General features: G+C 37.0%; 28 protein-coding genes. 27 read left to right on the forward strand and 1 reads right to left on the reverse strand.

What is annotated here, in order from left to right:
* The 15 genes from PHE88_10365 to PHE88_10435 all read left to right on the forward strand — a co-directional run.
* A partial coding sequence (locus PHE88_10365) for a transporter substrate-binding domain-containing protein (protein ID MDD5688221.1) occupies window positions 1–251 on the forward strand: 251 nt, incomplete at its 5' end.
* Between the two features lie 259 nt (window positions 252–510).
* A complete protein-coding gene (locus tag PHE88_10370) occupies window positions 511–2,259 on the forward strand; it encodes a DUF6067 family protein (protein ID MDD5688222.1) in 1,749 nt (582 codons plus the stop codon).
* Between the two features lie 148 nt (window positions 2,260–2,407).
* A complete protein-coding gene (locus tag PHE88_10375) occupies window positions 2,408–3,973 on the forward strand; it encodes a sugar isomerase domain-containing protein (protein ID MDD5688223.1) in 1,566 nt (521 codons plus the stop codon).
* 29 nt (window positions 3,974–4,002) lie between these two features.
* Entirely contained in the window at window positions 4,003–5,301 is a 1,299-nt protein-coding gene (locus tag PHE88_10380) for a neutral/alkaline non-lysosomal ceramidase N-terminal domain-containing protein (protein MDD5688224.1), read from the forward strand.
* Between the two features lie 89 nt (window positions 5,302–5,390).
* A complete protein-coding gene (locus PHE88_10385) occupies window positions 5,391–7,163 on the forward strand; it encodes a DUF6067 family protein (GenBank protein MDD5688225.1) in 1,773 nt (590 codons plus the stop codon).
* 70 nt (window positions 7,164–7,233) lie between these two features.
* Complete coding sequence (locus PHE88_10390; GenBank protein MDD5688226.1) at window positions 7,234–8,799, forward strand: glycoside hydrolase family 3 N-terminal domain-containing protein; 1,566 nt, start codon at window positions 7,234–7,236, stop codon at window positions 8,797–8,799.
* A 77-nt stretch (window positions 8,800–8,876) separates the two neighbouring features.
* Window positions 8,877–10,886 (forward strand): discoidin domain-containing protein, encoded by a 2,010-nt coding sequence (locus PHE88_10395; GenBank protein ID MDD5688227.1) that lies wholly within the window; start codon window positions 8,877–8,879, stop codon window positions 10,884–10,886.
* 102 nt (window positions 10,887–10,988) lie between these two features.
* Window positions 10,989–11,963, forward strand: coding sequence for a BadF/BadG/BcrA/BcrD ATPase family protein (locus PHE88_10400; protein ID MDD5688228.1), 975 nt, complete (start codon window positions 10,989–10,991; stop codon window positions 11,961–11,963).
* 104 nt (window positions 11,964–12,067) lie between these two features.
* On the forward strand, window positions 12,068–12,970 hold the full coding sequence (locus tag PHE88_10405; protein ID MDD5688229.1) for a 6-phosphogluconolactonase: 903 nt from the start codon (window positions 12,068–12,070) through the stop codon (window positions 12,968–12,970).
* 4 nt (window positions 12,971–12,974) lie between these two features.
* On the forward strand, window positions 12,975–14,240 hold the full coding sequence (locus tag PHE88_10410) for a 6-phospho-beta-glucosidase (protein ID MDD5688230.1): 1,266 nt from the start codon (window positions 12,975–12,977) through the stop codon (window positions 14,238–14,240).
* Between the two features lie 57 nt (window positions 14,241–14,297).
* Entirely contained in the window at window positions 14,298–15,110 is an 813-nt protein-coding gene (locus PHE88_10415; protein ID MDD5688231.1) for a LamG domain-containing protein, read from the forward strand.
* A gap of 54 nt (window positions 15,111–15,164) precedes the next feature.
* Window positions 15,165–15,869, forward strand: coding sequence for a carbohydrate binding domain-containing protein (locus PHE88_10420; protein MDD5688232.1), 705 nt, complete (start codon window positions 15,165–15,167; stop codon window positions 15,867–15,869).
* A gap of 84 nt (window positions 15,870–15,953) precedes the next feature.
* A complete protein-coding gene (locus PHE88_10425; GenBank protein ID MDD5688233.1) occupies window positions 15,954–17,717 on the forward strand; it encodes a hypothetical protein in 1,764 nt (587 codons plus the stop codon).
* The gene (locus tag PHE88_10430) at window positions 17,714–20,812 is read left to right on the forward strand and encodes a glycoside hydrolase family 31 protein (protein ID MDD5688234.1); all 3,099 of its coding nucleotides are present in this window, start codon (window positions 17,714–17,716) and stop codon (window positions 20,810–20,812) included. Before PHE88_10425 ends, PHE88_10430 begins: the two co-directional genes overlap by 4 nt.
* 171 nt (window positions 20,813–20,983) lie before the next feature.
* Window positions 20,984–22,774, forward strand: coding sequence for a hypothetical protein (locus PHE88_10435; GenBank protein MDD5688235.1), 1,791 nt, complete (start codon window positions 20,984–20,986; stop codon window positions 22,772–22,774).
* 94 nt (window positions 22,775–22,868) lie between these two features.
* Here the strand turns inward: PHE88_10435 and PHE88_10440 are convergent, their stop codons facing one another.
* Complete coding sequence (locus tag PHE88_10440; GenBank protein MDD5688236.1) at window positions 22,869–23,627, reverse strand: AraC family transcriptional regulator; 759 nt, start codon at window positions 23,625–23,627, stop codon at window positions 22,869–22,871.
* A gap of 892 nt (window positions 23,628–24,519) precedes the next feature.
* Here PHE88_10440 and PHE88_10445 point away from each other — a divergent pair.
* The 12 genes from PHE88_10445 (at window position 24,520) to PHE88_10500 (ending at window position 57,617) form a co-directional block, all read left to right on the forward strand.
* Window positions 24,520–25,470, forward strand: a complete 951-nt coding sequence (locus tag PHE88_10445) for a PorV/PorQ family protein (GenBank protein ID MDD5688237.1) — start codon at window positions 24,520–24,522, stop codon at window positions 25,468–25,470.
* Between the two features lie 67 nt (window positions 25,471–25,537).
* Window positions 25,538–34,876 (forward strand): FG-GAP-like repeat-containing protein, encoded by a 9,339-nt coding sequence (locus PHE88_10450; GenBank protein ID MDD5688238.1) that lies wholly within the window; start codon window positions 25,538–25,540, stop codon window positions 34,874–34,876.
* 537 nt (window positions 34,877–35,413) lie between these two features.
* On the forward strand, window positions 35,414–38,182 hold the full coding sequence (locus tag PHE88_10455; GenBank protein ID MDD5688239.1) for a fibronectin type III domain-containing protein: 2,769 nt from the start codon (window positions 35,414–35,416) through the stop codon (window positions 38,180–38,182).
* Window positions 38,183–38,299: 117 nt separating this feature from the next.
* Window positions 38,300–40,072, forward strand: coding sequence for a hypothetical protein (locus tag PHE88_10460; protein ID MDD5688240.1), 1,773 nt, complete (start codon window positions 38,300–38,302; stop codon window positions 40,070–40,072).
* Window positions 40,073–40,443: 371 nt separating this feature from the next.
* Window positions 40,444–45,552, forward strand: coding sequence for a discoidin domain-containing protein (locus tag PHE88_10465; GenBank protein MDD5688241.1), 5,109 nt, complete (start codon window positions 40,444–40,446; stop codon window positions 45,550–45,552).
* Between the two features lie 118 nt (window positions 45,553–45,670).
* Window positions 45,671–49,426, forward strand: coding sequence for a carbohydrate-binding protein (locus tag PHE88_10470; GenBank protein ID MDD5688242.1), 3,756 nt, complete (start codon window positions 45,671–45,673; stop codon window positions 49,424–49,426).
* 288 nt (window positions 49,427–49,714) lie between these two features.
* Entirely contained in the window at window positions 49,715–52,399 is a 2,685-nt protein-coding gene (locus PHE88_10475) for a carbohydrate-binding protein (GenBank protein MDD5688243.1), read from the forward strand.
* Between the two features lie 102 nt (window positions 52,400–52,501).
* Complete coding sequence (locus PHE88_10480; protein MDD5688244.1) at window positions 52,502–53,164, forward strand: HAD family phosphatase; 663 nt, start codon at window positions 52,502–52,504, stop codon at window positions 53,162–53,164.
* Between the two features lie 20 nt (window positions 53,165–53,184).
* On the forward strand, window positions 53,185–54,000 hold the full coding sequence (locus tag PHE88_10485; protein ID MDD5688245.1) for a sugar phosphate isomerase/epimerase: 816 nt from the start codon (window positions 53,185–53,187) through the stop codon (window positions 53,998–54,000).
* Between the two features lie 121 nt (window positions 54,001–54,121).
* Window positions 54,122–55,360 (forward strand): hypothetical protein, encoded by a 1,239-nt coding sequence (locus tag PHE88_10490; GenBank protein MDD5688246.1) that lies wholly within the window; start codon window positions 54,122–54,124, stop codon window positions 55,358–55,360.
* A gap of 173 nt (window positions 55,361–55,533) precedes the next feature.
* Window positions 55,534–56,376, forward strand: a complete 843-nt coding sequence (locus PHE88_10495; protein ID MDD5688247.1) for an MBL fold metallo-hydrolase — start codon at window positions 55,534–55,536, stop codon at window positions 56,374–56,376.
* A 296-nt stretch (window positions 56,377–56,672) separates the two neighbouring features.
* Entirely contained in the window at window positions 56,673–57,617 is a 945-nt protein-coding gene (locus PHE88_10500; protein ID MDD5688248.1) for an MBL fold metallo-hydrolase, read from the forward strand.
* The last annotated feature ends 54 nt before the right edge of the window (window positions 57,618–57,671 follow it).

Genomic DNA, 57,671 nt, shown 5'->3' on the forward strand with positions numbered 1-57,671 from the left:
TAGATGCATTTGTATTTGACAAACCGTTTGCTGATTTTCTAGTATTGCAGCATCCCAAATTGAAGATACTTTGCGACCAGCTTAGTTTTGAATATTATTCATTTGCGGTAGACAAAGGTGATCCTGACTTTTTGAGATGGTTAGATTATTTCCTGGCGGAGTTAAAGTTATCCGGCGACTATGAAGTAATATACAACAAGTGGTTCAAAGACCAAAGCTGGAGAAACGTAAAAGCCGGAACAGACAAATAATAAAAGTTTATCTTATCTTTTCAAGAACTACTTATTCTGTCCTGCCTACCATCCAGACAGGCGTTGTGGTATATTCAGTGAGTACATGAACAAAATACAAAAATGTTTTAAAATAATGCTAATGCTAAAATAAATGGTATTAGCATTTTGTATTTTTATTAGTGCTCGGAGCTCGGCTCTACCGCACCGGGCGAGTATGTAATCCTGAAGAATTGAGAGAAATACAATAACATTATTATAGGTCATAATGGGGAGTGATATGAATTGTCAGAGATTTTTAAAATTGGTGTTACCGATTATTGCAGTTGTTAGTTTTTCCGCAAGTGTTGTTTTTGCGGCAGTATCTTATGATGCTTTTGTGGAAAACTCAATGGTAAGTGTATTCCGGGACAAAGTATTTACCGGTACAAACAAAACAATAGAACTATATGCAGCGAAAGACGAGTATGAGCCTGCACAGATAATTATTATACCAAAAGGTAAAGAAGACCTTAAGAATATTAAGATAGAATTTAGTGATATTAAATATGCACTACCAGGTAACGATGAAGGTGATGTTTTTACGATAAATAAGACTAATTTTGAGTATCATAATGCAGGATATTTAATTATAGAAGCAGGGGATTGGGTTTTTAAAGATCTTAGTGAAGGTCAAAGACTATCGTTTCTAAATCCACGGCATCTTAAATCCATAGACGAACTTGTCGGATTACGTCCTGACCCGTTAAAATTAGACAAAGTATTTGATGCACATGCTAATAAAAACAATACAGTCTGGCTTACCTTTTATGTACCTAAAGATACGGTAGCAGGCACATATACCGGAACAGTATCTATTATCCCTGCAAATGGTAAACGAACTGAAGTAAATATTTCCTTGAAAGTATGGGATTTTGTTTTAATAAAGGAATGTCCTCTAGGACTACTTCCTTGGGGAGACAATACAGCTGCAGCTAAAGCTATAGGAATACCTGAGTTTGAATACGCAAAGATGAAAGCAAAACATATGATTAAACTTCATCGCGGTAATTCATACCTTTCACATACTCCATTACCTGAAGTTAGTTATGAAATTTTTGACAAAGAGACAGAAGAACTTATGCAACTTGGTATGAACAAATTCTGGATTTTTATAGATATGCGGTATTTTTACCCTGCAGGACCTCTTCGTATTAAGAACAACGATGAACGTATGGGACCTGAACGACTTGCTGTACTTAAAAAATTATACAACCATCTGAAAGAGAAGGGCTGGTTGGATAATTTTATGTTAGTTACCTGGGATGAACCGGATTTTACCAAAGCAGGTATTCTTGAAAAGTGGCAGAAATCGCAACAAGAGATAAAAGACGCCGGATTTACTAATTTCGAGACAGAATTTACCGGTCGAGCTTTAGGGTCTCTTAACCAGATGATAGGTTATACCGGAATATGGGTTGCTCATCTTGGACTATGGGAAGGCGAGGCAACCGACTTTTTATTAGCAAGAAAGAAAGCAGGCGACAGAATAGGCTGGTATTGGGGCGCCACATTGGCTGCACCTGGTTACATGCATCATCATCTTTTAATAGAACAAAGAAATATTTACTGGCTTGCCTATAAATATAACATTGATTTTTTCTCCTTTTTTGATTATGACCTTGCTTTTAGAGAATCAGTACTACCTAAACTTTGGAAAAACAAAGAAGAGGCATATCCGGTTTCAAGAAGTTATATTTATCCCAATCCCACGCCAGATAAAAACAATCCGTTTTTAAGTTCAATCCGGGAAGAAGTCCTGCGGGAGGGTAGGGAAGATTATTGTTACCTGTATATGCTGGGACAATTAGTCGAGAAATCTAAAAAAGAAGGAAACACGCAACTGGCAAAAGAAGGAGAAGATATTCTTACCAAAAGTATGAACATGGTTGCTAGAAGTGCAACTGATTATTCCACGACTCCTTCTGATATATATCAGGCAAAAAAAATGGTTGCCGAAACTATTCTAAAACTTTCAAATAAAAAATAGCAAGTAAGCATATAAGCGGGTTAGCAGGTCAGCGGATTAATAATTTGAAATCCAAATTATAATGTAGTTGCAAAGCTTCTTTGCAGGTGTTCAAGGTAGAAAAAAGAAAAAAATAAGAATCAAAAAACAAATAATCTCTGTCTATAACATGAATAAAAAAATACGAGAAGAATATTTTAGTAAAATCGATAAATCATTTGCTGGAATATTAGAAACACAATTAGGCAATATTAAAGAAGCGTCTAATATAATAGCGAGTGCTATAACTCAAGGAAAACTAATTTTCAGTTTTGGTAGCGGACTGTCTTTTGTACCATCTTTAGAATTATTTGACAGAGCAGGAGGGCTGGGTCCCGTCGATATAATCTATGATCCCACCTTCGGTAAAACAAAGAATAAAATAAATTCCGGCAAGCTACTCTTAGAAAAAGAGGGATATATTCTTCCTCCTGAATGTGTTATTATTGTGATATCAGAATCCGGTGAAGACAACATATCGCTTGAAATAGCTAAAGAAGCAAAAAAACAAAAATTAAAAGTAATTTCTTTAAGTCCTGTTAAAAGTAAGTTATTCAATATATCTGACGTAGGAATTAATATTTGTTTACCTAATCCAAAAGAAAAAGAATCAACAAAAATAAAAATATCTATTGCAATCACAAATAGTGCAATAATCATGAATATGATAGTTATAGAAACCATTACTTATTTAATGAGTATGGGTTATTCTAAATTACCGATTTTTATAAGTTCAAATATTGATATTGGTGATGAACACAATAGTTCTGTTTATACTGACTTAAAAAAACGATTGGATAAACTTGGAATAAACTTTCACGGAAGCTGGACAAAAGAAGAAATAGCTCTTTTCCCTGAATTTAATAGTAGACCTACTGAACCCGATGATGTAGACCGGGTTATATCCGATTTCATAATTTCACATCAGGATATAGAAAATGCTAAGATGGAGTTAAAAAAAAATAAACATTTATATGAATTTTGGGAGAAAACCATTGATATTTTGTCGGAAATTGAAAATATAGAATTAGAAAATATCAAAAAAGCATCAGAAATAATATCAGAAGCACTTAAAAACGGGAAAAGTATATTTGCACATGGCAGCGGACATTCAATATCTGTATCTTTGGGCGGCTTGGGTGAAAGTGAATATCAGTTACCATGGAACATAATTTATGACCCGACTTTTGGCAAACTTGAGCGTGCAGAAGGATATGCTGCGACTCTTCTGTCTCGGGGTAAATATAACATAACTTCGGGTGATGTTGTCGTAATCATCTCTAATTCAGGTAGGAATGCACTTCAGATAGAAATAGCTAATGAAGCCAAAAAGATAGGAGCAACAGTAATCGCTATAACGTCTTTAAAAACAACCGGGAATTCCCGTCATCATGATAACAAAAAATTGTGTGATGTAGCAGATATAGTTATAAACAATTGTGTACCTGCAGGAGATGTAACTGTAAAAATAGGAAATTTACCTATTAAAACAGGTTCTCCTTCAGTATTAATCGGAATAGCTATAATGAAAACTATTTCTATTAAAGTAATTGAAAATCTTTCAAAAAAACTTTCTTTTCTAGAAATAAAAAAACTCTTAAAAAAACCTAATCTTCGGGGACCTTGGACAAAAACAGCCCTTCAAAAATACAGTGATTTGATTGACAAAAAAGAAATAGACAATTGTGTCTTTTAGTGAGATTTAAAAATATTTAAAAAAATACTATGATTAGTAACAAGCTTAAAGCTGGTGTAGGAAAAGTCGATATTACTCCTCCTGTTGGAATTGATTTGTCCGGGTATATTGCCAGGACGGGACCTTCTTCAGATATTCATGATAAACTTTACGCTAAGGTATTATTATTAAATGATACTAAAACAGAAGTTGCCATAATTACATCAGACCTTCTTGGTATTAACATAGATTTGGTTGAAAAGATACGTAATTTGGCTGAGAAAAAAACCGGAATAATTAAAGAGAATATTATAATTTCCGCATCACATACCCATTCCGGACCGGCAATATTTTTTTTACGTGATTGCGGAGAAATTGACAATGATTATTTAAATGCTTTACCAAAACTTATTGTTGATGCTATTTTAATAGCAAAAAATAATATGAAAGAGTCTCTTGTTGGAGCAGGTAGCGGTAAGGTTGAAATAAATGTAAACAGGTTTGACCCTGAAGGTCCAAAAGATTCAGAAGTCGGTGTTGTTAAATTTGAAGATACTAATAAAAATTTAATTGCGTGTATCGTTAATTATACATGTCATCCAACGTCTCTTAAGGGTGATACTCTTCCTTTCATTTCCGCCGATTATCCCGGAGTAATAATGAGCCTGATTGAAACAGTATATCCGGGTGCAATAGCGCTCTTCACAAACGGAGCTTGCGGAAATATTACTGCCAAAAAACCTGAATTCAAAGGTGATTTCAATGCAATGCAAAAACTCGGGCTTGCATTAGGAGGAGAAGTACTGAAGATACTCCAAATGATAAAAGTTACTCCGGAATTAAATCTAAATTTAAAAAGTAAAAATATACTACTGCCTTTGAATATTCCAAAAACAACATCAGTAAAAAAAGAATTACAACAGTTAAAAATAAATAAAAACAACCAGAGTAAAACACGACAGAAACAATTAAATGTACTTGTTAAGTGGTGTGAAACCGTAATTCCTTTACTACAAAAAAAAGAATATAAAAAAAATATTGAAATAGAAATTAAGACTTTGACTATAAACAATATGGCATTGGTTTTTATTCCAGCAGAGTTGTTTGTAGAATTAGGTCTTGAAATTAAAAATAAATCCAATATGCAATATTGTTTTATTGTCGGATATGCAAATGGTAATATAGGTTACATACCTACTATTCAAGCATACAGAAAAAGCGGATACGAAGTCGATAGCGCATATAAATATTATGGAACTTTTCCCATTAAAATAGGTTCAGGAGAGTTAATAAAAGATACAGCTATTAAATTGTTGAAAGAAACTATAAAATTAAAGAAAAAGTTATAGAGTTTGTAGAGTTTTAGAGTTTATAGAGTTTAAGTTCAAAACCCTATAATCCTAAAACTCTATAACAGAATTTGATGGGAGGTTGTATTATGGATTGGAAAAGATTTTTTGGTGTGGCAGTGTTAGTAACTGTAATTGTTGGTTTTTGGGCAAGTGTTTCCACAGCAGCGGTGATGTATGATGCTTTTGTGGAAAACTCAATGGTAAGCATATTCCGGGACAAAGCATTTACCGGTATTACTAAATCCATAGAACTATATGCAGCGAAAGACGAGTATGAACCTGCGCAGATAGTTATAATCCCAAAAGGTACAGAAGACCTTAAGGGTATAAAGGTGGAATTTAGTGATCTTGCATATGCTTTACCGGGTAATGATGAAGGCGATGTTTTTAAGATAAGTAAAACTAATTTTGAATATCATTTTGCAGCATGGATAAACATAGATGCAGTAAAGTATAACTTAGATTTGAATGCCGGACAAACGCAATCGTTCCTAAATGCACGTCATCTTAAATCTTTAGATGAAATTTATGGTTTTCGTCCTGACCCGTTAAAATCAGATAAAGTATTTGATGCACATTCTAATAAGAACAATACACTATGGCTTACTTTTTATGTACCTAAAGATGCAGTAGCAGGAACATATACCGGAACAGTTTCTATTATCCCTGCAAATGGTAAACGAACAGACATAAATATTTCCTTAAAAGTATGGGATTTTGTTTTAATAAAAGAATGTCCTTATGAACTAAACGCATGGGGAGACGATACGGCTGCTGCTAAAGCATTAGGGATAGATGAGTTTGAGTATAAAAAGCTGATATCAAAACATTTGATTAAACTTAATCGTGGCAATACGTGTTTGGCATGGAATCCGCCATCTGAGGGTTCTTATGATACATTTGATAAACAGACAGAAGAGCTTATGCAGCTTGGTATGGACAAGTTTTGGATTTTTATAGATATGAGGTATTTCTATCCTGCAGGACCGCTTCGTACTAAGAACACCGATGAGCGCATGGGTCCGGAACGACAGGCAATACTTAAAAGGTTATATAACCATTTAAAAGAAAAAGGCTGGTTAGATAATTTTATTTTATTTACATGGGATGAACCTGATTTTACCAAAGCAGGTAATCTCGAGAAGTGGCAGAAATCACAAAAGGAATTAAAAGATGCCGGATTTAAAAATTATTTTACAGATTTTACCGGTCGTGCTTTAGGGTCTCTCAACCAGATGATAGGTTATGCAGGTATATGGTGTGCTCATCTTGGGCTGTGGGAAGGTGAGGCGACCGACTTTTTAATAGCAAGAAAGAAAGCGGGAGACAGGGTAGGTTGGTATTGGGGTGCGACATTAGTTGCTCCCGGATACATGCAAACTCATCTTTTAATAGAACAACGAATTATCTCCTGGCTTGCCTATAAATATGATATATCTTTATTTCCTATTTGGAATTATGACCAAAGTTGGAGAGGATATGACTATGGTGATAGAGATGGAGTAAAAACTTTTTGGAAAACTAATGACGAATCATTCCCGATAACTAGTCTGACAAGAAATTTCATTTATTCTAATCCTACGCCGGATAAAAGCAATCCGTTTTTAAGTTCAATCCGCGAAGAAGTTCTACGGGACGGCAGGGAAGATAATTGTTATCTCTATATGTTAGGACAATTAGTTGAAAAAAATAAAAAAGCAGGAAACGCACAACTTGCAAAAGAAGGTGAAAAAGTGCTTACTAAAAGCATGGATATGGTTGCTAAAAGTATGACAACTTACACTACAACTCCTTCTGATATATATGAGGCGAAAAAAATGGTTGCCGAAGCAATTCTGAAACTTTCAAATAAAAGATAAGAGAAAAAGTTATAGAGTTTATAGCGTTTATAGAGTTAAAACCCTATAACACACATTACAGGAGAAAACTATGATCACAGTTGAACAACTTAGTTTAGAGCAGAAGGTAGGTCAGATGTTTATGGCTCGGGGACCATTAACCGGCAACAAGTTCCGCGAAGAAATAATAAAACTCGCAAAAGAAGGTAAACTAACCGGTCTCAGCGGATTCAGGGGTGTAGCAGAAAAAGCAGAATCTTACAAAAAAGATATAGATTTCCTTAAATCCATATCTCCAATTCCGATGCTTTACGCTACAAATACGGAATCCGGTGCTCCTCTTAGTAGTTTACCATATGTTATAGCATTTGGAGCGATCGGTTCCGAAGATTACGCATATAGAGCTGCCTTACTTGCAGGACGACGGGCAAAAGCTATCGGGTGTAATATGACATTCAGTCCCGTGCTTGATGTTGCATTTGCCCCTGATTCTTGTGTAATAAACATTCGCTCTATAAGTTCAAATATTTCCGACGTATGCAGATTAGGAACTGCTATGGTAAAAGGTTATCAGGATGCAGGACTAATACCTACTCCAAAACAGTATCCGGGATGCGGTCGTTCGCCTGTTGACCCCCACATAGAACCATCAATAGTTGATTGTGACGAAAAGACTTTTAATGACGAAGAACTCGAAATATATAGATATTGCATCAAGCATGGTAACCCGCGCGGAATAATGAGCGGACATACTATTGTTACATCTGTTGATCCTGATAATTTATGTACAACATCAAAAAAATTAGTTACTATACTCAGAAAGATGGGTTTTGAAGGTATCCTGATTACTGATTCTTTAGCAATGAGAAGTATAAAATTAAAACTAAAAAAGGAAGATATTTTCAGGGAAACATTAGCATCCGGACACGATATTTTACTTGCAGATTATGATTTAAGCCCAATTGAACAGATTTCTTATATGTTAAAAGCGGTTAAGGATGGTTATGTCAGCGAAGAACAGATAAATACATCTGTGAAAAGAATCCTCGATAATAAATCATGGGCAGATAATAATAAAGGCGGAATAGAAAAATTAACTTATTCCGATTTAGGAGAAGATTATTATAAACTAAGTCTTGAGGTTTCCCGCAAAGCAATAACAATGACAGGTAATTTTGAGCGGATTGGGAGCGGTAAAGGCACGCTCTTTATTGTTGTACCCGAAGAAAATAAACAAAACTTATCTTCAAAAGAAACCGGAATAGGGGATGTAAATACTACTGATTATTCCCTGAACTTAAAAAAAACATTTCCGGAAGCACAAGTATTGACCTTACCATCAAATCTTACTGCTGATGACGTTGCAAATGCACTTGATGCAACAATAGAATATTCAAATGTTATTTTTTCAACTTATGCATTACCTTCGTGTTATAAAGGACCTGCTGATATTCCGGGAATTGTATTATCGCTTATCAGCGGACTAAGGAACAAGATTAAGGTTATGGTTCTATTCGGTAATCCTTACGCAGGACGACATTTGCCAAAGTTGCCGTGTGTAATTTATCCGTATTATGGCGGTTTTGTTGAACAAGCAGCAATCGAACTTTTACAAGGAAAATTAAAACCAACCGGTAAATTACCTGTTAAATTTTAAATATTATTGTCAGGTGATTATTCGGTAAATAGTAAAGATTGCTCTTGTAAATAAAAGAAAAAAGGAGATAAGTATAGATGCGAAATTGGATAGTTTTAGGAATGGTATTTGGCATGTGTCTAACTTGCACAGGGCAAGTTGAGGCAAAAAAGAAAGACATAAGTAAAAAAGCTACTACCCCTAAGAAAAGTGAAACTGTTAATAAGAAGAAAGTATCTGTCCCGAACATAAAGATTGAAGCAGAAGACTTTGATAAGGGTGGGGAAGGTGTAGGCTATCACGATATAGAAGCAAATAATAGAGGAGGGCAATATCGTACTGATGAAGGAGTAGATATAGAGAATTGTAGTGAAGGTGGTTATAATGTTGGGTACGTTTTGGCAGGTGAATGGTTAAAATATACAATAAATATAAAAACAGCAGGAACATATACAATAGAAGTGAGAGTAGCGTGTGGTGGTAATGGTGGTAGTTTCCACATAGAGATAGATGATGTAGACAAAACAGGACCGTTGACAGTTCCTGACACAGGTGGTTGGCAGACTTGGCAAACTCTAATAAAGAAAGGAGTAAGTTTAAGTGCAGGGCAACATATAATGAAGTTGGCGATGGATACGATTGGCACTGAGGCTACCGGTAATTTCAATTACATAAATCTTAAATACGAAAGCGAACAAAGTGATGCTGCTACAGAAGAAAAACCGACTAAAAATGTTGCTAAAAAATTGACGGATATTTCTGGTAATATAGCCAAAGGGAAACCGGTTGTAGCATCATCAATAGAAGCGGGATATGGTAATGAGGCGAGTAACGCGGTAGATGGTAATATGTCAACACGATGGTCATCAACATATAGTGACCCGCAATGGGTACAGGTTGATTTAGGCACAACATATAACATAACAAAAGTTGTATTAAAATGGGAAGAAGCATATGGTAAAGATTATGAGATACAAGTATCAAATTCAAGTAATGGTATCTGGCAAACAATATATACAAAAACAGGTGGAACAGGCGGCACAGAAGATATACCGTCATTAAGTGGCAATGGTAGATATGTTCGAATGTATGGGACATCAAGAAAGACAAATTACGGATATTCATTATATGAGTTTGAGATATATGGCCAAGTAGAACCATTAACACCGATAATAACTGTAACATCGCCAAATGGTAATGAAATATGGCGTCCGGCAAATAGCGACCAGACAGTAAAATGGACTAGTGCAGGAATAACAGGAAATGTTAATATTGATATATCAACAGATGGAGGGACTACATGGACTTCATTGGTATCCAACACGCCAAATGACGGCAGTCATCTGGTAAAAACACCAAACACACCAAGCACAACCTGCCGAATAAGGGTTCAGAAATCCGATGGCAGTCCAACAGATACATCCAATAATAATTTTACAATTAGTACCTTTACACCTGTAAGAATAATGCCTCTCGGAGATTCAATAACTGCCTTTAACCCTAATTACCGTACCCATTTATGGACATTACTGAACCCTGATACTGACCACCCGAATTTAGATTTTGTCGGAAGTGTGACAGATAATAACTGCCCAGACCCAAATCATGAAGGACATGGCGGCTATACAATAGGTGGTCTTGGAAATCCGCCCGAACATAACGGACTTTATAATAATATTGACGCATGGCTAACACTGAATCAACCCGATATTATTTTACTGCATATTGGAACAAATGATGTCGGTAGTTTTACAGGCGACTTGCTCGCTAATACGCCGGATAGACTTAGTGCTCTTATAGATAAAATCACGACAAAATTGCCAGATATAAAAATTTATGTAGTGTCAATTATTCCTATCGCTAGTTATGGTGCCAAGACGGTTACTGAATTGCATAATGATGTTACTAAATATAACAATGCAATTCCCAGTGTAGTAGCAGCAAAACAAAAACAGGGCAAAAAAGTTTATTTTGTTGATATGAATACCGAAGCTAACATTATCCCTGCCACGGATCTTAGAGATGGTTGTCATGTTAGCCAGTCTGGCGCCGATAAAATGGCTGACGTCTGGTATAGTCATCTTACAAGACCTCCATCTAAAAAATAATTGATAAAGCAATGTCATTACCAACACTTGTATAGTATTTGACAAGAAGTAAAAATTTATATACAATTTATTTTAAACATATTTAAATACAAAAGGTTTTTAATGAAAAAAGAATTTTTCCTTGGTATAGACGGCGGAGCTTCAAAAACTGCAGCAGTGCTAACAGACTCTGAAGGGAATATTTTATCTGATTATAAAACTTCTGGAATTCATATTAGTTCTCTAGGCAAACCTCAGTTAAAATCCTGTCTTTTATTATTGGAAGTTATCCAAACTATTTGCAAAAAAGGTAAAATATCACCAAAAGATGTACGATTTTTTTCTTTTGGACTGTCAGGTATAGATTTCGATGACCAGCAGCCGATACAACTCAAAGAAATTTCAAGAGTATCAGGTATTCCTAAAGAAAAAATAATACTTGTTAATGACGCAATAATCGCTCTGTGGGGCGCAACCCCTAATCCAGCAGCGGGGCTTTTTTCACATGGGAGTAGTTTCACAAATGCTTTAAGACCAAAATACGGCAATGAAACACTATTTCATCATCTTTGTTTAGCTGTGTCGACATATGATTTACGTACCGAGGTATTTGTTCGTATTTTAAGAATGATTGAAGGTCGTGAGAAATCCACTCCGCTTAAAAGAAAAATAATGAAATTTCTTAATATCAAAAGTGATGATGTTTTTTGCCGGAAACTTTATTTAGACGAAATTCACTGGAGAGAGAAAAGAGCTACAGCCAGGATAATTTACAATGAATGGTTAAAAGGGGATACTACCGCCGCATATCTGGTAAATAAAGCTATAGATGAATATGTCCTTATTGCGATAACAATGATAAATAAAATAGACTCTGAATCCGCGCATATTGTATTTGGCGGCGGGGTTATTAATAACGCTCCAAGAAAATTCTGGAAAATCCTTGTTAAGAAAATACATAATTCTTATCCTAATGTAGTTGTCAAACCTCCTGACTTGCCTCCTGAATACGGAGCAGTCGTACTGGCTGCGGATAAAGCAGGATATGAACCGCAGGAATATTTTAAAAAAATACTTGCGACAAAATCGCGTATTTAAATGTATAAGAATTTTAATGTTTAGCAGAGCTAACGCTCTGCGGCTACAATATCAATTGGTTTGTAGCTGCAAAGCGAAGCTTTGCCTAATTTGAAAAAGATAATATGATAAATAAAACTTTTGGCAAAAACAAACATAAAGTGCCTGTAACAATATTCAATGACGCTGAAGAATTAGGAAAGGTCCTTGCAAAAGAAATATTATATAAAATATCCGAAGCAAAGGATAAAAAACGTCCGTTTTTATTAGGATGTCCCGGGGGTAGAAGCCCGCAATCCACATATTTTGCGATTGGCGAACAGGCAAAACTGTCAGGTGCAGATTTATCTCATGTTGTAATAGTTATGATGGACGATTACGTAGTACAGAAAGGGAAAAAATTTGTTTATTGTCCCAAAAATGCACATTACAGTTGTCATCGCTTTGCCCGTAAAGATATTTTAAATGTAATAAACAAAGGAATTAAAAATAAATTCCGGATACAGAAAAAAAATGTATGGTTCCCTGACCCCGCGAATATTTCCGAATACGATATTAAACTGAAGAAAGCTGGTGGTGTAGATTTATTTCTTATCGCTTCAGGAGCTTCAGACGGGCACGTGGCATTCAACCCACACGGAAGTCCAATTGACAGTAAAACCCGTATAGTGAAACTTGCAGAAACAACCCGTAAAGATAATATCAAAACATTTCCCAAATTTAAAAGTATTGATGATGTCCCGCATTACGGAGTATCAGTTGGATTGGAAACCTTAACTTTATTATCAAAAGAAGTAATACTTGTTATACACGGACAGAACAAGAAAGAAGCCGCCCGTTATATTTCCGCATTAGATGATTTTACGCCTGATTGGCCCGTAAGTATTATTTTTAGATGCAAAAAACCTCGCATCTTTATTGATAAAACTGCTTACCCGTCAGCTATTTCTACTTCCATAAAAAAGAATATGAAAGATGAAGGAATGATTATAGATATGTTGTTGACAAAATTATTACAGGAGGAATAGTAAAATGAAAAAAGGTATTTCTGTTTGTGTTGTAGGAGCTGGGAGTTCTTACACTCCCGTATTGATAGAAGGAATATTAGCACAATCTCCGGAAAAGTTACCCATCACTTCTATCCAATTCACGGATATTGATACCAAACGTCTTGGATTAATGACGGGACTATCTGAAAGAATGATTAAACAAAGCGGGAGGAATATTGCTCTTAAAAGCGATGTCAATCTTGAAAAGATGCTGGAAGGTTCTGATTTCGTAATCACCCAGATACGTGTCGGCGGGATGGATGCACGTCATTTAGATGAGAGTATCCCGCTTAAATACGGAATCATCGGGCAGGAAACAACCGGACCTGGAGGAATGTTCAAAGCACTTCGCACTATTCCTTATATGATAGAAATAGCAAATAAAGTCCAGCGAATAGTTCCCGATGCTTTTATACTGAATTATACAAATCCAAGCGGAATCATAACCGAATCAGTAACCAATTATACAAAAGCAAAATTCATAGGATTATGTTCGGGTATCCCGGGTATGATAAAAGATATAAAAGAAGAGTTTAAAGAAAAGTATCCTGACCTTAAAGCATATAGCGTAGGACTTAACCATCTTGGTTTTATATATAAGATAATTTCAAACGGAAAAGATGTAATTAACGAGATTATTGACGAGCAGTGCCGAAAGGATAAAACTAATTCACTGGATATAAAACTATCGAGAATATTTCGCGCTATACCAATATCTTATCTTAATTATTATTATCATCATGACCACTACTTTAAGAAATTAAAATCTTCTGAACTCACACGGGCACAAACCATCAAACTGCTTGAGCAGGAAGTATTTAAAGACGCAGCAGACATTAACATATCACATAAACCCGAAGTACTTAAAAAACGAGGTGGCGGTGGTTATGCTTTCGTTACTTTTAGCTGTATGTCGGCAATATATAATAACACAGGTGAGGAACTTGTTATGAGCACCCAGAACAAAGGTTGTGTAGAAGGTATCGATGATAATAGTGTCGTGGAAATTGCTTGTAAACTAACTTCAAAAGGTGCAAAACCTATTAAAGTGGGCGAGATTCCAATAGCATTCAGAGGACTTATACAAGCAGTCAAAACATATGAAACACTTACGGTAGAAGCAGCTGTAAAGAAAAGCAAAGCAATTGCTCTCCAGGCACTGGTAAGCCATCCTTTAGTAGGCGACCTTGATATAGCAGAACCGCTTCTTGAAGAAATGTTAAAAGCACATAAATTAGAATATAAATAGTTTTTGTCCTGATGAACATGGGATACAAACTAATTGTAAAAAAGGAGGTAACTGCAAATGCGGAAATTGGTGGTTTTTGGGTTAGTATTAGGTATGTGTATAAGTTGTATTGGACAAGTTGAAGCAGTAAAGAAATCAATCAAGAAAAAAACAACTACGCAAGTACAAGGTGCTAAAAAAAGCACGAGTACTCCTGTGGCAGGACTTGTGGGATACTGGAAATTCGACGAAGGAACCGGCACTATCGCAAATGATTCTTCCGGTAACGGAAACAAGGGAACTATTAGTGGATGCAACTGGGTAGAAGGAAAAGTAAAATCTGCTTTGGAGTTTAATGGGACAAATGCTTATGTAAATTGTGGTAATGGTGCAAGTTTGAATTTAACTGATAGTATGACAATATCAGCGTGGGTTAAAGTTCCGGAGCTTTTGCCACAAAATGGTATTGGTCCAATTATAGGAAAAAAACATCTTGGCGGAACTACATTTGGATATTGGTTGGCTGCTTCTGAATATGGAATAATAACACTTAGTGTAAGCAACGGCACAGTTTCTGATAGTGGTCAGTCATCGACTAAACTTGCGGCGAATGTTTGGCAAATGCTAACTGCTACATTTTCAAGCGGTAAGATAAATTATTATTACAACGGAGTTTTGTTTGATTCAGACAATATTTCAGCATCAATTACAACCATTTCATCAGGAAGCGAAAATTTAGCTATAGGTGCAAGTAGCGCGATGGACGCCGGCGGTCCGTATTTTTTCAAAGGTATCATTGACGAAGTTAAGCTATACAATAGAGCTTTAAGTGCTGATGAAATTAAGGCAGAATATAACGCAGTAGCAGGCAAACTTAACATTAAACAGTAAAATCAATAGCTATATGCGGATTATGAACTATAATCGCTATAGAAGAGGATTAACATGAAAAGAAAATATTTATCAATTGTTTTTTTAGCAGGAATTGTAGTAAGTTGTATTTGTACTGATGACTGTTTGAGTGAAACAAGTAAACAACAAGTTAAGAAAGTTCAGGCTGAAAAATCGAAAAACACTTCAGGTAATCTGATTAGAAATCCCGGAGCAGAGGATGATATTGACTGGTGGTCTTCATTTATACCCTACCAAAATGCAATAAGCTGGGGGACAACTGATAAAGAAGCACATACCGGAAAAAAGAGTGCATATCTGGTTTTATTAAACTGCAATGTAATTCCTGACGATATGATTCTCTCAAAACCTTTTTTTGAAGCAGGACTTATTGTAGGGAAATCTACAGGTACTTACTATCGCTGTATAGCACCTGAAGGTTATCAGGTCAAGCCAAATACAAAATATTATTTTTCGTTCTGGTTAAAAGGCAAAGGGTTCACTGGCGGTTTGTCAGTAGTTCCTTGGGGATTTGACGATAACGGTAGTTCCTGTGATAGATTTATAAAATCTACTTTGGATAAAAAAATTGTTACTTCTGATTACTGGACAGAATATAAAGGGTACTTTACCATGAAAGAGACTACTAAAAAAATAGTATTAGTATTTTACGTTAATGCAAAAGATAATATAGACGCTACTCAGGGAGCAACTTTTTACGTAGATGATGTCTATATAGGTTTAACAGAACCAAAATAATTTCTGTTAACTATAAATTTAAATTATGGGGATTTTAATGTAGCAGCAAAGCGACAGCTTTGCTTAAGTTAAGGAGGTATGGAAATGTTATGTTTTAAAAGAATTGTTTTAGTACTTGTATTTATTGTCGGCATATGTTTTTTATGTAGTATTTGTAAAAGCGCCGAGTTATACGATGCGTTTTTAGAAAATTCTATAACTAAAGTGTTACGAGATAAGACATATCAAAGAAAAGAGAAAGCAATATCGCTATATTCTGCAAAAGACGAATATGAGGATGGCCAGATTATAATTATCCCTAAAGGTAAAAACGATTTAAAAGGTATAAAGATACAATTTAGTGATTTAGTCGGTAAAGATACTCAAGGAAAAGTAATAACATTAAGTCCAACTAATTTTGAATATTATCCGGTTGCATGGATAAAAGGAAGAAATCTTTCTGAAAATTTAAATAATAGTCTTATTCAGCAGTATTTGACTCCGCGAAAACTTACACTTGAAGATGTTGCGGCTTATCAGCCGAGCGCTTTTCGACCTGATACAGTATTTGATGCACATCCCGGACAAAATTTTGTAGTTTGGCTTAGTTTTTACGTTCCTAAAAATACAGTAGCAGGAACTTATACAGGAACAGTATCTGTAATCCCTGAAAACGAAAAACGCGAAGATTTAAAAATAAGTTTAACAGTCTGGGATTTTGTTTTAATAGATAAATGTCCATTATCTTTTCTCGTTATCTCAGATTTTAAAGCAGGATCTAAATGTACCGGTCTGAGCGAGTTTGAATATGCCAAATATAGTGCTAAACACATGCTAAAGCTTCATCGTGGAAATACTTATTTGGATTGGTCTCCGCCAAGTGAAGGCAGTTACGATACTTTTGATAAACAGACAGAAGAACTTATGCAACTTGGAATGAATAAATTCTGGATTTTTATAGACCAGAGATATTTTTATCCTGCGGGATCACTTCGTATTAAAAACAATGATGAACGTATGGGACCAGAACGACAAGCAATTCTCAAAAGAATGTACAACCATCTGAAAGAGAAAGAGTGGTTAAACAATTTTTTAATATATACATGGGATGAACCAGACTTTACCCAAGAAGGTATTCTTGAGAAGTGGCAAAAATCGCAGCAACAAGTAAAAGATGCAGGATTTGCTAATTGGCTAACAACTTTTGCCGGTAGAGCAGAGCACGCACTTGACCAGATGGTTGGTTATGCCGGTATATGGGGGGCTAACCTTCGTCTTTTTGATGGAGGACCAACAGACGAATTTATAAAAGCACGTAAGAAAGCAGGCGACAAGATAGGTTGGTATTGGGGCAGCCCTGTACTTGCTCCAGCTAAAAACTTTGATTTGACTTTAATAGAAGGACGAACTATACATTGGCTTGCTTTTAAATATGGTATTGATTTGTTTGGTGCTTTTAATTATGACCTTGCTTGCAGACAAGGTGCAGATAGTCCTTGGCTTAATGATTATGCCTTTGTTACTCCGCAAGGAATAAATAAAATCTGGAAAAATAGGGAAGAAGTCATTATGGGAGATTCGTATGTATATCCCAATCCGGACTTGGATAAGACTAGACCTTTGTTAAGCACAATCAGTGAACATGTATTCCGGGAAGGCAGGGAAGATTATTGTTACCTGTATATGTTAGGTCAGTTAATTGAAAAACAAAAAAAACAAGGGAATACACAATTAGCGATGGAAGGCCAGAATGCGCTTGATAAAAGTTCGGCTATGGTATATAAAAGTATTACAGAATGGTCTGCTAATCCTTCGGATATGTTTCAAGCGAGAAAAATGTTAGCTGAAGCTATATTGAAATTAAAATGAGCGTCAGAAAAAATATAGTAATTTTTAAAAATGCCCGGTTCAGTATTTTATCTAATGAATGTATCAGGTTAGAGTATTCAGAAGATAGTAATTTTATAGATGAACCTTCAATGTTTGCTATAAACAGAAACATTGATTTCAGAGAATACAAATCCAACATAAAAAACAACAAGTTAACTATAGAAACTAATCGTTTCAAACTTACTTATCTCCATAACGGACATTCTTTTTCTGCAAATAACCTCGAAGTAATAATCCTAAACGGCAATAAAAAAGTAATTTGGAAACCCGGTATGAAAAACATTGGTAATCTGGGCGGGACATTAACGACTCTTGATACAATCAGTGATGAAGTTGACCTTAATGAAGGTCTTCTTTCGCGCGACGGCTGGTATCTGCTTGACGATACAGAGAACCACTTATTTAAAGATGGTTGGGTAACACAAAAACCAAATAAAAACAATACAGACTGGTATCTGTTCGCATACGGGACTGATTTTAAATCGGCACTTAAATCAATGACCCTCGTAGCAGGTAAGGTACCTATACCCCGCAAGTATGCCTTAGGTGCATGGTATTCAAGATACTGGCCTTACACATCAAAAGAATATCGCGAGATAGTTGGAGAATACAAGAAATATGATTTCCCGCTTGATATAATGGTTTTAGATATGCTCTGGCACAGAAAAGGATGGACAGGCTGGTCTTGGGACAGGAAGTTATTACCTGATGCTGAGAGACTTCTTAAATGGTTCCACAAGCAGAATATTTATACTACCCTTAATGTACATCCTGCGGATGGAATACAACCCCATGAAGATATGTATAAAGCATTTATGAAAGATATGGGTCAAGACTATTCAAAAGGCGAAACTATCCGGTTCGATGCAGGCAACAAACACTATCTTGACAAACTTTTCAAACACACACATACCCCTCTTGAAAAATATGGCGTTGACTTCTGGTGGCTGGACTGGCAACAACATGAGTTTACAGACACTATACCGGACCTTACTAACCTGAAAATACTTAATTATTATTACTTCAAACATACCGAGAAAAATAATAAGCGGGGATTATCTTTTAGCAGGTGGGCAGGTTGGGGTGACCACAGACATCCGATACAATTTTCAGGTGATGCACATGCTGACTGGCCTATGCTTAAGTTTGAGGTTCCATTCACGGCAACTGCCGGAAATGTTGGCTGCTTTTTCTGGTCTCACGATACAGGCGGGCACTTTGGCGACCGTAATGAAGAATGTTATACCCGCTGGGTACAGTTTTCTGCTATGTCGGCAACTCTGCGTTCACATTCTACCCGTGACCCTGATTTAGATAGAAGACCCTGGACTTATAGTAAAAAGGCAATGGACTCAATGCGTATTTCATTCCATTTGCGTTCAATCATATTTCCATACATCTATTCAAGTGTCTGGCAGTGCTATAATCAGTCCCTGCCTCTGATAAGACCTTTATACATTGAATATCCGGAGAACGAGAATTCTTATAAAAATCCACAGGAGTATCTTTTCGGAGATTTGTTTCTTGTAGCTCCAGTCGCTTCACAGGGTAGAGGACCCGGGAAAATTGCGTTACAGAATGTATATTTCCCTGAGGGTCCTTGGTATAACTGGTTTACCGGAGAAAAATATTGCGGTGAAAGCGATACAATATCTGCATCGGACATAAATGAATTTCCCCTCTATGTAAAAGGCGGAGTTCCAATTCCAATACAACATTATACACCAAGAATGACAACCACTCCTTTAAAAGAACTTGTTCTGCGGTGCTACCCCGGAGAAAACGGCAAAATTGGAAAATATTCACTCTACGAGGACGACGGTATAACTGAGGGATACTTAAAAGGAAAACATGCTATAACTGACCTTGAATATAATCGTGTAGGAAATAAAATTACGGTAACAATAAATCCCGCAAAAGGGAATTACAAAGGACAAGCAAAGAAACGTTCATATATTATTGAACTTCCTTGCACTGAAAAATGTAGAGAGGCAATTTATAACGATAAACCTATTAAAACGGAATATGATAATAAGACATTTACCAACCGAATATATATCCCTCAACAATCGTTAACAAAAAAGATTATAATAAGAGTAGAAGTTAAAGAATTGAATCCGGATATATTAAGCAAAAAAGCTTTGGCACGAAGAATTAAAGGATTGTTAAACAAAGACTACGGTAATACTTCCCTGCAGGATATTGTAGTTGACTGCCTTTTGAAGAAAACAGACAAAGAAGTATTAGAAACCTTACTTACATTGTGCAATATTAGAATGCAGTATAAACAAGGTTTTGGATTAATATTATATAATAACTCAAAGTCAGTTGATAAAGATATTTTTAATGTTATTGTAACTGATTATTGTAAAAATAAAGTAAAAACACTGCTGAACAGCAAATTCAAAGTAAGCGATTATCTTAATATTCAAAATGATAATGTAAAAACACATCTTGCACAACCAGAATTAGGGTTCTCTTCCAAACGGGAAATTCAAATTGGTTTTAAAGTAAAAAAATATCCTGTAACTATTAAGAAAATTATAGAACAGAAACAAAGTTATCTTACCAAATGGAATGTACTCGGTCCATTCCCATTTAACAGGGAACAACCACTTTCAGAACAAAACTTCGGGACTGAAAATGTTGCCATTAATTTAAACGCGGGTTTCAGGGGATTAGACTCTAAACTAATATACTGGCAGAAATTTTCCAATATTAAAAATAACTCTATTAACCTTATGCAACCATGCGGTTTCGGCAGAATAATGGCATACATGGCAACGTTCATATATTCTAAAAAGAAACAGAATATTTTGCTTAGAATTAATTCTGACTCCAAATTTGAATTTTGGCACAACAGCAAAAAAATATACGAACAGAAAAAAGTACGATTTTTTGGCTACGATCCGGATATAATATCACTGGTCATGGAACCCGGCGACAATGAACTTCTAATAAAATTTGCCAAAACCAACCTGGGATTATGGACAATCAGAGTAAAAATAGAAACCAAATACCCTGTCAAAGAATTCTACGGACCTGGACATAAACATATCTATCACGACGAATGATGTTGATATTGATATAACAACAATATTTTGTATAATATGTCTGGTAAAAATAAATGAAAAAGTTTAAAATTAATTTTGTTTTGATTATTTTATTACGCATTCTTTTATAACTAAACTGATTAGCGAACATAAGAGCATAAGAACATAAGAACTGTTTTTAAAGGAGATTAAATGAAAAAGAAGAATTGGATTATTTTGGGAATAGTAGTTGGTCTTTGTATAACCTGTAGCATAGGACAGATTGAGGCAAAAAGAAATATTTCTACTGCTAAAAATAGTAATACTAAAACAAGTAAAAATATTTCTAATACAGGTATGCCGTATGAAACTTTTACGGAAAATTCTTCGTTGAGCGTATTTCGTGATAAAGAATTTACCGGTAAAACTAAATCCATAGAACTATATACAGCGAAAGACGAGTATGAACCTGCTCAGATAATTATAATACCAAAAGGTAAAGAAGACCTGAAAGGTATAAAGATTGAATTTTCTGACCTCAACGGTAAATTATCAGATAATACTCCTATTAAAATAACTAAAGATAATTTTGAATATCATAATGCGGCATTTATAATTAACGAAGCGGGGACTTGGCCTTTTAATGATTGGAGTCAGGGACAGACAAAAGAGTTTCTGAAAGCAAGGCATTTAACTAACATAAATGAACTCATTGGATTACGACCTGACCCTTTAAAACCGGACAAAGTATTTAATGCACATGCTAATAAAAACAATACAGTCTGGCTTACTTTTTATGTACCCAAAGATACAGTAGCAGGAACATATACAGGAACGGTTTCTATCATCCCAAAGAACGGCAAAAGGACAGAAATAAATATTTCATTAATAGTTTGGGATTTTATTTTAATAAAAGAATGTCCTTTGGGGTTACTCCAATGGGGTGACACCGGTGCCGGTGCTATCGCTACAGGGATACCGGAATTTGAATATATGAAAATTAAAGCAAAACATATGGTTAAATTGCATCGTGGGAACACATATATAAACTGGAGCCCTGATCCTAAATCAGATTTTACTACATTTGATGAACAGACAGAAGAACTTATGAAACTTGGCATGAACAAGTTCAGTGTTTTTGTAGATATGATGATAATTTATGGTGCAGAACTCGGTAAGGGAACAACTTCAGGACCCGGACGCCAGGCTGTTCTTAAAAGATTATATAACCATTTGAAAGAGAAAGGGTGGTTGAATAATTTCATGTTGGTTAGTTGGGATGAACCTGACTTTCTAAAAGCAGGTCTTATTGATGAGTGGAGGAAATCACAAAAGGAGATAATAGATGCCGGGTTTACTAATTTTGAATCAGAATTTACCGGTCGTGCTCTGGGATGTCTTGATAAAATGATTGGCTATGCCGGTGTATGGGTTCCTCACATTGGGCTTTGGGAAGGCGAGATAAACAACTTTATTTTAGCAAGGAAGAAAGCCGGCGACAGAATAGGCTGGTATTGGGGTGCCAGTCTAATTGCTCCCGGTCCCATGCAGCATCAGCTTTTAATAGAACAGCGGACTATCTACTGGCTTGCTTATAAATATCAAATTGATTTATTTCCTTTTTTTGATTACGACCTTGGCTTTAGAGATACCGTACTACCTAAACTTTGGAAAAATCAGGAAGAGGCATATCCGGTAACAAGAGGTTATATTTATCCCAATCCTACACCTGATAAAAACTATCCATTTTTAAGTTCAATACGGGAAGAAGCACTACGGGAAGGCAGGGAAGATTATTGTTACCTGTATATGCTGGGACAATTAGTTAAAAAATATAAAAAAGAAGGAAATATACAACTGGCTAAAGAAGGAGAAGACGTTATTGCTAAAAGTATTGATATGGTTGCAAAAAGTATGACTGATTACTCAACAAATCCTTCTGATATATTTCAGGCAAAGAAGATGGTAGCAGAAGCTATATTAAAACTTTCAAATAGGAAATAAAGAAAAAGTTATAGAGTTCATAGAGTTATAGAGTTTTAGAGTCCGTAGCGTCGTAGACCCTATAACTCTATAACTTTTTAAATATTAATTTATGCTATGCTAGCGGAAACTTATGTAGGTGTCCCGGGGTTGTGCCGCTGTATTTACTGAATATTTTACTGAAGTGATGTTCGTTTGCAAAACCTGTTTCTCTGGCAATAACTTTTAACGGCAGATTTGTTGTTAAGATTAATTCTTCCGCCATATCAATACGTAATATTCTTAAATCTTCCATTGGTGTTCGTCCTGTAAGTTTTTCATATTTTTGTAAAAAATGATATTTATTTAAATCAGCATAATTAGCTAATTTCTCCAGGCTAATTTTTTCTTTTATATTATCACGCATAAAATTTCTTATCTTCCAGATAAATTCCGATGTTCCTTTCTTTATTTTACTTAACCTCAAGCATTCAGCGACTATTGTTTCAATGACTGCTTCTTGAAATTGAATGTTGTATTTGGAATTAAATTGCCATTCCTGAAAAAGCCATTTTACCAAAAGCCTTATTCTGCCGTCGTTGTCATGTGTTAATACCGGAATTTCTGTTTTTTCTTTATCTTTTCTTTCCCAGTTAATATATATAGCCTCAACCGGATTTATTTTACTCGGTTGTTCTTTGTGTTCTACACCCGCGCTATAAAACAAAACATCTTTTGCCTTTGCATTTATATTTTTATTGCCAATCAGGACAGACATTTCTCCGCTGGTAATAATAATCATTTCATGGAAAGCATGAGAATGATTGCGTATTTTCCACTTTACTTTTGGATCAATTCTACCCACAAAGTGCAATTTTATTTTACTCTTATACATAATATATACCGTCATTCCAATCACTTAACTACCATAAAAATATTATACTAAATAGTCTTAAATTTGCAAGATATTTCTTGTTTTTTTGGAAATGACGAGTTTTAGCAATTATAATACAGTGTCTTCGTCGATATGCTTCTTTTTAGTACCACAATTTTAGATACAACACAACAATTGCAGACATTAAACAATTATATTTACCGAGGGAAAACAGAATTATTGCATAAAAGCTAAATATATGATATCACCTACTTTTTGTAATAAAAACATCTTGACAAAAAACCATCATGGTGTTATATATATGGTGAAGAGCAAGAAGTGATTACAAATAGCATATTGTGAGTATCCATAGAAAATTTACATTTTACGAATAAACAGAAGGAGGAAACAAAAGTAAAATATGTTGTTTTACCCCGCTAACTGCGGGGTTGCATTCTCGGTCGGTGCAGTAGCTCCGACCTGCGAGTGCTAATCCGAAAAGGCTGCTCCTGCGAAAGCGGGATGAGTTCGCAAAACCAAGGGCTAAGATAGTGAAAGCCAACAGGTTGCCGATAAGCGACAAATAATAAGAAAGATCTTAGTAATAAATTGAAATAAAGTAGAAATATAGAGAAATTACTAAGACCAACTATCAAGCCAGCAAGGTTACCGAAAATCAAAGAAGTTAATTAGAAAATTAGTTGATTAGTGAATTAGGTTGAATAAACTTAATTCGCTAAATTAGCCAACTAATATCTATTGAACTTCTTTTTTTTAGTGCTCGGAGTTCGGAGCTACTGCACCGAACGAGAACACAATCCCGATTACATATTCCATTATAAATAAGAATCGGGGTAATCAAATTAGAACACAAGAACAAAAGAATATAAGAACAGTAGTAAAGGGGGTTAATATGCGTAAGATGTTAAGTTCAGTAATGCTGGCAGTAATGATAGTCGGTACTATATGTACAGCTAAATTAGAAGCCGGTGCTGGCACAACAGCTATGCAATTCTTGAAAGTAGGAATAGGTGCCAAGCAGGAAGGTATGGGTGGTGCACAGGTAGCAGTAGCAGAAGATGTCAATAGCGTATACTGGAATCCTGCAGGATTAGGTTCAGTAAGTGCAACCGAACTATCATTTATGCATTTATCACTTTATGAAGGAATAAATTACGAATATCTGGCAATAGGACATCCTGTAAACGAGAGCTCCACAATAGGGTTACAAATAATGTACCTTAATTATGGTAGTATGGACAAGACATTAGAAGATGTTAACGGTGCATATGATGCGGTAGGCAGTGTAGGCACTTTCGGTGCTAAAGACATTGGTGGCGCGATAAGTTACGGCAAACAGGTTGACGATACAATCAATGTAGGTGGTAGTTTAAAGATGGTAAACCAGAAGATAGACACAAACAATGCATCCGGATTTGGGTTAGATTTAGGGGTAGAGTATGTCCCTGTTAAAGGTGGAATACAATTAGGTTTAGCGATACAAAACATAGGTGGAAAAGTAGGCAGCAGCAGTATGCCGAGCAATATAAAAGCCGGGCTAGGCAAGAAGTTATCGGCATTTGAAGGCGAGAACAATTTAACGGTAGCAGCAGATGTTAATTATAGATTAGACAATACAGGTATAAAAGAGAATATAGGAATGGAATTAATGATTGCTGAGATGATAGGAATCAGAGCAGGTTATAAAATAGGATATGATGAAGAGACCTACACGTTAGGCGGCGGGTTTAAGATAAATGGTGAAAGTTCTACGTTTAATATAGATTATGCGTTTGTCCCGACAAAAGACTTAGGTGACACACACAGGATATCGTTAGGGATAAGGTTTGGGGCAAAGGAATAGAAACAGAGGCGTCCGAAGTCCAATGTTCGATGTCAAATGTCAAGAAAATTGAAAGATTGAAAGATTAATGATAGAATGTAAAACAAAAATAAGTCCGAAGTCAAAAAAGATTATAAAATATATGAACACGAGAACATTAGAACATAATAACATAAGAACTGAAGTAAAAGGGGGTAAAGATATGGGTAAGATTATTAGATGGGGTATGATGTTAATAGCAGTAACATTTGTTAGTTGCATGGTTACAAGAAGCTGGGCTGATTTTTATCCAGGGACGGCTGACAACATTTACAGAGATTATACTAAAATAGCACAACTTGGCGTTTGTGGAAATCCGGTAACAGCAAGTTGGTTTTTTAAATCTAATGGCGGACAATGTGATCCAACCCCACCATCAAACGCTCCGGTTCCGTATACTTTAACCGGCGTTGATATTGCCAACGCAACGAAAGCAGAAGTATATGTAACTTTTTGGGGCGGACACAATAAGGTAACCGGTCATAAGTTCAACGTAAATGGTGGAACGCAATTTTATTATATGCCACAACTTACCGGTACACCTACTGCTTCTTCTAATTATCTTAAATTTCAATATTCCGCAGCACCAACAGCTATTCCTATATCCACGTTAGTTTCAGGAAATAATACTATTGGAGTTACTGCTGAAACTCAGCCTGACGGCGTTCCGTTTTACTGGGTATATTCGGTTACAGTACGTGTCTATTATGATAGTTCAAAACTTCATCCTACGGGAACTATATCAGTGACTCCTGGAGCTGATAGTCAAACTTTCACTGCCAATGTGCCCGCATATACAGGTGGAATAAGGCAAGTAGACTATATCGGGAACTATAAAGATTATAACTGGGAAGGTGATGGCCGTTTTCAAAACTGGCATCATACATATAAGAACGGAATACTTGATAAACATATAGGTACTGGTTCCGGTACTTCTTATTCAGCAACATGGGATACCCGCTGGGTACCCGACCAGGACCAACCAATGAAAGCAGTAGCTCGTATAGTTGGTAACGATGGTATGTGTTATATCACAGATGCTGTTAATCTTAACTTTTCCAGGAACTATTCCATAAAATTAATTTCTTCTATTGATGTTCCACAAGGTTTTGGTGTCGCCAGTTATGGTCCAGTTACAAGCTACTGTCATTATAATATTGATACAATGACCAATGCAACAGCTGCAAAACTTATTATTCATACTTTTGCCGGTTCAGGAGAGTGTTGGAACAATACAGCAGATGATGCTACTATACGTGAATTGGGAATTAATGGTACTGTGTTAGCCGGTACACCGGGCACAGGCACACCGGCAAGTATTCCTATTGGTATATCATTAGCGAATGGGGGTAACGCTTTTAATACTTATGATATCACAAATCTTAGTTATTTGCATTCCGGCTCAAATGAATTTTTTATCAGGTGCAATACGGCACACCATTGGCTTGAGGTAACTTGGCCGGGACCGGCATTATTAGTGAAATATAATACTGTCGGCATGCCTACGGCGAGTATAACAAGTCCGTCTAATAGTGCAACATTTTCAGCACCGGCGAATATAACAATCAATGCAACAGCAACTGACAGTGATGGAACAATAACCAAGGTAGAATTTTATCAAGGTACTACTAAGTTAGGTGAAGATACAGTAAGTCCATATAGTTATGCATGGTCAAATGTCCCGGGAGGTAGTTATACACTTACAGTAAAAGCAACAGATAATAGTGGAAACATAACGACATCAAATCCTGTAAGTATCACCGTGTCAGGAGGTTCAACAGTAGGCGGTTGGTGGGATACCAATTGGAATTATAGAGTAGGGTTGGATATTCAGGCAGGAGCATATACAAGGACCAATAAACCCGTAGAAAAAGATATTAATTTTACAACATTAGTAACCGGTCTTGGAGGAAGTGGAGCATTTGACCCGGGTTCTATCCGTGTAGTAGAAGTACTTGGAGATGGTACAGTAGTTAATGCAAATGTTCCGTTCCAGTTTAACCAATCAAGCACATATAATGCAACAACAAACGCGTCCGGCACACTTGTGTTTATTATGGATAATACGACAGTAGCGAATGCAACGAGATATTATCATGTATATTTTAACACAGGGACAAGTATGACAGCTCCCACAGTAACCCCACAGGTAACACTGACAGATAATGTAATGGTAGAAGGACAATCGAGTTATAAATTAGATACAGCGAATGCGACTTATATGTATCATAAAATAGGTGGTGGTTTTGCCAGTATAATAGACAAACAAAACAATGACTGGATATCATACAAGCAAACACCTCATAACAGTTCAGGAGGTTCATTCCGCGGAATACCAAATCTGGGTGTATGTGGTCATCCCGGATATACAGCAGATGCATATGACCCGACAACTGTTCTTGGCGCCAATTCAACAATAGTAAGTCAGGGTCCTTTAAAAACTACTATTCATTCAATAACAACAGATAACAACTGGGAATGGACATGGGATTTCTATCCTACTTATGCAAAGATGACATTATTGAAAAGGGACCCTGCAAAAAGTTATTGGTTTTTATATGAAGGCACTCCTGGTGGGTCATTTGTAGCGGGTAGTGATTATTACTATAGGTCAAGTGATACAAGTCAACAAAGCGGTTCGACGGCTTTTGGTGCGGACATACCATCTCCTGAATGGATATATTTTGCAGATGGAACAATAAACAGGAGTTTATTTTTAGTTAATAATACTGATGATTCTTTAACTGATAGCCATCATGCTATGACAGATAGTGGTGGTAGTATGACAGTATTTGGTTTTGGCAGAGGAACAACAGCAGACCCTTCATCTACAGCAAATTGGCTAACTGCATGTCCTGCATACTTCACAATAGGACTTGCAGACAGCAGAGATTATGCAACGACATCAAAGACAATAGAATCAGCGTGGCGAGATTTGGGTATTGTACAGCGAACAGCAGAAAAGAAAGATGGTAGTATAACACCGCCGCCACCGTCACTAACTCTGTCGTTTAAAGAAGTAACTCTTAATGCTGCCGGATATCTTTATGGGCGGGCAATTGGAGATATAGATGGCGATGGTAAAAGCGAGGTAGTGGCAAACGATTGGGCATCATATAGTCTCGGCAGTCACGGACTTGTTTATTTCGATTATCCTGATGCAACAGAAAAAACACTTATATCATTTTCAGGTTATCCTGACTATACCTATTGGCGAAGTGATGACATAAGATTAGCGGACATGAACAAAGATGGTAAATTGGATGTAATAGGCGGAATATCTGCTACTTATGGAGATAACAATAATTGTATGGTAGAGTTATGGGAGAACATGGGTGGCGGAGTATGGACACGGCATAATTTGGATACAGCAGCAAATACGTATTACATAAAGAACATAGTAATAGCAGACATAGACAGGGATGGTAAATTAGATGTAGTGATTAGAACTGACCCATATAGCAGTAGTCTAAGTGCAAACATATGCATATATTTTCAGGATACTTTAAATTCTTGGGTTAAGAAAAGTTTTAATACAGTTATAGATGAAGGTATGGATGTAGGTGATATAGATGGTGATGGCTATCCGGATATAGCAATTGGCGGCAGATGGTATAAGACACCAGCGACCGGTCAAAGAACAGGAACATATACTGCCTACGATTTTGCGTCTAAATGGTTACCCACAAGTCCGGAACAGTCAGGTTTCCCTAGTTGGGCACAAGGCGGCTGCAGAGTAAAGATTGCAGATTTAAACGATGATGGTAAAAATGAGATACTAGTAAGTCCTGCAGAAGCGCCTACAAAAACTCTTCCGGTAGCATATTATACTTCTAATAATCCGACTGGTGGAGTAAGTGCATGGACTGAACATGTCTTAGAGGCAAATATTCAGAATGCGCACACATTAGAAGTAGCGGACTTTGATAAGAACGGTAAATTGGATGTACTCTGTGGCGGTATTGGTCTTAATAATTTTGGAGATAATGCTGATAAAGGACTTTGGGTTTATTTACAAAGTCCGGATGGAACTTTTACTCGTTCTAATATAACACAAGCTACCAAAGGTGCTTATTGTGCAATAATAGGCGACCTCAATAATGATGGTGATATAGATATAGCAAATGTTAGTAGTTTTACTAATGGTCCTTCTACGGTTTATGAGAATCTAGCTTCTGCGTTTTCACTTGATAAATGGACATACAAACAAATAGATAATAGTCGTGAAGTATATAGAACTACACCCTGGACTGTTGCGTTTTTTGGTATAACAGCAGCAGACCTTACTGGTCATAATAATGGATACAAGGATATAGTATCAGGTAAATATTTCTATCGTAATCCCGGTGGCGATATGACAGGCACATGGAATAGGACTACCTTTCCCGTTAACTGTGACGGTATCCTTGCAGTGGATGTAGATAGCGATGCATATGCTGATGTTATAGCAGAAATGCTTCCGGATGTATATTGGTTAGAAGCTACTTCACCTGATGGCTCTTCATGGGTGGTGCGGGCAACAATAGGTCAGGTACCGGCTACAGTACATGGATTAGGTCAGGGAGCAGCACTCGCACAAATAATACCAGGCGGTAAACCCGAGATAGTAATTACAGGTGGCTCTACTGGTAGTGAGACCTATTATTTCCAAATTCCTACTACAAACCCGGAAGCAGGGAACTGGCCAAGAACACTTGTTACAAGCGCAGGTAGCGATGAAATGATAGGAGTTGGTGACATAGATAAAGATGGAAATTTAGATATAGCCGCAGCGGACCGCAGTACACCATATCAGGTGGCATGGTGGAAAAATCCCGGTGTTGCCGGACAGGCAAACTGGACTAAATATGTAATAGGAACAATTAACGTAGGACCAGCGTCGGGTTTTCCGAACTGTGCGCGTTTAGCAGATATAAATGGCGATGGTAGATTAGATTTGGTAATAAGTGCGGAGGACTATTTGAGTACCGGTCCCAATTCACCTTCATACTGGTATGAATGTCCGGCTAATCCAACTGCTAATAATTGGATATGTCATACGATAGCTATGGGTAGCGCACTTAACAGTTTGGATGTTGCAGATGTAGACAAAGACGGCGACATTGATGTTATGGTAGGCGAGATGAAGACAAACAAGAGACTTTGGATTTATGAGAATAACGGACAAGGCACTCTTACATCACATTTAGTGGCTAGTGGTTACGAGACCAACGGAGCAAAAATGCTTGATTTGGATGGCGATGGCGATTTGGACATAGTAAGCCCAACTTTTGATGCTCCTCAATATCTACATATGTGGCGTAATGATGCTGTTGGCACTGGCACACCCGTTAATACACCACCGACAGTAAACATAAGTGCAATTGATGTTACAAATGGTAATATAGCACCTGCTACATTAACAATAAAAGTAAACGCATCTGACACTGACGGTATAAAGCAAGTAGATTTTTATAGTAATAGTAACTGGATTGGAACAGACACTAGTTCACCATATGAGTTTGCATGGACTGTTAACAACCCGGGGGATTACAGTATACAAGCAAAAGCAACCGATAATGGTACTCCCAATGCTACTGCAATGTCGGCAGCACAAGTAGTGACAATAACAGGTGTTACACCACCGGCAACACAGCAGGCATATCCCGCAGGCGTAGCATGGTTAGTCGGAACAGGGACAACAACAATACAGTCAGAAGATTACGATATGGTAACAAATGGTGTTGCCGAAGGCGAAGCATACCATGATACAACAACCAGCAACAAGGGTGGCGGATACAGAACAGCTGAAGGCGTAGATGTGAGAGCAATTACTTCAGATGCAGGTGGTGGCTACCAGGTAGGTTGGACAGTACCCGGCGAGTGGTTAGAATACAGTATAAATGTAAATCAAGCCGGTAATTACAAAATAATACTTAGGGGCGCCAATGGAGAGACAAGCGACGGTGGTCCAATGCACATTGAATTCGTCCAAAATAACGCAACTTATGTTCAAACGACACCTTCAGTAGGCACACCGCCGACAGGTAGTTATGAAACATTTACAGATGTAACACTTTCAGCCGGAGTAACACTTAACGCAGGTAACCAGATAATGAAGTTGGTTATGGACAATAGTTCAGCAGTTGGCAATGGTGATATTAATTATATCCAGTTAGTACTGGTAAGTGCAGAGACACCTAATACAGTAGCGACACCGACAATAAGTCCGGCAGCAGGGACATATTCAGGTTCTGTTAGTGTAACACTTACGTGTGCAACCGGCGGGGCAGAAATAAGATATACAACAAACGGGACAGACCCGACATCATCATCAACGTTATATTCCGCACCGTTTACATTAACTGCGAATGCTACAGTAAAAGCCTGTGCGTTCAAAACTGCTATGACCGACAGTTCAATAAATAGTGTGGCATATATCATAACAAATACTTCAACTCAGCAGGCATATCCCGCAGGAGTAGCATGGTTGGTAGGAACAGGGTCAACAACGATACAAGTAGAAGATTACGATATGGTAACAAGTGGTTCCGGTGAAGGTGTAGCATATCATGATACAACACCTGGTCAGGAAGACGCATCGAACACATACAGACCAACAGAGGGAGTGGACGTAGAGGCATGCACTGACATAGGTGTGGGATATGATATAGGATACACAATCGTAGGTGAATGGTTAGAATACAGCGTGAATGTTAATCAGAGCGGCAAATATAAAATAGTATTAAGAACCGCCCGTGGCACTACAGTTGATGATATGGTACATCTTTCATTCATTCAGAACAGTGCAACATATCTTGTAACACCGTCAGTAAGCTTACCTGGAACAGGCGGCTGGCAGGTATGGGTAGATACAGAAGTCGCAACTGATGTAACACTTAATGCGGGTAACCAGATAATGAGATTAGAACTGGATTCCAGCGCTGCGACATATTGCAGTAATTTTAATTACATCAAGTTAATAAGAACAAGTGCAGAGACAATTAATACAGTAGAAACACCGACAATTAGCCCGAGCGCAGGAACATATTCAAATTCTGTTACAGTAACGTTAGGCTGTGCAACCAGTGGAGCAGAGATAAGATATACGACAAACGGTACAGACCCGACATCATCGTCAACGCTATATTCCGCACCGTTTACATTAACTGCGAGTGCAACGGTCAGAGCCCGTGCGTTCAAAGCTGCTATGACCGACAGTTCAGTGAATAGTGTAGCATATACAGTAACAATTGCTTCACCGCAACAGTCATATGGCAATAATGGTAACCCGTGGCAGATAATAACAGGTACGACAACGATAGAGGTAGAAAATTTCGACACTGTAACAAGCGGTATTGCTGAAGGCGAGGCGTATCATGATATGGATGCCACTAACAGGGGTGGAGCATACAGGACAACCGATGGTGTAGATATAGAGGCAGTCACCGGTGCAAGTAACGGCTACGATATCGGGTATGTAGTTCCCGGCGAATGGTTAGAATACAGTGTAAATGTAAATCAAGATGGCGACTACAAAATAATAGTAAGCGCAGGCAATGGAGGTACAACTGCAAGTCCGTTCCATGTTGAATTTGGTCCGCATAATGCAACAAACATTGTAACACCATCAGTAAGCATACCTAATACAGGCGGATGGACGACCTTTACGGATATAACAGTTGCAAATTCTGTAACACTTGCCGCCGGCAACCAGATAATGAAGTTAGTAATGGAAACCGGTAGTGCATCTAATAACGGTAATTTTGATTACATCAAATTAATAAGACAAACTCCTGATACCACACCACCTGTAGTAAGTGCAGTAGTATCGGCAAATATTACCGGCAGTGGATTGGTAATAACATGGACTACCAATGAGCCGGCAAACAGTAAGATAGAGTATGGATTAACTACAAGTTATGGTAGCGCTACCGTTATAACAGATACCACTGGTGTATATACACACAGTGTTACACTAAGTGGTCTTACTGAGAAGACAGCCTATCATTACAGGATGGTGTCCGTAGATATGAACGGTAACACGACAATGACCGGAGATTACAGTTTTACAACGACAGCATATGATACTACAGCACCGGTAATAAGTAATGTATCCGCAGGAGTAACACAAAATAGTGCAGTAATAAAATGGAATACCGATGAGAACTCCGATTCTCAGGTAGGATATGGAACTACGACATTGATGGGTACCGCAACTACCTTAGATGCGACATCAACCAGGTTACATAGTGTTTCACTTAGCGGATTACAGAAAGGGAAAACTTATTATTACAAGGTTTATAGCAAAGATGCAACCGGCAATCTTGCTACATCATCACAATATAGTTTCAAGACATACAACCTGAAACACAAGATATATACCTATTACTATGATGATGGGACAACGACAACTAAAGTAGGTGCAACACCGGCTGTGAGTTTGAAGTTCAAGGTACAGGTATATAATGTAGATGAGAACAGTATTGCAACTGACTATACCGGCACTTTAACACTTACAACGAAGAACAGCAAAGGCACTGAACTGGATACAACAGATTCAACATTAGTTACTGCAGATGCAGGTGAGAAGGAAGTTGCTATCCCGTTCCGTAGTGATATAAATACAGTAGAGTTAAGCGGTGATACGACAGCGCCGGTAGTGATAGGCTTTAATGATATGTATATAGCAAAATTAGTTGGCTACCAGGGTGGTTCAATACGTGGCGCCAACGGGTTAAAGATACTTATACCTACAGGAGTCTTGTCTGCGAACAAATATCTTGCATCAATAAAGACGAGTGCTGCACCGGAAGTAAAGAACACAATGAAATATGTTAATACACTAAATCCGATATGTTACGATTTCGGCGAGTTAACATTCAACAATAATGCACCTGTATTGGAAAACCAGACATTCACAAGGGCAGTGAACATAACAATACCATATACAGCAGCGGACATAGGGACATTAAACGAGGATGGACTTAGAATCTACTACTGGACAGGAACAGATTGGGAATTAGTATCAGGAGTCCAGACAGTAGACAAATCAAACAACACAATAACTGCAACAGTCAAACATTTCTCAACATACCGGATATTAGGTAGTTATGTATCTGCCGACATGAGTAATGTTAAAGTTTATCCTAATCCTTATAATCCTGACACAGCAGTTCTTGGTAAGCTAAAAATTATAAATTTACCAATGAATAGCGTTATGAAGTTGTATAGTGTGGATGGTGAATTAATCAGGGAACTCAAAGAGCTCGACTTTGGTAATCTTGGTTGGCTCGAGTGGGATGGCAAGAATGGCGATGGTGACAAAGTAGCCAGAGCAGTATATATCTATCACATCGAAGACGCTGCCGGCAACAAGAAGACAGGCAAGATAGGACTTATAAGATAGTCAAATAGTCCAAAGTCATAGTCGTAGTTGCAGAGCTTGCTCTGCTGAAGTTACTGTTTGACTCTTGTCTGCCATAACATTAGTGGAGGAACCATCTTAAAGATAGTAGAAAATGCCGAATGAACTTCGGCATTTTCTATTTTGAAGTAGTTGAGAATTAATTAAAAACCTACTTGAACAACCTTACTATTATTGACAATTAGAAAAGAAAGATTAAGATAAGAGCAGAATGAATTCTCTTTCAGGTGTCATTGCGAACCCCGTAGGGGGTGTGGCAATCTCAATACTTAATTGAGATTACTTCGTCTCGAAGTTTATCCCGACTTTCTTCGGGACTCCTCGCAATAACAACAAAACAACTGATGTTGTAGCCGCAGAGCGTCAGCTCTGCTAAACATTGAAATTCCTGTACACTAAGTTAAAGAACACATGGACTTAAGAACAGAATAAAAAAACATCACACTATCGCACTATCGCGCCATCGCACTATTTCGTTATTGCACTATTTCGTTATCGCACTGTTTTATTGGAGGTTAAATGTTCAGACAGAAGTTGATAAAAGTTTGTGGTATATTTGCATTAGTTATTTTTACGAGCATTAGTTTTTTGTCAGGTGTTTCTGACACCACACCGCCTGCCAAAATAACGTATTTTCTTACAGCATTTCCAACACCAAAAACCATCACACTAGTATGGCGGTCTGTTGGTGATGATGGAAACACAGGCACAGCAACAAAATATGATATCAGATATTCACTCTCTCCGATAACAACAGAAGCTGGATGGAATTCAGCTACTAAGGTTAAATGTGATTTAACTCCAAATCCTGCAGGTTCTGCAGAATCTTTCATTGTCTTTGGGCTTTCACCTTCAACTAAATACTACTTTGCAATAAAAGCATGTGACAAAGTTCCTAACTGGTCACCATTATCTAAATCACCGGGTACCACAACACCTGCTATCACAGACACCACACCACCCGGTAAAATAACAGACCTTACAGCAAGCAACCCGACACCAAAATCAATTATGCTTACTTGGACCGCTCCCGGCAACGATGATAATAGTAAAGGTAAGGCTGCAAGATATCTACCACAGGATATTAATCACGAAAACCTAATCCCGCAATCACAATTACCATATCGTCCGGCTGCAAGATATATACCATATGACATAAGATACTCATTGACACCTATAACAGATGCTAACTGGGATTCTGCTACTAAAGTTAAAGAAGCACCTGCAGCACAAGAGATATTTAAACAAGAGAAATTTACAATCCCTGGTCTTTCACCTTCAACAAAATATTACTTTGCAATAAAAACAGCAGATGAAGTTCCTAACTGGTCAAAAGTATCAAATAGCCCTAATGAAACTACAAAACCTAAGGGCGTAGCTGTTCCATATAAAGGAGTCCCATTTCAGATACCGGGTAAGATAGAAGCTGAAGATTATGATACTGGAGGGGAAGAAACATCATATCACGATACAACAACCGGTAATGCAGCTAGTGAAGGAGGAAGTACTTACCGTACAACAGAAGATGTAGATGTTGAACCTTGTACTGATGCAGATGGCGGTTATAACGTCGGCTGGGCAGTTGCAGGAGAATGGTTAAAATATACAACAAATATTTCTAATACAGGAATATATATGATAGAAGTGCGAGTAGCATGTGGTGGTAATGGAGGAACCTTTCATATAGAGTTTGATGATTTAGATAAGACAGGACCAATGACAGTACCTGACACCGGTGGATGGCAGATTTATCAAACAGTAAGGAAAACAGGAGTTAATTTAATTGCCGGAAAACATATAATGAAGCTGGCAATGGATACCAATGGTTATCCAGGAGCTACTGGTAATTTTAATTACATCAACATTATACGTGAAGGTAATCTAGGAAAAACTGATACAGTAGCACCATCAGCAATAGCCAGCTTGGTGATCGGCAATGTAACAGGTAATTCAGTATTGTTAAGTTGGACATCACCCGGCAATGATGGGAATAGTGGAACAGCAAGCGTGTATGATATCCGGTATGCAACAATGAAAATAGATAATAGCAACTGGAGTAGTGCAACTCAATGCGTTGGTGAGCCGACACCACAGATATCCGGCAGTAAACAAACCTACACAGTGCAGCATTTAAGACCTAACACAAAATATTATTTTGCAATTAAGACAGCAGACGAAGTTCCGAACTGGTCTCCATTATCAAATTCGCCATGTGCAACAACTTCTCTTTCTGTAACAGTGCCAAATGAAAAGATGCTTTTCTATGAAGGCTCAATATTCCCAAATCCCAATCTTGCACCCATAAACCCGCCATATCTCATTTCATGGCGAGACGGTCCTGGTGAGCAACCTCATGAAACAGTAAATTATTTTGGTTACAAGTGGGCGACTAAATCACAACACGATGAAATGATAGCGAAAGGGAAACTCCCGATACCATTTAGTTACGCTTGCAGAGATGATGCATCACAAAAATATAATCAGTGGTATCTTGACACTGAAGAAAAGATGTATAACAACTACTTAAAGATTGCACAGGAAGGATATTATGGTATAGAAATAGACGAATATTCTGCATGGGACTCGGATATGCGAGCAAAAAAATCTATAAACGCACTTAGACATGTGAAACAACAATATCCTAATTTGTTCATGGATGCTGCTTTATATGGTGATGGTATGGATGAAATAATAGCAAGTGGAGCCGATATATTAAATCTTTATGAATTGGAGATATATATCTATCCTGGATTCAAGGATTACAGAACATATATCAAGAAATGGACTGACTGGATAAAATACTACGGGCTTGAAGGTAAAACCATAGGTATCCTGGGTGGTGGAGATGACTACAACGGCAATGCACCGGATGTTGACTTATGGATAAAATACTTACGTGCAGAATCACCCCAGATGGCAGGTCTCGGATTAGGAATATTTAAACTCTACAATTTAACCACTGCTGAAAGAACAGTATATGACAAGGTGATGGATGATAATTTTTTCAAAATATCACCGTCCGTTTCTATAACTGCACCGACTAAAAATGCAAAATTAAGCGGAACAGTCAAAATAGCGGTAATCGCTACCAAAAATCCTGAGACAGGCAACCCTGTTGTCTCTTACCGTTATTTCATAGATACCAAACTTGTTAAAATATCATCAAGTCCTGAGTACTTATGGAACACTACCGGCTATTCAAAAGGCAAACATATAATAACAGTTCACGCAGTAGCAGACGATTATCTTGCCGGTGTGAGTCAGGTAAATGTAATGTTAAATAAATAGTCCAATGTCCCTGCCCGCCGAAGGTTTAGTGGTGGGCGAAGTCCTTAGTCCAGTAGTCGCTTGCCCTTGACAAGCCTAAGAACATAAGAACGTTGTTCAATTAACGGGAGGTAAGACATGTTATGTTTTAGAAGAATTAGTTTAGTATTAGTTGCTATTTTTAGTATCATTTTTTTAAGTGGTATTTGTATAGGTGCTGAGTTATACGAAACATTTTTAGAAAATTCTTTAACTAAAGTGCTAAGGGATAAGACGTATCAAGGGAAAGACAAAGCATTAGCAATATATTCCGCTAAAGACGAATATGAGAGTGGTCAGATTATAATAATTCCCAAAGGGAAAAACGACTTAAAAAATATAAAGATACAATTTAGTGATTTAACAGGTAAAGATACTCAAGGAAAGGTAATAAAGATAAGTCCGACCAACTTTGAATATTATCCGGTCGCATGGGCAAAAGGAAGAAATCTTACAGAGGATTTGAATAATAGTCTGATTCAACAGTATTTGCCTCCGCGAAAACTTACTCTTGAAGATGTTGCAGCATATCAGCCGACCGCTTTTAGACCTGATACAGTATTTGATGCACACCCAGGACAGAATTTTGTAGTTTGGCTCAGTTTTTATATTCCCAAAGATACAATAGCAGGAACTTATACCGGCACAATATCTGTTATACCGCAGAATGGGAAACGCGAAGATTTAAAAATCAGTTTAACAGTCTGGGATTTTGTGTTAATCGAGAAATGTCCGCTATCTTTTCTTTTTTCATCGGATTTAAAGGCAGGAGCTAAATGTACCGGTCTGAGTGAATATGAATATGCCAAATACAGTGCTAAACATATGGTAAAACTTCATCGAGGGAATACTTATCTGGACTGGTCTCCGCCAAGTGAAGGTAGTTATGAAAATTATGATAAACAGATAGAAGAACTTATGAAACTTGGTATGGACAAATTTTTGATTTTTATAGACCAGCGTTATTTTTATCCTGTAGGACCGCTTCGTATTAAGAACAATGATGACCGTATGGGACCGGAACGACAGGCGATACTTAAAAGATTATATAATCATTTGAAAGAGAAAGGCTGGTTGGATAATTTTATATTGATGACCTGGGACGAACCTGATTTTACCCAGGAAGGTATTCTTGAGAAGTGGCAGAAGTCACAACAAGAAGTAAAAGATGCCGGATTTACTAATTTTGAATGTGATTTTACCGGTAGAGCAGAACGTGCACTTGACCAGATGATAGGTTATGCTGGTATATGGTCACCTAACCTTCGTAATTTTGATGGAGGGCCTACGGATGAATTTATAAAAGAACGGAAGAAAGCAGGAGATAGGATAGGCTGGTATTGGGGCAGTCCTATACTTGCTCCAACTAAAAGTAATGATTTGACTTTAATAGAACAACGGACAATAAACTGGCTTGCTTTTAAATACTGTATTGAGTTGTTCGGCGCTTATAATTATGACCTTGTCTGCAGACAAGGCACAGATAGTCCCTGGCGTACCAATTATGAGCAGGTTACTCCTCAAGGAATTAGTAAGATTTGGAAAAGCAGGGAAGAAGTTACCGATGGAAGTTCATATGTATATCCTAACCCGGATATGGATAAGACCAGACCTTTGTTAAGTACAATCAAGGAACATATATTGCGGGATGGCAGAGAAGATTATTGCTACCTGTGTATGTTAGGCAAGTTAATAGAGAAACATAAAAAACAGGGAAATACTCAGTTGGCTACCGAAGGACAAAATGCGATTGATAAAAGTTCAGCTTTGGTATTTAAAAGTATAACAGAATGGTCTGTTAATCCTTCGGATATGTTTCAAGCAAGAAAGATGTTAGCCGAAGCTATTTTGAAACTTTCAAATAAAAAATAATTTAGTTTTAATTTTATAAAATATCAACCTAATGCCCAATTTCTATAGTCGTTGAGTTTCAGACAATAAATATGAATACGATTTAATGATTATGTTTTTTATAAAATATAAATTGCTTGACAAAACAGTAAAAGTGTGTTACATATGTAGTAAAGTAAGATAGAAAACAGAAACTACAAGTTAGGCTTGCCAAGAGTCTGGCGACAACTACAAACATAGTAATTAAATTGTAGTTTCACGCCCTCGGCGTGATAACATTATAATTCCTATACATCAAGTTAAGATACAACAAATTTCCATATATTTACACATAACACATGGAATTTATCCCAGTTCTATCGGGACATTACACAATTTTAAAGAAGGTATCCATGGGTAAACCCATTAAATATTTTTTATCGTTAATAGAAATGGCACTAATCAAACAAAAAAAATATTTCAATCTATATTTTTTTATTTTTTTTATCATTTTGGTAATGACTGTTAGCAGTACTATAGATGCAGCAGCTGCGACCAAACTCAACTCGATTTTTTACGAAGGTGGTACATATCCAAGTCCAAATCTTGCACCGATAAGCTCACCATATTTTATATTTTGGTTCAGGGAAGGTTCGCCGGAAGTTAATACGCAACAACCTCATGTAACTGCGGTGGACTGTAATCAGACACCCAGCGAATCAAGATATAATGAAATGATAAATCAAGGGAAAATTGCAATGGCAGAAGTGCTTCTGTCTAATATTAGTGAGGATGCAGTTTACAATGAATATAAAACCCAGGCAGATAAAGGTTTTAATTTCTCAATCGATGAGCTGGGAAGTGGTTACTACTATCAGCAAAATGATCCTGTACGGTATGAGTATGGATACCTCAATTTATGGGCATTTAGATCACTCAGAAAATTAAAACAAGAATATCCCAATCTTTTTGTACAAGCATGGACTACGTTTAATTTATCTCCACTTGCTGTCGCAGGAATGGATGTTATAGATATATTTTCGCCGGAGCTATATATTAATGGTGCCACTTCGGCAAACTCATATGTTAACGTTGTTCATAATTATGAAACAACAATAGACACGTATGTTTATGCAGCGACACTTTACGGAGTTGAGGGAAAAACTGTTATAGGTTTAGATGCAGGATGTTGGTTCAATAATGTTAACACGTTCGGTACAACGGTGCAAGTCGATGCAAGACTACAATACTTGCGAAGCAAATCTCCTCAAATAGCAAGCAATGGAATATCACTTTTTTGGATTAGTAATACCATTTGCCCTTGTGGAAATCCATATAGAGCACAGTTTGACGCGTTAATGGATAAGAACTTCTACAAGTTATCTCCGACTGCTTTAATAAATACCCCGGCAAACGGAGCAACAGTCAGTGGGACCGTCACAATTAATGTTACCGGTAATGTAAATACTACGACAAATAGTCCTGTTACTTCTTATCGTTATTTTGTAGACAACAAGTTAGTTAAGATATCTTCACTTTCAACATATTCCTGGGATACTGCTGGTTATTCGCCGGGCAATCATATAATAACAGTTCACGCTGTGTCGGCTGATTATATGGGTGGCGCAAAACAGATAACCGTGAACATACCTACAGGATTAAATTTAGCATTAAATAAAACAGCAACAGCTTCTTCTAATGTTGCTGACACTGGTAAAGCAGTAGATGGTAATTTAGGTTCTAACTGGACATCATCGAGTAGTGACCCGCAATGGCTTTGTGTAGATTTAGGTGGAGAATACAATCTTACAGGAGCTATATTGAAGTGGGGAACAAATTATGGTAAAGGTTATCGGATACAAGTATCTACTAATAATATAAATTGGCAAAACATATATATAAAAATAAATAATGGTACAGGTGGAACTGAAAATATAATATTAAGTGGAAATGGTAGATATGTCCGTATGTACGGGACATCAAGAGGGACAACCAATGGATACTCCTTAAATGAGTTTGAGATATATGGAATTGCTCCTGCTCCCGACACAACCTCACCTGCTACAATAAACACATTAGCGGCAGGAAATGCAACCAGCAACAGTATAGTTCTGGGTTGGACATCAGTAGGTGATGATGGAAATTCAGGCACAGCAAACGCATATGATATCCGGTATTCAAATGTAAATATAACTGATAGTAATTGGTCAACAACTACACAATGCAGTGGCGAACCAACTCCATTAGTAGCCGGAAGTAATCAGAGTTATACCGTCCAGGGTTTAAGTGCAGGAATAACCTATTATTTTGCGATGAAAGTAAGAGATGAAGTACCAAACTGGTCAGGAATATCCAATGTAGTAAGCAAAGCAACAAATGCACCTGACACGACAGCACCCTCATCAATAAACACATTAGTGACAGGAGTTGCAACCAGCAACAGTATAGTGTTGAGTTGGACATCAGTAGGTGATGATGGAAATATTGGTACAGCGAGTGTGTATGATATACGGTATTCAAATGTGAATATAACAGATAGCAACTGGGCAACAGCAATACAATGTAGTGGAGAACCAACACCATCGGTTGCCGGAAGTAATCAGAGTTATACTGTCCAGGGCTTAAGTGCAGGAATAACCTATTATTTTGGTATGAAAGTAGGTGATGAAATACCTAACTGGTCAGGAATATCCAATATAGTAAATGGACAGACAAATAATCAAGGTAACCTCGCAATAGGAAAAACAGCAACAGCATCATCACTGGAAGGTACGGCAGGCAGAGACGAATCAGCCGCAATAGATGGTAATCAAGCAACCCGGTGGGCGTCAGATGTAGGAGACCCGCAGTGGATAAAAATAGATTTAGTTGAGACATATAATATAAATCAAGTCATATTAAGATGGGAAGACGCATATGGAAAGGATTACCAGCTCCAAGTATCAAGTAACAATATAAACTGGACAACAATATATACAAAGACAGGAGGGACCGGTGGAGTAGAAACTCTCAGTGGTCTTAACGGTAGTGGCAGGTATATCAGGATGTATGGAACGGCTCGAGGAACAATTTACGGATATTCGTTATGGGAGTTTGAAGTATATGGGACACCTGTGACAACACCTACAAAGAGTATAACAATAACCTACCCGAATGGCGGTGAAAATTTAATAGCCGGCAGTCAACAAACAGTAACATGGACAAGTGTAGGAATAACAGGGAATGTAACGATACAAATATCCGTAGATGGTGGAACGAACTGGAGTACACTTGCTACAAACATAGCGGATGACGGCAGTGAAGTCGTAACTCTGCCAAACAGTGCAAGTAGTAGTTGCTTAATAAGAATTGTAGAAATAATCGGAGGAACAACTGACAGTTCAAATACTAATTTTGCAATAACAGTAACAGGTCAGATGTCATTTGGTAATAATGGTAACCCATGGCTGATAGGAACAGGTACAACAACAATAGAGGCAGAAAACTATGACACGGGTGGTGAGGCTGTAGCATACCATGATACGACACCAGGCAATAGTGGTAACGCATACAGAACAAATGAGGATGTGGATGTGGAGACTTGTATTGATACCGGTGGCGGCTACAATATAGGATTTGCAGTACCAACCGAGTGGTTAGAATACAGTGTAAATATTAATGAAACTGCTGAGTACAAAATAATAATTAGAGGAGCCATGCAAGGAACAGCAAGTCCCGTACATCTTGAATTTGGAAACCACAATTTAGTCCCGTATGAGACAACACCATCAGTAGCTATACCCAATACCGGCGGTTGGCAGACATGGCAAGATGTAGAAGTCTCATCCAATACCGCACTTACTGCAGGTAACCAGATAATGAAATTAGTCCTGGATACAGGAGCAGGAAGTAGCAACGGTAATTTCAATTATATAAAGATAATAAGATTAACTGCTGACACAACGCCACCGGTAGTGAGTGCGCCGACACCGGGTAACATAAGTGGCAGTGGAATAGTTATAACCTGGACAACAAATGAGCCGGCAAACAGTAAGGTAGAGTATGGTTTAACTACAAGTTATGGCAGCGCAACACCGGTAACAGATACTGGTGGAGTATATTCGCATAGTGTTACACTAAGTAATCTTACTGAGAACACAGTCTATCATTACAGGATGGTGTCCGTAGATATGAATGGTAACCCGACAACGACCGCTGATTATAGTTTTACAACAACTGCAAATGACACTACTCCGCCAGTGATAAGCAATATATCTGCAGGTGTAACACAAAACAGTGCCATTATAACATGGAATACCGATGAGGACTCAGATTCGCAAGTAGCGTATGGACTAACATCAGTGCTTGGCAGTACAACCACATTAGATACAACCGCAACAAAATTACATAGTGTCTCACTAAACGCGTTACTGAAAGGTAAAACCTATTATTATAAGGTTTTAAGTAAAGATACATCTGGTAACCTTACAATATCAACACAAAACAGTTTTAAAACATGTAACATAAAATACAGGATATATACATATTACTATGATGAGGTGACAACACCTGCAAGCCTGAAGTTCAAATTACAGGTATATAATTTAGATGAAGGTAGTTTAGCAACCGATTACACAAGTACATTAACCCTTACGACTAAGAACAGTAATAATAGTATTCTGGATACAACAGATTCAACACTAACTGTATCAGATTCAGGCGAGAAGGATGTTTCAATCCCATTCCGTAGTGATATAACTACAGTGGAGTTAACAGGTGACGTAACAGCGCCGGTAGTTGTAAATTTCAATGATATGTATACAGCAAAGTTAGTAGGTTACCAGGGCGGAACAATACGGGGAGCCAACGGGTTAAAGATAATAATACCGACAGGAGTCTTATCTGCAAACAAATATCTTGCAGCAATAAGGACAAGTATACCTCCTGCAGCAAACAACACAACAAAATATGTTAACACAGTTAATCCGATATGTTATGATTTTGGTGAGCTGACATTTGGTGAAAGTGCACCGGTATTGGAAAATCAGGTATTTACAAGAGCAGTAAACATAACAATACCATATACAGCATCAGATGTAGGAACATTGAACGAAGCTGGACTTAGAATCTACTATTGGACCGGTACAGATTGGGATTTGGTGACAGGAGTCCAGACAGTAGACAAAGTAAACAATACAGTAACCGCAACAGTCAGACATTTCTCAACATATCGTATATTGGGTAGTTATGTTTCTACTGATTTAAACGACATTAAAATATATCCTAACCCATATAATCCTGATACAGCAGCGCAAGGTAAGTTAAAAGTAATAAACCTGCCAACAAACAGCGTTATGAAATTATATAGTGTTGATGGTGAATTAATCAGGGAACTCAAAGAGCTCGACTTTGGTAATCTTGGCTGGCTCGAGTGGGACGGCAAGAACGCCGATGGTGACAAAGTAGCCAGAGCAGTATATATTTACCAGATAGAAGATACTGCCGGAGGTAAGAAAACAGGCAAGATTGGACTAGTGAAATAAGATAAGCGTTATAGAGTTCGTAGGGTCATAGAGTTATAGGGTCTACGACTCTACAAACTCTATGAACTCTAAAACTCTATAACAGACATCACTCATAACACATTTTATTGAAGGAACTATGAAAATAAAAAGAATGATGTTATTATTTATTATTAGTTTTCTTTTTATTGGACAGATGGTTTATGCTGCGGCCCAATTAAAAGGTAGCTGGATTAATTTTGGAGATTATGATAGCATCAAAAGAATAATCAGCGGATTGTTCCCACTGTATGGATGTAATATTGCAATCGTCAGAGTATGGGATCAATATGATTATGTAGGATATCCTATTCACGGTACTTGGTATAACGCAGCCAAAGCGCTGGAACTTGGAAATTTAGGTAGAGCAAATGGTATAAAAGTTATTCCTGAGGTGCAGTTTTTTGGTCACCAGGCGTCTAGAGTAGCCGATGGTGATGTTAAAGGAAATTTTTTACTGGCATATCCGCAATATGATGAAAACAGAGGAGGTCAGCCGGTAAATGACTCGCGTAGTTTATGTCCTAATGCACCCGGTATTGCGGCGATTGTATGCGGCATGGCAGAGGAAATAGCATTAGCTTTTGGGAATCATGCAATTTGTATCGGGTTTGATGAAGTTTATAATATTAACGTATGTTCTCTTTGTAAGGCGACCGGTAGAACCAATGGCCAACAATTTGTTTATTGGCTGAACATTATAAATAATTATCTTCAGAGTAAAGGCATAGAAGTATATATGTATGGTGATATGTTAATACCTGGTACAGTCGGACTGCCCTATGACCAGCAGTTTTATCCGACTACACATTGGACGGCATCTCCGGATGATACGTGGCAGCACATAGATGAAATAGAACACAAAGAAAATATAACTATTAACGATTGGCATTATGATGATTTGGCTTCTTATCCGTCCATCCCATATTTTGGAAAGAAAGGTTTTAAGGTAAACCTAAGCCCGGGTTATGATGGGGGTGGTACGCCATCTTTTGTTAATTTTGCATTGAATTCTAAAGGACCGAAATATTATAATACAGCAGGTATAGTTTTTTGGGGCATGAATCCATCCGACGTCAATTATCTTTTAGATGGCACAGGGGCAGCTTCAGGATTCGCTTTAGCTTTTAAGTGGGCAATGAACAATGTGAATGGATATTACAAACCGCTGACAGGTTCTCAACCGGTTATATCTGCAGTAACATCGAATGTAGCTGGTAATTCAGCAACGATAACATGGACAACTGATGTTCCTTGTGATTCTCAGGTTCAATATTCACAGGAGCGTAACACTTATAACAATTTAATAACCACTTATACTAATATCACAACTCTTGATACAAATTTGGTAACCAGCCACAGCGTCCCGATTACCGGTTTACAATCAGGAAAAACATATCATTTTAATGTAATTACTAAAAATGTAACAGGTTATGCTGTTTCTCCTGATAATACATTTGGTGCAAGTATAACCGTAACATACCCAAATGGCGGAGAAAATTTATTAATTAACAGTCAACAAACAGTAACATGGGGAAGTGTAGGTGTAGCAGGTAATGTAAAAATAGAATTATCAGTTGATGGAGGAACGACATGGAGTACTCTTGTAGCTAATACAGCAAATGATGGCAGCGAAGTAGTTACTCTGCCGAACAGTCCCAGTAGTACCTGTTTAATAAGATTGTCAGCAATAAGCGGTGGAACAACCGACAGTTCAGATGCAAACTTTTCAATAGTAATATCAAATCAGATAACATATGGAAACAATGGAAACCTCTGGCAGATATCGTCAGTTTTATTAAGTGCAACAACAATACAAGCAGAGAACTATGACACAGGCGGTGAAGGTGTGGCATACCATGATACAACAGCCGGCAACAGTGGTAATGCCTATAGAATAAGTGAGGATGTAGATATAGAAAATTGTAATGATATCGGTGGTGGGTATGATGTAGGGTGGACAAAAGCAGGAGAGTGGCTGGAATACAGTATAAATGTAAATGAGGGTGGCGAATACCAAATAATACTAAGAACAGCCCGCCAACCGGCAGTCAATGATATAGTACACTTTGAATTCACTCAGAACGATGTGGTTTATTTCATAACACCGTCAGTAAGCTTGCCGGCAACAGGTGGCTGGGGAATTTGGACAGATACAGAAGTCGTAAACTCGGTAACACTTCTCCCAGGCAACCAGATAATGAAGTTAGTTTTTGACCCCAGTGCGGCGACTGATTGCAGTAATGTCAATTACATTAAAATAATAAAACTAACGGCCGATACAACACCACCGGAAGTAAGTGCAATATCAACAACAAGTATAACCGGCAGTGGAGCGGTAGTAACATGGACAACTAATGAGGCTGCAAACAGTAAAGTTCAATACGGTACAACGCTGCCATATAGCAGTACAACAACATTAGCAAATTTTGTAACCAGCCACAGTGTCCCTATAACTGGTCTTACCGAAAAGACATTATATCATTACAGGATAATAACAGCAGATATAAGTAATAACCCGACAACAACCGGTGATTATATTTTTACAACAACTGCAAATGATCCTGATGCACCGGTAATAAGTAATGTTCATGCCGGCGTAACAGTAAATAGTGCAGCAATAACATGGACAACCAATGAGCCGTCAGATTCACAGGTAGCATATGGACTCACAACAGCTCTGGGTAGTACAACTACACTAATTACAACACTTGTAACCGACCACAGCGTCCCAATTAGTAATTTAGAGAAAGGAAAGACATATTATTACACGATTTACAGCCGGGATGCAGCCACAAATCTTGCAACATCCGCACTTTACCAATTTAGTACGTATAACTTACAACACAGAATATATACATATTTCTACGATGATTCAACCACACCGGCAAATTTGCAGTTCTTATTGCAGGTGTATAATGATGAGAATATTTTAGTAACGGATTACGGAGGAACACTGACCATTAAGACAAAAGATTCCAATGGTGCTGTATTAGATACGATTAATTCAACATTTATTAAAGCAGATTCAGGTGAGAAAGATGTTTCAATTCCGTTCAGCAAAAATGTAGATACTATCGAATTAACCGGTGATACCACAACGACGATAGTAATAAATTTTAGCGATCTGTATATATCTAAGTTAGTTGGCAGTAAGGGCGGAACAATAAAAGGAATAAATGGGATAAAAATAGTCGTACCATCAGGAGTCCTATCAACTAACAAGTATCTTGCAACAAAAAGGACAAGTGTACCGCCAGTTGTAGGTAATACATTGAAATATGTTAACACAGTTAATCCAATATGTTATGATTTTGGCGAACTAACATTTAACAATAATGCTCCAACGCTGCAAAACCAGGTATTCACAAGAGCAGTAAACATAACAATACCATATACAGCAGCGGATATAGGAACATTAAACGAGGATGGACTTAGAATATATTACTGGACCGGCACAGATTGGGATTTAGTGACAGGAGTCCAGACAGTAGACAAAGTAAACAATACAGTTACTGCAATAGTAAAACACTTTTCAACATACCGAATATTGGGCAGTTATGTATCTGTTGATTTAAGCAAAATTAAAATATATCCTAACCCATTTAATCCTAACACAGCAATTAACGGTATGTTAAAAGTAATAAACCTGCCAATTAACTGTGTTATGAAATTGTATAGTGTAAATGGTGAATTAATCAGGGAACTCAAAGAGCTCGACTTTGGCAATTTAGGCTGGCTCGAGTGGGACGGTAAAAATGCCGATGGTGACAAGGTAGCCAGAGCAGTATATATTTACCAGATAGAAGACACTGCCGGTGGCAGAAAGACTGGCAAGATAGGATTAGTCAAATAGTCCTTGCCCGCCATCGGTTTCTTGCCCGCCAAAGATTCAGTGGAGGGAGTGGTGGGCGATGTCCAATGTCGTAGTTGCAGAGCTTGCTCTGCTTCTGTGAAAGCTGTTTGATGTTGTAGTGGTTTGCTCTTGGCAAACCCAAACAAAGCTGATAATTTCATTACACTCTACATACATTCAAAAAAGGAATCTTTACCTGACGGTTGATAAAGATTCCTTTTTTTATTGATATTTATTTTTAATTTTATATAATCGTATTACTTTAATTTATTTAAGGAGTTGTTTACTATGCCTAAAAAATATTTGATAAGATTATGTGTTATGTTTGTTCTTGGTATATTCACGAACGTTTGTATTTTGTCAGGTATTTCCGACACAACACCACCTGCCAAAATAACATATTTCCTGACCGCATTCCCGACATCTAAAACCATCACACTTGTATGGCGGTCTGTCGGTGATGATGGCAATTTCGGAACAGCAACAAAATACGATATCAGGTATTCTCTGTCGCCTATTATCACAGAAGCAGAATGGAATGCTGCTAATAAAGCTAAATGTGATTTAACTCCAAATCCTGCAGGTTCTGCGGAATCGTTTATAATTTTTGGTCTTTCACCTTCAACCAAATACTACTTTGCAATTAAAGCAGGTGACAAAGTTCCTAACTGGTCACTATTATCAAAATCACCAAGTGCTACGACACTTGCTCTCACAGACATTATACCACCTGTTAAAATAACAAACCTTGCAACAAGTAACCCGGCACCGGAATCAATTACTCTTACATGGACTGCTCCCGGCGATAATGGCGTTACAAGTAAAACTAAAATGTGGGAACAATATAAGGTAAGATACTCTACTACAGGTCTGGTTGCAAAGTATATACCATATGATATAAGATACTCACTTTCACCTATAACAGATGCAAACTGGGATTCAGCAACTAAAATCCAAGATACACCGGCAGCACAAGAAGTAGCTAATGAAGAGAGATTCACAGTCGTTGGACTTTCACCTTCAACAAAATATTATTTTGCGATAAAGACAGCAGATGAAGTTCCTAACTGGTCTGTTGTATCAAACAGTCCTAATGGCACTACAAAACCTATGGGTATAAACATTCCATTCAAGGGAGTACCATTTCAGATACCATGCAAGCTAGAAGTAGAAGATTTTGATAACGGCGGACAGGATATATCATATTACGATACATCAAAAGGTAACTCAACATATCGCGATATACCCACAGGTGAGCCGGAAAATGCGTACAGGAAAAAAACAGATGTTGATGTTGAACCAAGTAATGATGCAAGCGGGGGTAATGATGTTGGCTGGGTCATGGCGGGAGAATGGTTAAAATATACAATAAATGTTATGACAGCAGGAACATATACATTAGAAGTACGGGTAGCATGTGGTGGTAATGGCGGTAATTTTCACATAGAGTTTGATGACATAGATAAAACCGGACAAATGACAGTTCCTAATACCGGCGGGTTTCAGAATTGGCAAACACTAAAGAAGACAGGAGTAAGTTTAAGTGCAGGTAAACACATTATGAAGTTGGTAATGGATACTACCGGTACTGAAGCAACCGGTAATTTTGATTATATAAATATAATGAGTGAAGGGCAATTAAAACCGGGTATAACAGTAATAGTTCCTAATGGCGGAGAAAATTGGGTTGCAGGTAACCGGAAGACAGTAAGTTGGGCAAGTCAAGGTACAGTAGGAAATGTAAATATAGATTTATCAACGGATGGGGGAACAAACTGGACAACTGTAGTCCCAAATACAGCAAACGATGGTATTGAGTCTTTTATAGTTCCAAATAAAGCAAGCGGTAATTGTATGATACGCGTACAAGATATAGCAGGTATTCCAAGTGATATATCAAATAATAATTTTACAATTTCTCTTACTCCACCAAATGACAAGTTGTTTTTCCATGAAGGAGCAGTATTCCCAAATCCCAATCTTGCACCCATAAATCCGCCATATATTATTTCGTGGTTTGCCGGTGATAGCGAGCAGCCTCATGAAACCACGAATTTTTCTTCATTTAAATATGCTGACAAGTCATGGCACGATAGAATGGTATCCAAAGGAAAACTTCCGATACCATATAGTCCTGCCCAGAGAGATGATGCGTCAAAGGCTGCGGATCCGGATTATCTTGACACTGAAGAGAAGATGTATAATAACTATTTAAGGGTTGCAAAGGAAGGATATTATGGTATATCCATTGACGAATGGGTTGCATGGGAAGGTGACAATCGGGTAAAGGAATCTATTAGTGCGCTAAGACGTGTGAAAAAACAATATCCGGATTTTTTAATGGGTGCTGCTTATTATGGTGATGGTTTTGATGATGTAATGGCAAATGCAAGTGATATAATTGATCTTTATGAACCGGAAATATATATCTATCCCGGAGTTAAGGATTACAGAACATATATCAAGAAATGGACTGATTGGATAAAATACTATGGACTTGAAGGTAAGAATATAGGTATCTTGAGCGGAGGAGACGAATTTAACGGAAATGCACCTGATATAGACTTATGGATAAAATACTTTAGAGCAGAATCACCCCAGATGGCTGGTCTTGGATTATTAATATTTAACCTTAACAATTTATCTGTCACAGAATTAGCAGAACACGATAAGGTAATGGATGATAATTTTTTTAAACTATCGCCGACTGTTTCCATAACTGCACCTGATAAAAACGCAAAATTAAGCGGAACAGTAAAAATTACAGCTATTGCTACTAAGAATCCTGAGACAGAAAACCCAATTGTATCTTATCGTTATTTCATAGACAACAAACTCGTTAAAATATCATCAACTCCTGAGTACTTATGGAACACTACCGGTTATCCAAAAGGTAATCATATAATAACAGTCCATGCAGTAGCAGATGATTATCTTACCGGTGTAAGCCAGGTAAATGTAACTATAAAATAGTCAAATGTCCAGGTCCAACGTAGCTGCAGAGTCCCGCACAACAAATATGCGAGATAAACTCCGCTCTGCTTTAGTTTAGCCAAATTTTTCTCATCAGCATCTATGAATAAAGAAACATTAAAAGCATTTATTTTTGATATGGATGGTGTAATCATTGATAGTGAACCAATTTACTTAGAAGTTAACAAAAAAACATTTAAAAAATTAAAAATAAATATTTCCCCAAAAAAGTATTTGCAATTCATAGGTGTTTCAAATCAAGAAATGTGGTATTATCTTAAGAAAAAATATAATCTGAATCAATCGGTAAAAGAATTGGTTAATTTGCAGGTTGAAGGTGCTTTGGGAAAAATCGAGAAACACAATATGGAACCAATTGATGGTATCCCTGAACTTTTAAGGGATTTAAAAAAAAACAATATAATAATGGCAGTAGCTTCATCCTCGTCAATAAAAAGCATTAAAACAATTTTAAAAAAACTAAATATTCAGAACTATTTCTTAACTCTTGTAAGTGGAGAAGAAATGAAAAATGGCAAACCAGCGCCGGACATTTTTCTTGAAGCTGCAAAACGATTGAAAGTAGAACCAAAAAATTGTATAGTTATAGAAGATTCAGAAAAAGGTGTCCGGGCAGCAAAATCCGCAGGCATGAAATGTATCGGGTTTCAAAATCTTAATTCTTATAACCAAAATTTATCAAAAGCAGACAAGATAGTTGATACTATAAAAGAAATAAATTTAAAAGAATTTATAAAACTGTAAAAGAAGGAGGGATTTTTACTGTGAAACAGAAAATTGGACTGATAACCGGTGTTAGTGAAAAAATTAGGGAAAACTTTGAAAGGGTAACAAAACTTGGGTTTAATATTTGCCAGGTTTCATCTACAGCAGAATTTATGATAGATAAATTAAAACCTAAAGAAGTAATAGGAACGGCAAAAGAACTTGGCGTTGAAATAGATTCTTTCTTCTTGCTTTTTGAAGGACAGGTGTGGGATAGATTTAAAGGTCCTCCAACAATGGGTTTTGTTCCTGAAAGCACCCGTGTTAAACGATTAGACCTGGCAAAAAAGTTTTCTGATATGGTTTGCGAAATGAAAGTAAAAAATATTCTTTCACATGTCGGTTTCATACCTAACGACCCGAAAGATTCTCAGTATGCAGGCTTTATTAATACAGTTAGAATATTCGCTGAACACTGCAAAAAGAACAATCAGACATTTTGTTTTGAAACAGGACAGGAATTACCGTCAACGCTAAAAAGAACAATTCTTGATATTGGACTTGATAATATCGGTATTAATCTTGACCCTGCAAACATCATTCTTTACGGTATGGCTTATCCGTTAGATGCGATAGAAATTTTAGGTAAATATATTAAAGGGTTGCATGCTAAAGACGGATTATGGCCTAATCGCGAAGATGGACTTGGAATTGAAACCCCAATCGGCGAAGGAAGCGTTAATTTCCCTTTAATGATTTCCAAATTAAAAGAAAACGGATTTAACGGTCCGGTTTTTATAGAACGGGAAATATCCGGAGAACAGCAAAAAATTGACATCCTAAAAGCAAAAACATTTTTAGAAAAATATTTATAGCAAATTAATACCCCGATGGACATCGGGGCCAATATTGTAGTAGCAGAGCAAGCTCTGCCTGTTTCTTTCAAATTCCTATACAACAAGTTAGATATCCACTAAAAAATAATTTGAGGTATTTATGGACAAAACAAACAAAGAAGATATTCAAATCCTTAGGGACTTAGCAAAGCAATACGCGGAAATTTCAGCAAATCCAACACAGGAAGAAAGACGTAAACTATGGAGCGACCATTTCAGTTTAAAAAAAACCCGTCCGCCTATATTGGTTTCTTGCGGAATGTCCAGCCTTTGGTGCAGGGAAGTTTTTTCTGATAAAGCAATGAAATGCAAGGATTCTTTTTATCGCGATTATGAAAGAATGTTTCGTTTGCGATTTTTTCACGATTCCATAGGAGATGATTGTATTTTTGAACCTTGGATTACACTTGATGCTTCCGTCCAAGGAAATGGGGAAGCTAACTGGGGAGTAGACCTGGGTCGTCACGATTCTGTAGCTAGCGGTGCCCGTAGATATGATCCTCCGATAAAAGATTGGAGCGATGTTAAAAAACTTAAAGTGATACATCACCAAGTTGATGAAAAAGACACAAAGTTAAGATATTCAAAACTTTACGATGCAATTGGCGATATTTTAACTATTGATATAATTAGATGTCCAGTTTATTTTAGTTTTGGAGCAGATATTTCTACTGATTTAGGTAAATTACGCGGTATTGAAACATTTATGCTGGATATGTATGAAAACCCCAAGGAATTACATAATCTTTTAGCTTTTATGCAAGATGGAATTTTAACTAACAACCAGGAAGCAGAAGATGCAAGTCATTATACTTTAACTCTGCATAATAATCAGGCTATGCCATATGTAAATGAATTGTCATGGCCAAAACCTAATACACCATGCAAGCGAAAAGACCTTTGGGGTTTCGTTGCAGCACAGGAATTTACACTTGTATCCCCGGAATTTCATGATGAATTTTTATTTAAGTATCAAATACCTATTATGGAGAAATACGGTCTTGTTCATTATGGTTGTTGTGAAGACCTGACCAGAAAGATAGATATACTCAGAAAATTAAAGAACCTGCGAAGTATTGCCGTAACTCCTGTCGCTAATCTTAATAAATGTGTTGAGCAAATAGGCAGCGATTACGTAGTATCGTGGCGACCAAATCCAGCTGAGATGGTTTGTGTAAGTTGGGATAAAAACCGCATAAAAAGGATTATAGGTGATGCGAAAGAATCCTGTAAAAACAGCATTTATCATATTCGCCTGAAAGATGTACATACAGTGCAGGGAGAACCGGATAGATTAGCCCGCTGGGTAAAAATAGTCAGAGATATTATTGAAAAGTAGTATTTTAAAATTTAAATAATAATGTAGCCGCAAAGCAAAGCTTTGCTTCCTTAAAGACAATCTAATGTCCAAAAATGTAGTAGCTTGCCCTTGGCAAGCACACACATAATCGATAATTTCATAACACATTACACATCACGCTTTATACAATTTTAAAACAGGAGCTCTTAATCATGGAGATATTTTTTTTAGGTACCGGAGCAGGTGAGTTTTTTCCTTCCATATTTTGTAATTGTCCAATTTGTAAACAATCAAGAAAAAATGGCCGGAAAAGTCTTTCATTTGGTTGTTCTATTTTGATAGACAATCAATATCTTGTAGACGCACCGACAGGCTTATGTTTAAACATGGCATTGTTCAAGATTAAAATAAAATTTCCTTTTTATATATTTATATCACATTCTCACCAGGACCATTTTGACCCGCAGGAAATAATATCCTCGCAAAACGATAAAAAAATCAAAACACATCTTTACATAAATAAAACCATATTTAAACTTCTAAAACATTATACAAAGTTCAACCGTTTTTTTAATTTCGATAAATTCAAGAACTACTATGTCCATATAATCAAGCCGTTTAAGTTATTAAACCTTAACAAAGATGCTGTTGTTATTCCGGTACTTGCTCATCACGATAAAACATACAACGAAGAAAACCTTAATTACATAATGAAAATCAAAGGAAAAACAATTCTTTACGCTTGTGATACGGGCTGGTATTTTGAAAAAACATGGGAAGAAATTGAAAAACATCATTATGACGCTGTTATACTTGAATGTAGTGTACCTAACAATAATAAACCTATGCAAAATGTCGATTTAATGAAATGGGGACATATGACACTATGGGCTTTTCTAAAATTTCATGAACGTATAACAAAAAAGGGATTACTTAAACCCGGCGGGAAATTTATAGCAACACATGTCGCTCATATAGATACACACATTTTAAAAAATAAATTATCCAAACATAATATTCAACTTGCTTATGACGGTTTAAAAATAAAAATCTAACCAAGTTAGGCTTGCCAAGGGTCTGGCGACAACTACAAAACTATAATTAAATTGTAGTCTCACGCCCTCGGCGTGATAACATTGAAATTCCTATACATCAAGTTAGTCCCGCCACTGAACCGTTGGCGGGCAGATACAGACCAGTTTATATTGTAGCCGCAGAGCGTCAGCTCTGCTAAACATTGAAATACCAATACGTCAAGTAAATGTCCCAATGTACATCCAGTTACATTATTGTAGTGGCAGAGCTTGCTCTGCCTGCATCTTTCAATAAAAGAAAATGAAGGAGTGTATTTATGTCAAAAAGAACATGGTTTTTAATATCGTTGCTTTTAATACTAATTTTAATAAAATTTAATATTTTCTCATATATACTACCAAAAGGAGAAAAGAAAGATATGGAAATACTTTTTCTTGGTACGGGCGGTGGCGAATTTCATCCTTCTATTTTTTGTAATTGTCCAATCTGCAATAATGCAAGGATAGGTGGTCGACAAAACCTTTGGTTTAATTCTTCAATACTGATAGACAATCAATACCTTGTAGATGCACCGACAGGATTATCCTTAAACATGGCATTATTTAAGATTAACGTAAAATTTCCTTTCTATATATTTATATCGCATTCTCACCAGGACCATTTTGACCCGCAGGAAATAATAGGTCACAGGGATGATAACACCCGCAAGATATACCTATATATAAACAAAACTATATTTGAACTTTTAAAAAATTACACAAAATTTAATCGTTTCTTTAATTTTGATAAACAAAAAAATTGTTTTGTAAATATAGTAAAACCGTTTGAATTATTAAAAATTAATGAAGAAGCCACTGTTATGCCGGTACTTGCTAATCATGACAGGACATATAACGAAGAAAATCTTAATTACATATTAAACATTAAAGGACGCACAATTCTTTACGCATCTGATACCGGCTGGTATTCTGAAAAAACATGGGAAGAAATAGAAAAACACCATTATGACGTTATCATACTTGAATGTACCGGATGGAAAAACAATGAACCGATACCGGATGCCAAATTATCATGGATGGGACATATGACATTATGGTCTTTTTTAAAGTTCCATGAACGGATAACAAAAAAAGGATTGCTTAAACCAAGCGGGAAATTTTTCGCAACACATGTCGCTCACTTAAATAAAAGTAAACTAGTAAAAACACTATCCAAGTATAAAATCCAAGTTGCCTATGACGGCTTAAAAATAAAAATTTAAAGAAGGGAAATAAAAAAGGTTGTTTGTCATGCTGAATAATAGTGCTTGCCCACC

It is taken from the genome of Elusimicrobiota bacterium, assembly GCA_028718185.1.
GTDB lineage: Bacteria > Elusimicrobiota > UBA8919 > UBA8919 > UBA8919 > JAQUMH01.

Excerpts from the sequence above, each read along its gene's own strand:
- PHE88_10440 (MDD5688236.1), bottom strand. The coding sequence starts at position 23,627 with ATGTATAAGAGTAAAATAAAATTGCACTTTGTGGGTAGAATTGATCCA.
- PHE88_10410 (MDD5688230.1), top strand. The coding sequence starts at position 12,975 with ATGAAAAAAGGTATTTCTGTTTGTGTTGTAGGAGCTGGGAGTTCTTAC.
- PHE88_10490 (MDD5688246.1), top strand. The coding sequence starts at position 54,122 with ATGGACAAAACAAACAAAGAAGATATTCAAATCCTTAGGGACTTAGCA.
- PHE88_10495 (MDD5688247.1), top strand. The coding sequence starts at position 55,534 with ATGGAGATATTTTTTTTAGGTACCGGAGCAGGTGAGTTTTTTCCTTCC.
- PHE88_10390 (MDD5688226.1), top strand. The coding sequence starts at position 7,234 with ATGATCACAGTTGAACAACTTAGTTTAGAGCAGAAGGTAGGTCAGATG.
- PHE88_10385 (MDD5688225.1), top strand. The coding sequence starts at position 5,391 with ATGGATTGGAAAAGATTTTTTGGTGTGGCAGTGTTAGTAACTGTAATT.
- PHE88_10480 (MDD5688244.1), top strand. The coding sequence starts at position 52,502 with ATGAATAAAGAAACATTAAAAGCATTTATTTTTGATATGGATGGTGTA.
- PHE88_10460 (MDD5688240.1), top strand. The coding sequence starts at position 38,300 with ATGTTATGTTTTAGAAGAATTAGTTTAGTATTAGTTGCTATTTTTAGT.
- PHE88_10455 (MDD5688239.1), top strand. The coding sequence starts at position 35,414 with ATGTTCAGACAGAAGTTGATAAAAGTTTGTGGTATATTTGCATTAGTT.
- PHE88_10370 (MDD5688222.1), top strand. The coding sequence starts at position 511 with ATGAATTGTCAGAGATTTTTAAAATTGGTGTTACCGATTATTGCAGTT.
- PHE88_10435 (MDD5688235.1), top strand. The coding sequence starts at position 20,984 with ATGAAAAAGAAGAATTGGATTATTTTGGGAATAGTAGTTGGTCTTTGT.
- PHE88_10430 (MDD5688234.1), top strand. The coding sequence starts at position 17,714 with ATGAGCGTCAGAAAAAATATAGTAATTTTTAAAAATGCCCGGTTCAGT.
- PHE88_10405 (MDD5688229.1), top strand. The coding sequence starts at position 12,068 with ATGATAAATAAAACTTTTGGCAAAAACAAACATAAAGTGCCTGTAACA.
- PHE88_10375 (MDD5688223.1), top strand. The coding sequence starts at position 2,408 with ATGAATAAAAAAATACGAGAAGAATATTTTAGTAAAATCGATAAATCA.
- PHE88_10395 (MDD5688227.1), top strand. The coding sequence starts at position 8,877 with ATGCGAAATTGGATAGTTTTAGGAATGGTATTTGGCATGTGTCTAACT.
- PHE88_10470 (MDD5688242.1), top strand. The coding sequence starts at position 45,671 with ATGAAAATAAAAAGAATGATGTTATTATTTATTATTAGTTTTCTTTTT.
- PHE88_10425 (MDD5688233.1), top strand. The coding sequence starts at position 15,954 with ATGTTATGTTTTAAAAGAATTGTTTTAGTACTTGTATTTATTGTCGGC.
- PHE88_10450 (MDD5688238.1), top strand. The coding sequence starts at position 25,538 with ATGATAGAATGTAAAACAAAAATAAGTCCGAAGTCAAAAAAGATTATA.
- PHE88_10400 (MDD5688228.1), top strand. The coding sequence starts at position 10,989 with ATGAAAAAAGAATTTTTCCTTGGTATAGACGGCGGAGCTTCAAAAACT.
- PHE88_10445 (MDD5688237.1), top strand. The coding sequence starts at position 24,520 with ATGCGTAAGATGTTAAGTTCAGTAATGCTGGCAGTAATGATAGTCGGT.
- PHE88_10415 (MDD5688231.1), top strand. The coding sequence starts at position 14,298 with ATGCGGAAATTGGTGGTTTTTGGGTTAGTATTAGGTATGTGTATAAGT.
- PHE88_10420 (MDD5688232.1), top strand. The coding sequence starts at position 15,165 with ATGAAAAGAAAATATTTATCAATTGTTTTTTTAGCAGGAATTGTAGTA.
- PHE88_10475 (MDD5688243.1), top strand. The coding sequence starts at position 49,715 with ATGCCTAAAAAATATTTGATAAGATTATGTGTTATGTTTGTTCTTGGT.
- PHE88_10500 (MDD5688248.1), top strand. The coding sequence starts at position 56,673 with ATGTCAAAAAGAACATGGTTTTTAATATCGTTGCTTTTAATACTAATT.
- PHE88_10465 (MDD5688241.1), top strand. The coding sequence starts at position 40,444 with ATGGGTAAACCCATTAAATATTTTTTATCGTTAATAGAAATGGCACTA.
- PHE88_10380 (MDD5688224.1), top strand. The coding sequence starts at position 4,003 with ATGATTAGTAACAAGCTTAAAGCTGGTGTAGGAAAAGTCGATATTACT.